Annotated in this window: 37 protein-coding genes and 2 pseudogenes; 16 read left to right on the forward strand and 23 right to left on the reverse strand. The window is 68.9% G+C overall.

Translation table 11 applies throughout. The annotated features are described in order from the left end of the window. The 5 genes from A5691_RS28370 to A5691_RS16425 all read left to right on the forward strand — a co-directional run. On the forward strand, positions 1 to 1,143 hold a 1,143-nt coding region (locus tag A5691_RS28370), incomplete at its 5' end, for a hypothetical protein (RefSeq protein WP_068266689.1). 13 nt (positions 1,144 to 1,156) lie between these two features. Continuing rightward, entirely contained in the window at positions 1,157 to 1,810 is a 654-nt protein-coding gene (locus A5691_RS16410; protein ID WP_067754220.1) for a DUF4129 domain-containing protein, read from the forward strand. Then, positions 1,810 to 2,955: a DUF4350 domain-containing protein gene (locus A5691_RS16415; RefSeq protein WP_068266692.1), complete on the forward strand. Its 1,146-nt coding sequence runs from the start codon at positions 1,810 to 1,812 to the stop codon at positions 2,953 to 2,955. Before A5691_RS16410 ends, A5691_RS16415 begins: the two co-directional genes overlap by 1 nt. Next, positions 2,952 to 3,935 (forward strand): MoxR family ATPase, encoded by a 984-nt coding sequence (locus A5691_RS16420; RefSeq protein WP_067782778.1) that lies wholly within the window; start codon positions 2,952 to 2,954, stop codon positions 3,933 to 3,935. Before A5691_RS16415 ends, A5691_RS16420 begins: the two co-directional genes overlap by 4 nt. Continuing rightward, on the forward strand, positions 3,935 to 5,257 hold the full coding sequence (locus A5691_RS16425; RefSeq protein ID WP_068018752.1) for a DUF58 domain-containing protein: 1,323 nt from the start codon (positions 3,935 to 3,937) through the stop codon (positions 5,255 to 5,257). Before A5691_RS16420 ends, A5691_RS16425 begins: the two co-directional genes overlap by 1 nt. Positions 5,258 to 5,296: 39 nt before the next feature. Here A5691_RS16425 and A5691_RS16430 read toward each other — a convergent pair whose 3' ends face one another. After that, positions 5,297 to 6,289 (reverse strand): stage II sporulation protein M, encoded by a 993-nt coding sequence (locus A5691_RS16430; protein ID WP_068018755.1) that lies wholly within the window; start codon positions 6,287 to 6,289, stop codon positions 5,297 to 5,299. A gap of 36 nt (positions 6,290 to 6,325) precedes the next feature. Here A5691_RS16430 and A5691_RS16435 point away from each other — a divergent pair, with 36 nt between their 5' ends. Then, positions 6,326 to 7,204: an RDD family protein gene (locus A5691_RS16435; RefSeq protein ID WP_067756648.1), complete on the forward strand. Its 879-nt coding sequence runs from the start codon at positions 6,326 to 6,328 to the stop codon at positions 7,202 to 7,204. Between the two features lie 8 nt (positions 7,205 to 7,212). Here A5691_RS16435 and A5691_RS16440 read toward each other — a convergent pair whose 3' ends face one another. Continuing rightward, a complete protein-coding gene (locus tag A5691_RS16440) occupies positions 7,213 to 7,614 on the reverse strand; it encodes a hypothetical protein (protein ID WP_067756651.1) in 402 nt (133 codons plus the stop codon). Positions 7,615 to 7,818: 204 nt separating this feature from the next. On the opposite strand from A5691_RS16440, the gene A5691_RS16445 reads away from it, so the two are divergent. Beyond that, positions 7,819 to 8,526: a PadR family transcriptional regulator gene (locus A5691_RS16445; protein ID WP_067756721.1), complete on the forward strand. Its 708-nt coding sequence runs from the start codon at positions 7,819 to 7,821 to the stop codon at positions 8,524 to 8,526. Positions 8,527 to 8,552: 26 nt separating this feature from the next. On the opposite strand, the gene glpK is transcribed toward A5691_RS16445, so the two are convergent. Further along, positions 8,553 to 10,019: a glycerol kinase GlpK gene (gene glpK, locus A5691_RS16450; protein ID WP_067756725.1), complete on the reverse strand. Its 1,467-nt coding sequence runs from the start codon at positions 10,017 to 10,019 to the stop codon at positions 8,553 to 8,555. Positions 10,020 to 10,154: 135 nt separating this feature from the next. Between glpK and A5691_RS16455 the strand changes: the two genes are divergently transcribed. Further along, entirely contained in the window at positions 10,155 to 11,627 is a 1,473-nt protein-coding gene (locus A5691_RS16455) for a glutamate--cysteine ligase (RefSeq protein ID WP_068018757.1), read from the forward strand. A 21-nt stretch (positions 11,628 to 11,648) separates the two neighbouring features. Next, complete coding sequence (locus A5691_RS16460) at positions 11,649 to 12,329, forward strand: class I SAM-dependent methyltransferase (RefSeq protein WP_067756657.1); 681 nt, start codon at positions 11,649 to 11,651, stop codon at positions 12,327 to 12,329. A gap of 3 nt (positions 12,330 to 12,332) precedes the next feature. Here A5691_RS16460 and egtE read toward each other — a convergent pair whose 3' ends face one another. The 15 genes from egtE to A5691_RS16530 form a co-directional block, all read right to left on the reverse strand. Further along, positions 12,333 to 13,481, reverse strand: coding sequence for an ergothioneine biosynthesis PLP-dependent enzyme EgtE (gene egtE, locus A5691_RS16465; RefSeq protein WP_067756659.1), 1,149 nt, complete (start codon positions 13,479 to 13,481; stop codon positions 12,333 to 12,335). Beyond that, complete coding sequence (gene egtD, locus A5691_RS16470; RefSeq protein WP_067756662.1) at positions 13,478 to 14,443, reverse strand: L-histidine N(alpha)-methyltransferase; 966 nt, start codon at positions 14,441 to 14,443, stop codon at positions 13,478 to 13,480. The genes egtE and egtD overlap by 4 nt, the downstream gene beginning before the upstream one ends. Then, the gene (gene egtC, locus A5691_RS16475) at positions 14,440 to 15,153 is read right to left on the reverse strand and encodes an ergothioneine biosynthesis protein EgtC (RefSeq protein ID WP_067756665.1); all 714 of its coding nucleotides are present in this window, start codon (positions 15,151 to 15,153) and stop codon (positions 14,440 to 14,442) included. The genes egtD and egtC overlap by 4 nt, the downstream gene beginning before the upstream one ends. Next, the gene (gene egtB, locus A5691_RS16480) at positions 15,153 to 16,454 is read right to left on the reverse strand and encodes an ergothioneine biosynthesis protein EgtB (protein WP_068018759.1); all 1,302 of its coding nucleotides are present in this window, start codon (positions 16,452 to 16,454) and stop codon (positions 15,153 to 15,155) included. Before egtB ends, egtC begins: the two co-directional genes overlap by 1 nt. Beyond that, positions 16,451 to 17,725: an ergothioneine biosynthesis glutamate--cysteine ligase EgtA gene (gene egtA, locus A5691_RS16485; RefSeq protein WP_067756670.1), complete on the reverse strand. Its 1,275-nt coding sequence runs from the start codon at positions 17,723 to 17,725 to the stop codon at positions 16,451 to 16,453. Before egtA ends, egtB begins: the two co-directional genes overlap by 4 nt. Positions 17,726 to 17,892: 167 nt before the next feature. Continuing rightward, entirely contained in the window at positions 17,893 to 18,540 is a 648-nt protein-coding gene (locus A5691_RS16490) for a sensor domain-containing protein (RefSeq protein WP_156670151.1), read from the reverse strand. Positions 18,541 to 18,579: 39 nt separating this feature from the next. Next, entirely contained in the window at positions 18,580 to 20,028 is a 1,449-nt protein-coding gene (locus tag A5691_RS16495; RefSeq protein WP_068018762.1) for a catalase, read from the reverse strand. Positions 20,029 to 20,135: 107 nt separating this feature from the next. Then, on the reverse strand, positions 20,136 to 20,561 hold the full coding sequence (locus tag A5691_RS16500) for a hypothetical protein (RefSeq protein ID WP_067784481.1): 426 nt from the start codon (positions 20,559 to 20,561) through the stop codon (positions 20,136 to 20,138). A gap of 155 nt (positions 20,562 to 20,716) precedes the next feature. After that, a complete protein-coding gene (locus A5691_RS16505; RefSeq protein WP_067784484.1) occupies positions 20,717 to 21,103 on the reverse strand; it encodes a hypothetical protein in 387 nt (128 codons plus the stop codon). Positions 21,104 to 21,208: 105 nt separating this feature from the next. Further along, positions 21,209 to 21,589 (reverse strand): VOC family protein, encoded by a 381-nt coding sequence (locus A5691_RS16510; protein WP_068018765.1) that lies wholly within the window; start codon positions 21,587 to 21,589, stop codon positions 21,209 to 21,211. 291 nt (positions 21,590 to 21,880) lie between these two features. Then, the gene (locus A5691_RS28065; protein WP_156675720.1) at positions 21,881 to 22,135 is read right to left on the reverse strand and encodes a hypothetical protein; all 255 of its coding nucleotides are present in this window, start codon (positions 22,133 to 22,135) and stop codon (positions 21,881 to 21,883) included. Positions 22,136 to 22,233: 98 nt separating this feature from the next. Further along, positions 22,234 to 23,478, reverse strand: a complete 1,245-nt coding sequence (locus tag A5691_RS16515; RefSeq protein WP_231981037.1) for a hypothetical protein — start codon at positions 23,476 to 23,478, stop codon at positions 22,234 to 22,236. 124 nt (positions 23,479 to 23,602) lie between these two features. Next, positions 23,603 to 24,742: a DUF4185 domain-containing protein gene (locus A5691_RS16520; protein ID WP_068018773.1), complete on the reverse strand. Its 1,140-nt coding sequence runs from the start codon at positions 24,740 to 24,742 to the stop codon at positions 23,603 to 23,605. A 7-nt stretch (positions 24,743 to 24,749) separates the two neighbouring features. Then, the gene (locus A5691_RS16525) at positions 24,750 to 25,796 is read right to left on the reverse strand and encodes an aspartate-semialdehyde dehydrogenase (RefSeq protein WP_067756693.1); all 1,047 of its coding nucleotides are present in this window, start codon (positions 25,794 to 25,796) and stop codon (positions 24,750 to 24,752) included. Between the two features lie 2 nt (positions 25,797 to 25,798). Continuing rightward, entirely contained in the window at positions 25,799 to 27,064 is a 1,266-nt protein-coding gene (locus A5691_RS16530; protein WP_067756697.1) for an aspartate kinase, read from the reverse strand. A 242-nt stretch (positions 27,065 to 27,306) separates the two neighbouring features. Here A5691_RS16530 and leuA point away from each other — a divergent pair, with 242 nt between their 5' ends. Next, positions 27,307 to 29,151: a 2-isopropylmalate synthase gene (gene leuA, locus A5691_RS16535; protein WP_197499187.1), complete on the forward strand. Its 1,845-nt coding sequence runs from the start codon at positions 27,307 to 27,309 to the stop codon at positions 29,149 to 29,151. A 45-nt stretch (positions 29,152 to 29,196) separates the two neighbouring features. Here the strand turns inward: leuA and A5691_RS16540 are convergent, their stop codons facing one another. Together A5691_RS16540 and A5691_RS16545 are read right to left on the reverse strand one after the other, a co-directional pair. Continuing rightward, entirely contained in the window at positions 29,197 to 30,834 is a 1,638-nt protein-coding gene (locus A5691_RS16540; RefSeq protein ID WP_156675721.1) for a chloride channel protein, read from the reverse strand. 219 nt (positions 30,835 to 31,053) lie between these two features. Beyond that, a complete protein-coding gene (locus A5691_RS16545; RefSeq protein ID WP_067784492.1) occupies positions 31,054 to 32,046 on the reverse strand; it encodes a DEDDh family exonuclease in 993 nt (330 codons plus the stop codon). A gap of 190 nt (positions 32,047 to 32,236) precedes the next feature. Between A5691_RS16545 and A5691_RS16550 the strand changes: the two genes are divergently transcribed. The 3 genes from A5691_RS16550 (at position 32,237) to A5691_RS16560 (ending at position 34,605) form a co-directional block, all read left to right on the forward strand. After that, positions 32,237 to 33,466 carry a Mur ligase family protein gene (locus A5691_RS16550; RefSeq protein WP_067756706.1) on the forward strand — a complete coding sequence of 410 codons (1,230 nt, stop codon included), beginning with the start codon at positions 32,237 to 32,239 and terminating at the stop codon, positions 33,464 to 33,466. Beyond that, positions 33,459 to 34,166, forward strand: coding sequence for a type 1 glutamine amidotransferase (locus tag A5691_RS16555; RefSeq protein WP_067756728.1), 708 nt, complete (start codon positions 33,459 to 33,461; stop codon positions 34,164 to 34,166). The genes A5691_RS16550 and A5691_RS16555 overlap by 8 nt, the downstream gene beginning before the upstream one ends. 85 nt (positions 34,167 to 34,251) lie before the next feature. After that, positions 34,252 to 34,605 carry a hypothetical protein gene (locus tag A5691_RS16560; protein ID WP_231978461.1) on the forward strand — a complete coding sequence of 118 codons (354 nt, stop codon included), beginning with the start codon at positions 34,252 to 34,254 and terminating at the stop codon, positions 34,603 to 34,605. A gap of 6 nt (positions 34,606 to 34,611) precedes the next feature. On the opposite strand, the gene recR is transcribed toward A5691_RS16560, so the two are convergent. Both recR and A5691_RS16570 read right to left on the reverse strand, forming a co-directional pair. Next, positions 34,612 to 35,223: a recombination mediator RecR gene (recR, locus tag A5691_RS16565; RefSeq protein WP_067756712.1), complete on the reverse strand. Its 612-nt coding sequence runs from the start codon at positions 35,221 to 35,223 to the stop codon at positions 34,612 to 34,614. Positions 35,224 to 35,233: 10 nt separating this feature from the next. After that, complete coding sequence (locus A5691_RS16570) at positions 35,234 to 35,581, reverse strand: YbaB/EbfC family nucleoid-associated protein (protein WP_067784391.1); 348 nt, start codon at positions 35,579 to 35,581, stop codon at positions 35,234 to 35,236. Between the two features lie 98 nt (positions 35,582 to 35,679). Between A5691_RS16570 and A5691_RS16575 the strand changes: the two genes are divergently transcribed. The 3 genes and pseudogenes from A5691_RS16575 to A5691_RS16585 form a co-directional block, all read left to right on the forward strand. Beyond that, entirely contained in the window at positions 35,680 to 36,453 is a 774-nt protein-coding gene (locus tag A5691_RS16575; RefSeq protein WP_156670150.1) for an Rv3717 family N-acetylmuramoyl-L-alanine amidase, read from the forward strand. A 516-nt stretch (positions 36,454 to 36,969) separates the two neighbouring features. After that, entirely contained in the window at positions 36,970 to 43,188 is a 6,219-nt protein-coding gene (gene pks2, locus A5691_RS16580) for a sulfolipid-1 biosynthesis phthioceranic/hydroxyphthioceranic acid synthase (protein WP_304528536.1), read from the forward strand. A gap of 16 nt (positions 43,189 to 43,204) precedes the next feature. After that, positions 43,205 to 46,069: pseudogene (locus tag A5691_RS16585) on the forward strand (amino acid adenylation domain-containing protein); the annotation flags it as partial. Positions 46,070 to 46,104: 35 nt separating this feature from the next. On the opposite strand, the pseudogene A5691_RS29145 reads toward A5691_RS16585, so the two are convergent. Then, a pseudogene (locus tag A5691_RS29145) lies at positions 46,105 to 46,167 on the reverse strand (hypothetical protein); the annotation flags it as partial. Positions 46,168 to 46,225 lie beyond the last annotated feature (58 nt).

Consider the following 46,225-nt stretch of genomic DNA (forward strand, 5'->3'; position numbering starts at 1 on the left):
CCTCCCAGCTACGGTCCCCCACCCGGCTACGGCCCGCCACCGGGATACGGCCCGCCGCCCGGGTACGGCCCGCCGCCCGGGTACGGCCCGCCGCCGGACTACGGCCCGCCGCCCGGGTACGGCCCGCCGCCCGGGTACGGCCCGCCGGCGTGGCAATCCGGCCCCCGTGTTCCGGCAGCGGTCAAACCCGGCATCATCCCGTTGCGGCCACTCACCCTGGGTGACATCTTCAACGGCGCGGTCGGTTACGTCCGCGCCAATCCGAAGGCCACGCTGGGGCTGACGACCGTCGTGGTGGTGGTCATTCAGATCGTGACGAAACTCGCCGTGTACGGGCCGCTGGCGGCCTACGGCAGGTTGAGCACCGACCACGCGAAGGAACTGACCACCGGGGTCGTCGGCGCCTGGTTGACGTCGATGAGCGCCGGCGTCCTGGTCGCCTGGCTAGGCGGCATGCTGTTGTCCGGGATGCTCACGGTCATCGTCGGGCGGGCGGTGTTCGGCTCGCCGATCACCATCGGCGAGACGTGGGCCAGGATCCGTGGGCGCCTGCTGCCCCTGTTCGGTCTGGCCCTGCTGGAGGGGGCCGCCCTGGCGGTCGTCGCCGGGCTGGTGATCGTGGTCATCGCGGTGCTGGCGGCCATCGGCAACGCCGCGGCGGCGGTCGTGCTGGGTCTGCCGCTGGTGCTGGCCGTGATCGCGCTGTTGATGTACCTGTACACGGTGGTGTTGTTCGCGCCCGTGCTGATCGTGCTGGAGCGGCTCCCGGTCCTGGACTCCATCACCCGATCATTCGCTCTGGTACGCAACGGCTTCTGGCGGGTGCTGGGCATTCGGCTGTTATCGCTGCTGGTGACGTCCGTCATCGCGGGGGCGGTCGCGGTGCCGTTCGAGATCGCCAGCAAGTTCTTCCTGGTCAGCACGGCGACCGCGGCTTTCATTGCCAGCACCGCGGTGGCGTCGGTGGGCGCCGCGATCGGCGAGATCATCACCGCGCCGTTCAACGCCGGCGTCATCGCTCTGCTCTACACCGACCGCCGGATCCGCGCCGAAGCCTTCGATCTGGTGCTGCAGACCGGCGCCGCGGGCGGCCCCTACGCGACCGAGTCCACCGACAACCTGTGGCTGACACGGCCGGTCTGAGGACGAGCTGACCGTGCCCTCCATCGACATCGACCGCGATGCCGCCCATCAGGCGGCGCAGGACGAACTCAGCAAGCCGATCTACTCCAAGGGTTCGGCCGGGCAGCAGATGGCCGAGTGGCTCAACGAGATCATCTACCGGCTGCTGCAGAAGACCGCCTCTTTCCCCGGCGGGTGGCTCACGGCCACCGTCCTTTTCATCATGCTGGCAATCGCGTTGGCGGTCGCGATCCACGTCGCGCGGCGCACGATGCGCACCAACCGCGGCGGTGACTATCAGCTGTTCGAGGCCGCGCAGCTCACCGCGGCCCAGCACCGTGCGACGGCCGAAGACTTTGCGGCGCGGGGCGAATGGACCGCAGCGATTCGCCACCGCCTGCGGGCGGTCGCCCGCCAGCTCGAGGAGACGGGTGTGCTGAACCCGGCGCCCGGCCGGACCGCCAACGAACTGGCCGTCGACGCCGGTGCCGCGCTGCCCCACCTTGCCGGCGAATTAGCGCAAGCCGCAACGGCTTTCAACGACGTCACCTACGGTGAGCGACCGGGAACCCAGAGCGCATACCAGATGATCGCCGACCTTGACGAGCACCTGCGCTCCCGCTCGGCGACCGTTCCCGGGGGGCCGGGGCAAACCGCCGCGCCCGACTCGTGGGCGCAGGTGCGGTGATGGCGACCACGGCGGGTCCCCACCCGGCGAGCCCAACGGCGTTGCAGCGCTGGCGATCCTGGCGCTGGGTAATCCTCACGCTGATCGTGCTGGCCGTCATCGCCGGCCTCGATGCCTACCTGACCGCGCCGCGTCCCGGGGCGCGGATGGATCCGGCGTCGACGGGTCCCGACGGCGCCCACGCGCTGGTGACGCTGCTGCGCGGCGGCGGGGTCGACGTCGTTGTCGCCGACAGCATCGCCGATGTCGAACGGGCGGCGCGTCCCGACGCGCTGATCCTGGTGGCGCAGAGCCAATACCTGACCGAGTCGCTGCTGGACCGGCTGTCCCGGGCGCCCGGTGATCTGCTGCTGGTGGAACCAACCTCGCGCACCCGGGAGGCGTTGATGCCCGGCCTGCGCGTCTCGGCGGCCGACACGTTCGACAGCGACCCCGATTGCACACTCCGCGAGGCGACCCGGGCCGGGCCGGTTCGATTCGGCCCGAGCGACACCTACCGCGCCACCGACGGCCGACCGCTAACCCGCTGCTACGACGGCGCGCTCGTGCGCTTCCGCGACGGCGGACGGGCCATCACCGCGGTCGGCAGCACGGAGTTCCTGACCAACGGCGGCCTGCTGCAGGCGGGCAACGCGGCCCTGGCGATGAACCTCGCGGGCGCCCGGCCCCGGCTCGTCTGGTACGCGCCCCACCGGATCGAGGGCGAAGCACCGCCCCCCGGCTCGATCGCCGATCTGATCCCGCAGAACGTGACGTGGATCGTCTGGCAACTGTGGCTTGTCGTGCTGCTGGTCGCCCTCTGGCGGGGCCGGCGGCCCGGCCCGCTGGTCGCCGAGGAACTGCCCGTCGTGGTGCGCGCGTCGGAGACCGTCGAGGGCCGCGGACGGCTGTACCGGTCCCGCCGGGCGCGCGACCGAGCCGCCGCGGCGCTGCGCACCGCCACACTGCAGCGGCTGCTGCCCCGGCTCGGTCTGAACACGGGCGCGCCGGCGCCCGCGGTGACGGGCGCGGTGGCCGCCCGCAGCGGCGCGGATCCGGCGTTCGTCTCCTACCAGCTGTTCGGCCCGCCCCCGGCGACCGACAACGACCTGTTACAACTTGCCCGTGCGCTCGACGACATCGAAAGGCAGGTCACACGGACGTGACGCAGACCCCTTCCCCCGCGGAAACCACCCCCACGGCTGAGTCGGCGCGAGATGCGCTGCTGGCCTTGCGCGGCGAACTCGCCAAGGCCGTCGTCGGCCAGGAGGGGGTGGTCAGCGGCCTGGTGATCGCGCTGCTGTGTCGCGGTCATGTGTTGCTGGAAGGCGTTCCGGGAGTGGCGAAGACGCTGCTGGTGCGGGCGCTGGCGGCCGCGTTGCGGTTGGAGTTCAAGCGGGTGCAGTTCACCCCCGACCTGATGCCAGGCGATGTCACGGGATCACTGGTGTACGACGCCCGCACGGCCGCTTTCGCGTTCCGTCCCGGTCCGGTGTTCACCAATCTGCTCCTTGCCGACGAGATCAACCGCACCCCACCGAAAACGCAGGCCGCGCTGCTCGAGGCCATGGAGGAGCGTCAGGTCAGCGTGGATGGCGTGGCCCAGCCCCTGCCCGACCCGTTCATCGTCGCCGCGACCCAGAACCCCGTCGAATACGAGGGCACCTATCAGCTGCCCGAAGCCCAGCTGGACCGCTTCCTGCTGAAGCTGAACGTGACTCTGCCGCCACGGGATTCGGAGATCGCCATCCTCGGCCGGCACGCGCACGGCTTCGATCCGCGCGACCTGTCGGCGATAAAACCGGTGGCCGGACCCGCCGAACTGGCAGCCGGGCGCGACGCCGTGCGCAACGTGCTGGTCGCCGACGAGGTGCTGGGGTACATCGTCGACATCGTCGGAGCCACCCGGTCCTCACCCGCGCTGCAGCTCGGCGTCTCGCCGCGCGGGGCCACGGCGCTGCTGGCCACCGCTCGTTCCTGGGCCTGGCTGTCCGGCCGCAACTACGTCACCCCCGACGACGTGAAGGCGATGGCCCGCCCGACGCTGCGGCACCGGGTGATGCTGCGCCCCGAGGCCGAACTCGAAGGGGCCACCCCCGACGGAGTCCTCGACGGAATCTTGGCGTCGGTCCCGGTGCCCCGCTAGTGATCCTGACCGGACGCACCGGGCTGGTCGCGCTGATGTGCGTCCTGCCCATCGCGCTGTCCCCCTGGCCGGCAAGGACTTTCGGAGTACTGCTAGCCACCCTTCTGGCGGTGGTGATCGTGGACATCGGGCTGGCGGCCAGCACCCGCGAGTTGCGCTACGTCCGGTCGCCGGACCGCTCCGCCCGGCTCGCGCAGCAGGTGGACGTCGGACTTCTGATCCACAACGACGGCCGGCGCCGGTTCCGCGGCCAGGTTCGCGACGCGTGGCCGCCCAGCGCGGGCGCGCGGCCGCGCATCCATCCCGTCAACATCCCCGCCGGCCAGCACCAGCACGTCCAGTCCCAACTGCGGCCGGTGCGCCGCGGCGAGCAGCGCGCCGCGGTCGTCACCGCCCGGTCCATCGGCCCACTCGGGCTCGCGGGACGGCAGGGCTCGCAAGCGGTGCCGGGCCTGCTTCGGGTGCTGCCGCCCTTCCTGTCCCGCAAGCACCTGCCGGCGCGACTGGCCAAACTGCGTGAGATCGACGGGCTGCTTCCCACGCTGATCCGCGGGCAGGGAACGGAATTCGACTCACTGCGCGAGTATGTCGTCGGTGACGACGTGCGGTCGATCGACTGGCGCGCCACCGCGCGTCGCGCCGACGTCGTCGTCCGCACCTGGCGTCCCGAACGCGACCGGCGCGTCGTGATCGTGCTGGACACCGGGCGTACCGCGGCGGGCCGGGTGGGCGTCGACCCGACGGCCGCCGACCCCGCCGGCTGGCCCCGCCTGGACTGGTCCATGGATGCCGCGCTGCTGCTGGCGGCGCTCGCGTCGCGGGCGGGTGACCACGTCGACTTCCTCGCCCACGACCGGGTCACCCGCGCCGGCGTTTTCGGGGCGTCGCGCACCGAACTGCTCGCGCACCTCGTGGAGGCGATGGCCCCGTTGCAACCGGCCCTGCTCGAACCGGATTGGACCGCAATGGTTTCCGCCATCGCGCGGCGGGCCCGCCGGCGCTCACTCGTGGTGTTGCTGACGGACCTCAACGCGACCGCCCTCGACGAGGGCCTGCTGCCGGTGTTGCCGCAATTGTCGGCCAAACACCACCTCATGGTGGCGGCCGTCGCCGACCCACGGGTCGACCAAATGGCCGCCGGGCGTTCGGATCCCGCCGCCGTCTACGACGCGGCGGCCGCGGAACGGTCCCGCAATGACCGCCGCGCGATCGCCACGCGGCTGCGCCGCAGCGGGGTGGAGGTCGTCGACGCCCCACCCACCGAGCTGGCGCCCGCCCTGGCCGACCGCTACCTGGCGATGAAGGCCACCGGCCGGCTTTAGCGCCGTGCACCGGCGTCAGGAGAAGGCGGCCAATCGGCGCTAGCCGGTGGGTACCACGTCGGGCGCGTCCTCGATGTCACCGGTCTCACCGGCCCGCACGGCGCGGCGACCGAAATACACGATGTAGGCGAGGAAAGCCGCCTCGGCGATGACCCCGATGCCAACCCTAACGAAAGTCTGCAGCGGCGAGGGCGTGACCAGCGCCTCGATCAGCCCCGAGACCAACAGCACGCCGGCCAGCCCGATCGCGACCGACACCACGGCGCGGCCCTGTTCGGCGAGCGCCTGGCCGCGCGGCCGGTCGCCGGGCGCGATCACCGACCACCCCAACCGCATGCCGGCGGCACCGGCCAGGAACACCGCCGTGAGCTCGAGCAGCCCGTGCGGTATCAGCAGCCCGAGCAGCAGGCCGCCCTTGCCGGCCTGGAACATCAGCCCCGAGATCAGTCCCAGGTTGGCGGCGTTCTGGAAGAGCACGAACGGAATCGGCAGTCCCAGCAGGACCGACGACGCGATGCACTGCGCGGACACCCAGGAGTTGTTCACCCAGATCTGCAGGGCGAACGCGGCGGCGGGATGTTCGCTGTAGTAGGCCGCGATGTCGTGGTTCACCAATTGTTCGATGTCGCTTGGGGTTCCGGCGGCCGACTGCACCTCCGGATTGCCGGCCACCCAGAAGGCGATGACCACGGCCACGGCGTAGAACGCCACGGCGGTGCCCAGCCACCACCGCCACGACCGGTAGGCGACCACCGGGAAGGACACCGCCCAAAACCGCACGAAGGTACTGCTCAACGGAGCATGCGCGCCGGTCACCACGGAACGGGCGCGCGCAACCAGGCTCGAGAGCCGACCGATCAACAGCGAGTCCGACGACGCCGAGCGCAGCGTAGAGAGGTGGGTGGACACCCGCTGATAGAGCTCCACCAGCTCGTCGACTTCGGCGCCGGTCAGTGAGCGTCGTTTCCCGACCAGCCGGTCCAGGCGGTCCCAGGTGCCGCGATGGGCCAGCACGAATGCGTCGACGTCCACCCTGCGCAGCCTAATCGCCCTGTAGCGTTCGGTGTTATGTCGGAGGTGGTGACCGGCGACGCGGTCGTGCTCGACGTGCAGATCGCCCAGTTGCCGGTGCGGGCGTTGAGCGCACTGATCGATATCGCCGTGATGGTCGTCTGCTACCTGCTCGGACTGATGTTGTGGGCCGCCACGCTCACCCAGTACGACTCGGCGCTGAGCACCGCCGTGCTGCTCATCTTCACCGTGCTAGTGCTCGTCGGCTATCCGGTGACGCTCGAAACGGCAACGCGCGGACGGTCGGTGGGCAAGATCGCGATGGGCCTGCGGGTGGTGTCCGACGACGGCGGCCCAGAACGGTTCCGGCAGGCACTGTTTCGGGCACTGGCGGCGGTGGTGGAGATCTGGATGCTGTTCGGGAGTCCGGCCGTCATCTGCAGCATCCTGTCCCCGAAGGCCAAGCGAATCGGCGACATCTTCGCCGGCACCGTGGTCGTGAACGAACGCGGGCCCCGCCTGGGTCCCCCTCCCGTGATGCCGCCTTCGCTCGCCTGGTGGGCCTCGTCTTTGCAACTTTCCGGCCTGTCCCCGGGCCAAGCCGAGGTTGCACGCCAATTCCTCTCGCGTGCACCGCAACTCGATCGCCAGCTACGCCACCAGATGGCATACCGCATCGCCGGCGACGTGGTGTCTTGCATCGCGCCGCCGCCCCCGCCGGGCGCCCCGCCGGAATTGGTGCTCGCCGCCGTGCTCGCCGAACGCCACCGCCGGGAACTCGCCCGGCTGCGTCCCGCGATGCCGCAGGCGGTCCCCGCACCGTGGTCAGCCTGGCCGCCGGCGCCGCCGCCGCAGGCCGTCCCGTGGCCGGACCAGGGCGCCGCGCACCAGGCGCCGGCGAATCCCGCGCCGGGCGGTTTCTCACCGCCGAGCTGACGGGTGCGCTAGCCGGAGACGCTTGCCGCCATGAGCAGGACGTCGGCGATCAACAGCGCCCAGCCGAGCAGGGGAACCGCGATCCCACCGCGACGCTTGGCGGTGAACAGCGAAATGACGATGACCACGACGGCGACAGCAGGGGCGCCGTAGAACGCGGTCCCGAAATCGATTCCCCCATGGCCCAGGTTCGGGCAACTGCGGTCGGAGCAACCGCCGGTACTCATCACCGCGCCCAGCGCGAAAAGCATCACGATGGCGGCGGCGGGCACCATGGCCAGCGCCAGGGCCCAGTTGACCCACGGCCATACGTTGCGGCCGCCACTTCTGGGACCGCTGCCGCCCCGCGCGGGGTCGGTCGGGCTGGAGGTTCCGCTGCCCACCGCGAGGTTGGAGTTATCAGCGTTCATCCCAGAGTTCCTACCCGCCGCCCGTCGGGCGCAAACCGGGCGGGCGACGCGAGCAGCGGCCGGCATGGTCGCCGAACCGCAGGTCATCGGGGTTCACTCGGGCCGTCTTCAAGGCAACCGTTGCATCGCGATCGTTTCCGATATATCGTGATACTTCGAAGCGCACAGACGGTGCGCTACCCCGAGAACATGAGGACAACAAACATGAGCAATCCATTCACTCCACCCGTCGGACCGTTCGCCGGTCAGGGCTTCGGCTTCGGCACCGGCCCGGTCCAACGGCGCGCCCTGCACGGCGCCCGGCGCCAAGCCCGGCGCGAATTCTTCGAACACCTGCGCGACCACGCCGGGGACCAGGGCTTCGGCCCCGGTTTCGGTCCGGGCTTCGGCCCGGGTTTCGGCCCCGGATTCGGTCCGGGTTTCGGTTTCGGCCCGGGCGGCCGGCGCGGCGGATGGCGGCGCGGCGGCCCCGGTCGCGGCAAGCGCGGTGACGTCCGCGCGGCCATCCTGGCGCTGCTCGCCGAGCGGCCGATGCACGGCTACGAGATGATCCAGCAGATCGCCGAACGCAGTAACGGACTCTGGAAGCCCAGCCCCGGTTCGGTCTACCCGACGCTGCAGTTGCTGACCGACGAGGGCCTGATCACCGCGAGCGAGAGCGAGGGCAGCAAGAAGCTGTTCGAGCTGACCGACGAGGGCCGCACGGCGGCCGAGAAGGTGGAGACCCCGCCGTGGGACGAGATCGCCGAAGGGGCCGACCCGGGTCACATGAACCTGCGGGCGGCCGTCGGCCAGCTGTTCGGCGCGGTCGCGCAGTCCGCGCACACCGCCACCGCCGAGCAGCAACAGCGCATCGTCGAGATCCTGAACAACGCGCGACGCGAGGTCTACGGCATCCTCGGCGAAGACTGAGCCCGTAGCACACAGCGGACCCTGGATCAGGTCACGTCGACCCAGTCCAGGGTCCGCTGCACCGCCTTGCGCCAACCCGCGTAGCCGGCGGCGCGCTGCTCGTCGGTCCAGGCCGGCGTCCACCGCTTGTCTTCGTGCCAGTTCGCCCGCAGGTCGGACGGACCGGCCCAGAACCCCACCGCCAAACCCGCCGCATAGGCCGCGCCCAGCGCGGTCGTTTCGGCCACCACCGGCCGCACCACGTCGACCCCGAGCACGTCGGCCTGAATCTGCATGCAGAGGTCATTGGCGGTGATGCCGCCGTCCACCTTCAAAACCTCAAGTCGCACACCGGAATCCGCCGCCATCGCGTCCACCACGTCGCGGCTTTGGTAGCAGATCGCCTCCAGCGTCGCGCGGGCGAGGTGCGCGTTGGTGTTGAACCGCGACAGCCCCACGATCGCGCCCCGGGCGTCGGATCGCCAATAGGGCGCGAACAGCCCGGAGAACGCCGGGACGAAATAGACCCCGCCGTTGTCGGTGACCTGACGCGCCAACGACTCGCTTTGCGCGGCACCGCTGATGATGCCCAACTGGTCGCGCAGCCACTGCACGGCGGCCCCGGTGACCGCGATCGAGCCTTCGAGCGCGTAAACGGGTTTGGCGTCGCCGAACTGGTAACAGACGGTGGTCAACAGCCCGTTGTCCGATCGCACGATCGTCTCGCCGGTGTTGAGCAACAAGAAGTTTCCGGTGCCGTAGGTGTTTTTCGCCTCCCCTTCCGACAGGCACACCTGGCCCACCATCGCGGCATGCTGGTCACCGAGGACCCCGGTGATCGGCACCTCGCCACCGACGGGCCCGGTTGCTGCGGAGACGCCGTACGGCTGCGGCGACGACGACGGCGCGATCGCCGGCAGCATCGCACGCGGGATGGCGAAGAATGACAGCAACTCGTCGTCCCAGTCGAGGGTTTCGAGGTCCATCAGCATGGTCCGGCTGGCGTTGGTCACGTCGGTCACGTGCACGCCGCCGCGCGGGCCGCCGGTCAGATTCCACAGCACCCAGGTGTCCGGGGTGCCGAACAGCGCGTCGCCGCTTTCGGCCGCCTCCCGCACCCCGTCGACGTTCTCCAAGATCCACTGCAATTTGCCACCGGCGAAGTACGTCGCCGGCGGCAGGCCCGCCTTGCGGCGGATCACGTCGCCGTGGCCGTCGCGTTCCAGCGCCGAAGCGATGCGGTCGGTGCGGGTGTCCTGCCAGACGATGGCGTTGTAATAGGGCCGCCCGGTGCGCCGATTCCACACCAGCGTGGTCTCCCGCTGATTCGTGATACCAAGGGCAGCAATGTCTTTGGCGGTCAGGTTGGCGCGGTTCAACACCGACATCAGCACCGACGAGGTACGCTCCCAGATCTCCACCGGGTCGTGCTCGACCCAACCGGCACGGGGCAGGATCTGTTCGTGCTCGAGCTGATGCCGAGCGACCTCGGTGCCGTCGTGATCGAAGATCATGCAGCGGGTGCTGGTGGTTCCCTGGTCGATGGCGGCGACGAAGTCGGACACGTCAGGAGTCCATCATGGTCTGCCCGACTCGACAAGCGGCCGGGTTGCTTGCGTTACCGGCGGTAACCCTGTTCCATCGGCGGTGTGGGCGAAGAGGTCAAGCGCACCACGTACACCAGCGCACATCGTCGGGAGTACCAGCGCAAGCTTGAACTTTGCCTGGACGTCCTGGAAACGATGCTCGCGCAGTCGCACTTCGACTCCGACAAGCCGCTCACCGGCATGGAGATCGAGTGCAACCTGGTCGACGCCGATTATCAGCCGGCGATGTCGAACCGCGATGTGCTGGACGCCATCGGGGACCCGGCGTTCCAGCCGGAATTGGGCGCCTACAACATCGAATTCAACGTGCCACCCCACGCCCTGCCCGGACACACCGCGCTGGACCTCGAAGGTGGGGTGCGGGCCAGCCTGAACGACGCCGAGATCAAGGCCGGCCTGGGCGGCGCGCACATCGTGATGATCGGAATCCTGCCCACGCTGATGCCCGAGCATCTGGCCACCGGCTGGATGAGCGACTCGCGCCGGTATGCCGCGCTCAACGAGTCGATCTTCACCGCCCGCGGCGAGGACATCCCGATCAACATCTCCGGCCCCGAACCGCTGAGCTGGCAGGCCGTGTCGATAGCGCCCGAATCCGCCTGCACCAGCATCCAATTGCATCTGCAGGTCGCGCCGGAGACATTCGCCGCCAACTGGAACGCGGCCCAGGCGGTGGCCGGGCCGCAGCTCGCGCTGGGCGCCAACTCGCCATACTTCTTCGGCCACCAGTTGTGGGCCGAGACGCGCATCGAGCTGTTCACGCAGTCCACCGACACCCGGCCCGAGGAGCTGAAGTCCCAGGGGGTGCGGCCGCGGGTGTGGTTCGGCGAACGGTGGATCTCCTCGGTCCTCGACCTGTACCAGGAGAACATCCGCTACTTCCCTCCCCTGCTGCCCGAGGTGTCCGACGAGGATCCGCTCGCCGAGCTGGCCGCCGGGCGGGCACCGCGGCTGTCCGAGATGCGGCTGCACAGCGGCACCGTGTACCGGTGGAACCGGCCGGTCTACGACGTGGTCGACGGGCGACCGCACCTGCGGCTGGAGAATCGGGTGTTGCCGGCCGGGCCGACCGTGGTGGACATGCTGGCGAATTCGGCCTTCTTCTACGGACTGCTGCGCAGTCTGTCCGAGGACACCGATCCCGTGTGGGCGAGCATGGATTTCACTGCGGCACAAGCCAATTTTCTCGAGGCGGCGCGCAACGGCATCGACGCCCGGCTGCAGTGGCCGGGCCTGGGCGAGGTGGCGGCGACCACGCTGGTGCTCGACACGTTGCTGCCGATCGCCGACGATGGGCTGCGCCGCTGGGGCGTGGACGCGGAGGTGCGCGATCGCTTCCTGGGGGTCATCGAGGGCCGCGCGAGGACCGGCCGCAACGGCGCCGGCTGGCAGGTGGCCACCGTGCGCACGCTGGAAGATGCAGGTATGACCCGGCCCGCAGCGCTGGCCGAGATGCTGCGCCGGTACTGCGAGCACATGCACGCCAACGAGCCGGTGCACACCTGGGAGTCCTGACCGCGGGGGTACGTTGAAACCATGCCCGACGATCAGGTCATGGACTGGGACAGCGCCTACCGCGAGCAGGCCCATTTCGAAGGCCCGCCGCCGTGGAACATCGGTGAGCCGCAACCGGAGCTGGCCGCTCTCGTCGCCGCCGGCAGGTTTCGCAGCGACGTGCTGGACGCCGGCTGCGGGGTCGCCGAGCTGTCGTTGGCGCTCGCCGCCCAGGGCTACACGGTGGTCGGTGTCGACCTGACGCCGACCGCGGTCGCGGCCGCCGCCAAGGCCGCCCAGGAGCGGGGCTTGACGACCGCCAGCTTCGTGCAGGCGGACATCACGTCGTTCAGCGGCTATGACGGCCGCTTCTCCACGGTCGTCGATTCCACGCTGTTTCATTCGCTGCCCGTCGAGGGCCGCGACGGCTACCTGAGCTCCATCCACCGCGCGGCCGCGCCGGGCGCCAGCTTGTTCGTCTTGGTGTTCGCCAAGGGCGCCTTTCCCGCCGAAATGCAACCGAAGCCCAACGAAGTCGACGAGGACGAATTGCGCGCGGCGGTGAGCAAGTACTGGGAGGTCGACGAGATCCGCCCGGCCTACATCCTGTCGAATGTCGTCGAGATTCCCGATGCTCCCTTCGAATTCCCGCCGCATGAACGCGACGACAGGGGCCGGATCAAGATGCCCGCCTACCTGCTGACGGCGCACAAGGCGGGCTAGTTTTCAGGCCGACGTCGCCGCGGTCGCGGCGATCAGCGCCTCGGCGAAGGTCTCCAGATCGCCGGCCGTGGTGTCGAGGTGTGGCGAGAGCCTCAGCACCGGCCCGGCCAGCTGCAGGGGCGCCCGCTGCACGCCGACGAAGGTGATCAGGATCCGCCGCTCGGCCAGCAGCCACGACTGCACCACTTGCGGGTCGGCGCCGTCGACGGGCGCCAGCGTGGTGATCGCGCTCGGCTCGTCGACCTCTTCGACCACCGCCCAGCCGGGCACGTCGGCCAGCGCCCGGCGGCTCGCGGCGCCCAGCTCGGCCAGCCGCCCGCGCACCGCCTCCGGCCCGTACGCCAGATGCTCGCCTAACGCCAGCGAGAATCCTAGGCGCGCCGCGACATTGGCTTCACCGAACTCAAGCTGCTGGGCCACCGAGAACGACCCCGCGAGCCAATCCGGCGCCGCCAGCCGCGGCCGCAGGCCCGCCATCAGCTCCCGGCGCACCGCGAGGGCCCCGACCCCGCGCGGCCCGGCGATCCACTTGCGCGACGACGCGTAGGTCACGTCGGCGCCGACCGCGCAGTCCACCTGGCCCAGCGCCTGCGCGGCGTCGACCACGAGCGGCAGCCCCATCTCGCGGCACAGTTGCGCCACCATTGGCAGCGGTTGCACCACACCGCTGTGGCTGCCGACAGCGGTCAGGTGGACCAAATCGGGGGGGTCGGCCTCCAGCGCCATCGCCGCGTCGTCGAGCGCCAACCGGCCATCCCCGAGCGTCGGCAGCAGCTGACGGTCGAATCCATGGGCGGCCAGCAGCGCGAGGTTGGGGCCGTACTCACCCGGCAGGCACGCCACCTTGCGGCGCCCCGCCGGCCAGGCGCCGAGCAGCAGGTCGAGGGCGTTCAGGGAGCCCGTTGTGAACACCACCTCGGCGTCGGGCATGCCGGCCAGCGCGGCGAACGCCACCCGTCCGGCGTCGAGCGCGGGTGCGGCCGCCTCGGCCGCGACGTAGCCGCCGACTTCGGACTCGTTGCGCGCGTGCTGGGCGGCGGCGTCGATCACGGAAAGGCTTTGGCGCGAACACGCCGCGCTGTCCAGGTGCAGCCCGGCCGCCGGCAGGCGGGCCGCCCGCCACCGGTCAGCCAGCGAACCCGCGGGCGTCACTTCACGGCCAGCGACAACCCGAAGTCACCCGCGGCGTCCGTCCACCATCGGGTGGGACGCAACCCCACGCCGGTCAATTCGGCGCTCACCCCGTCCGGGCGGAACTTGCACGACACCTCGGTGAGCATCTCCTCGCCGGCCGCGAAATCCACGGTCAGGTCGAGCGCGTCGACGCGGACCCGCTGGGCGTGGCCGGCGCGCAACCACATCTCGATGCGCTCCTCGTCGGCGTTCCAGCGCGCCACGTGTTGGTATGCCTCGACGTCGAAGTCGGCGTCGAGTTGCCGGTTGATCACCGCCAGCACATTGCGATTGAACGCCGCGGTCACCCCGGCCGAGTCGTCATAGGCCCGCACCAGCCGGTGAATGTCCTTGATCAGATCCGTCCCGAGCAGCAGGCTGTCGCCCGGCCGCATCTGGGCGGACAGGCTCGAGAGGAACTCCGCGCGCGGCCCTGGCGTCAGGTTGCCGATCGTGGACCCCAGGAACACGAAGAGGCGACGCCCGCCGGTCGGGATCTCGGTCAGATGTTCCTCGAAATCGCCGCAGACGGCATTGATTTCGACGCCCACGTATTCCCGTTGGATGGCCGCAGCGGCCGTCGAGAGGATGCCGGCGTCGACGTCGAACGGGACGAACCTGCGCAACGATCCGCGGGCGCGCAGCGCGTCGAGCAGCAGCCGGGTCTTCTCCGAGGTTCCACTGCCGAGCTCCACCAGGGTGTCGGCCTCGCTGGCCGCCGCCACTTCGCCCGACCGGGCGCGCAAGATCTCGGCCTCGGCGCGGGTGGGATAGTACTCGGGCAGCCGCGTGATCTGATCGAACAGATGGCTGCCCAGCGAATCGTAGAACCACTTGGGCGGCAACGACTTCGGCGTCCGCTGCAGGCCGTCGAACACGTCACGGCGCAACGCCTGGTGCGCGGAGTCGGCGGCCAGGTGGTTGGACAGTGTCAGCGTCATCGATAACCTTCCGAGTGATCCAGCGGGGTCAGCGCCACACCCGTCGCGGTGACCTCGACGAGGTGGCAGTCCGGCACTTCCGCCCAACCGGGGTCGTCGTCGTAGGGCTCGCTGGCCAGGACGACACCATCGGCGCGGCGCAGGATCGACAGCGTGTCTCCCCAGGCCGTCGCCAGCAGGCGAGAACCGTTGGCGGCAAGGATGTTCAGCCGCGCGTTCGGGTCGGCGGCCGCGATCTCGGTGATCGTCTCGCCGAGCGCATCGAGGCCGCGCTCGAAGATGGCCGCCGCGAGTAGCGCACTGTCACAGACCGATTCGGCCCGCGAGGTCGGGGGCAACACGGCGCGGTCGACAACTCCGTTGTGCGACAACAGCCATTGGCCGTCGGTGAACGGCGCCGTCGCGCTGACGTCGATAGGCATCCCGACCGTCGCCGAGCGCACCGCGGCCACCACGCAGTGGCTGCGCAGCGCGGGCGCGACGGAGTCGAACGACGCGTCACCCCACAGCGGCGCCGGGCTGCGCCAGCGGCGGGGAACTTGCCGCTCCGCAGCGACATCGAAAAACCCGACACCCCAGCCGTCGGCGTTGAGCAGGCCGTGCTTCTGCCGGCGCGGGGCGTACGACTGCACCCGCAGGCCCGACGGGGGGTCCAGCACAAGCGAGGAGACGGTGACGTCGGCCCCGAGCCAACCGAGGTGGCGGCACATCAGGCGAAATCCTCGGCGTCCCAAGCCAACCGGACACCGGAGAAGATCTGGCGCCGGATCGGGTGGTCCCAGTTGCGGAAGCTCGGCCGCAGGATGCTGGGCTCCACGGCCCACGAGCCGCCACGCAGCACCCGGTAGTCGCCGTCGAAGAACGGCTGGGAATAGCGCTCGTAGATCATCGGGACGAAGCCGGGCCAGGGCCGCAGCGGGGACGCGGTCCACTCCCAGACGTCGCCGAGCATCTGCTCGGCCCCGTACGCCGAGGCGCCGGCCGGGTAGGCGCCGACGGGCGCCGGGCGCAACGCCCCGCCGCCCAGGTTGGCCAGTGCGTCGGACGGGGGCTGCGACCCCCACGGGTAGCGGCGCCGACGGCCGGTGGCCGGATCCCACGCGCAGGCCTTCTCCCATTCGATCTCGGTGGGCAGCCGCGCGCCGGCCCAGGCGGCGTAGGCCTCGGCCTCGAAGAAGGTGACGTGCTGCACCGGTTCGTCGGCCGGGATGTCTTCGACGTGGCCGAACCGGGTGCGCGTCCGCGCGTCGGGGCTCCAGAACTGCGGCGCCGTGAGGCCCGCACGCCGGCGATGCTCCCAACCGCGCTCCGACCACCAGCGTGGCTGCCGGTATCCGCCGTCTTCCACGAAGTGCCGCCACTCGCCGTTGGTGACCGGCACCCGGCCGATCCGGAACGAGGGCACGTCGACGACGTGGGCGGGCCGCTCGTTGTCCAGCGAATACGGTTCGCTCGCCGCGTCGACGCCCAGCACGAACGGGCCGGCGGGCACCAGCACCGAGGTGCCGGCCACGCCTGGCCGGCCGGCCGGCAAGGCCGCGGTGTCGCGCAGCAGCGGGGCGCCGCTGCGGAGGTTCAACGCCTGCAGCATGGTTTCGTCGTGCTGGTTCTCGTGGCTGATCACCAACGCGAACGGGAAGCTGTCGGCATCCTCGGGTAGGGCGTCGAGGGCGTCGAGGGCGGCCGAGCGCACCGTCCGGCAATAAGCCCGCGCGCGATCCGGTGACAGCAGCGGCAGCTCGACGCGGCTCGCGCGGGAGTGCACGAAGGCGTCGTACAGGCCTTCGACGGCAGGCGGCAACATGCCCGGCCGACCGGGGTCGCCGGCCCGCAGCAGCCAGAACTCCTCTTGCTGACCGATGTGCGCGAGGTCCCACACCAGCGGGCTCATCAGGGGGTCGTACTGCCGGTACAGTTCGGCGTCGTCGAACTCGACCAGCCGCAACGTTCGCGTCCGCGCCCGCGCCAGATCGTCGGCGAGACCCGCCCGGCATTCATCCGCGGACGTCACAGCCCCCCTTGGGCCAGGCGCGCCACGGTGGGCGCGATGCCGTGCTGGATCACCTGATCGGAGAAGTCGTCGCCGGGACATCGGCACCGTTCGACGGCGTCGACCAGCCGCTGCATCGACTCGCCGAGCTCGGGCGGCGCCAGCTCGGCGGCGATCGCCACGCACTGGTTGGCCGCGGCGTACAGCCGCCGGTCCCGCAGGCCCACCCGGGCCGCGGTGTCCCATGCGGTGGCCACGGGTTCGACTGCCTCGGCCGCTGTCTCGGCCGCGACGGGGTCGTCGAGCAGGGCCGTCAGCGTGAACACCACGGCCGGCCAGAACTCGTCCGGCACGCTGTCGAGATAGCGGATCTCCAGCCACTGCCTTGGGCGCACCGGCGGGAACAGGGTGGTCAGGTGGTATTCCAGGTCGGCGACGGTGGGACGGCGATCGCCGAGCAACACCCGGCCGTCCACCCAGTCGGCGAAGGGCACCCAGTGCGTGACCGCGGCGGCGTCCGGGGCGTGTACCAGCATCACCGGCGCCTTGAGCGCGTAGCGCGCCCAGTCGGTGCCGGGGTCGTCGCCGCTGGCGCCCAGGACCGGCCCGCATCGTGCCGCGTCCATCTGGCCCCACACCCACTGCCGGGTGGAGGCCCACCCGGTGAACTCGCCGCGCAGCATCGGGGAGTTCGCGGCGATCGCGATCATGGTGGGTCCCAGCGCGTGCGCCAGCCGCACGCGCGCCGCCCAGCCGGCCCGCGGCCCCGCGTCGAGGTTGACCTGGATGGACGCTGTGGACGTCATCATCGCCGAGCCCGCGTCGCCCGAGCGGCTGGACGCGAAGAACTGCTCCATGGCGCGGTAACGCGCGCCCGGGTTGATTCGCTTGGGTGGCCGCAGCGGGTCCGCGCCGAGGAATACCAGACCCAGGCCGGCGTCGGCGAACGCCGACCGCAGCGCGGCCTGATCGCGCCGCATCGCGTCGATGGCGCTGACCACGCCGTCAGCCGGCGGGCCGGACAGCTCCACCGCACCGCCGGGCTCCACCGTGACCCGGCTGCCGCCCGGCAACTCGGGCAGGCGCCCCAACACCTCGCCGATCTCGTCCCAGCCGGGCCTGCGATGCGGGTCCGCCGGGTCGTGGCAGTGGCCCTCCATCTCGAGACCAACGCGGCCCAGCGGGGCGTCCACCAAGCAGCCGTCGGCGATGTAACGCGCGGCGGCTTGGGAATCGGCCATCTCCGCACCGGCCAGCTCGGAGCCGGCGGTAGTGATGGCGGCGAACGTCATATCACTATCCCTTCGGGCCTGAGCAAGCCTGAACACGCGTCTGCGAACCTGTCCCCGTACCCGACTAAGGGAACGGTGACCGCCACTTCTTCATCTAGCAGATGGCCCTGACATATTCCCGTTCGCGCTACTTTTCAAGCCTGCCCGACCCGGCTCCGGCGCCCCGCTCATTGACCCAGCGCGTTCTGCATCGCGCCGGCCAGCACGTTGACCGCCGGCCCGGCGTTGCCAGACTGGCAGACCTTGGCCTGCAGTAACACGTTTTCGCGCAGCCTGGTTTGATTGAAGCAGCGCCGATCGGTACCGGCTTCTTGTTTGGTCCAGCTCGCGTCGGCCGCGCCCGGCGGCCCGCCGTCGAACGACCAGACCTGCGTGGCCCCGTTGTCCAGATGCATCGCGGTGGTCTGGCCCGAGCAGCCCACCGTCCGGTCCACCAGGCGATGGAAAGCGCGGTCGGCGGCATCGTTGGTGGCGAACACCCCGACGGCCTGTTTGACGAAGTGGGTCTGGTCGTTCGCCGCCGTCTGCGTGACGGCACCGTTGAACGACGCGAGGTCGGGGTCGTCGTACACCTCGGGCAGCCCGATGTCGGCCCAGTTGTTGCACACGGGGATGTCGACCCAATCCCCCTGGACCGGTCGGGTGAAGACCGACTCCCAGGCCATGGGTCCGCCGACGATGTTGCCGACCGAGCCCTTACCCAGGACGGCATAGTTCACCACTCCCGGTTCCGACGGGTGGGCGGTCGCAACGGGAAGCGCGACCGCGCACTCGATGGCCAGGCCGATGGCGATCGCGGCGCCGCGAACCCGCATGGTCATTCCAGCGATCATGCCAGGACGCCGGGGTGTTGGTCAGCCCCCGTTGCCGCGCACGCCCTCTTCGACCTTCTTGCCGAGGTCGGGGTCGACGTTGCGCCAGTACTCGAACACGCGTGACAGCACCGGCTCCTTGACGCCCTTGGAGACGTGACCGATGATGTTGTGCGCCAACCGATCTCGGGCCGCATCGTCGAGGACGTCGCGGACCATGGTGCCGGCCTGCCCCCAGTCGTCGTCCTCGGGGTGCAGCGTGTACGCGGCGCGGACCATGTCGCCGTCCGCATGCCAGCGCACCTCGGCGGCGCGCGCCGGGTCGGCGAGCGGGCCACCGTACGAGTTGGGCGCGTACACGGGGTCGGACACGTTCTTGATCCGCATCGCGCCGTCCTTCGAGTAGCTGTTCACCTCGACCTTCGGCGTGTTCACGGGAATCTGCCGGTAGTTGGTCCCCAGGCGGGCGCGATGCGCGTCGGAGTAGGAGAACCCGCGGGCCTGCAGCATCTTGTCCGGGCTCAGCCCGGTGCCCGGCACGGTGTTGTTCGGTTCGAAGGCCGCCTGCTCGATCTCGGTGTGGTAATCGGTGACGTTGCGGTTCAGCGTCATCTTGCCGACGTCGATCAACGGGTAGTCGCCGTGCGGCCAGACCTTGGTCAGGTCGAACGGGTTGAACCGATAATTCCTGGCTTCCTCGTACGGCATGATCTGCATCTTCAGGGTCCAGCTGGGATGGTTCCCGCCCTCGATTGCCTCGTAAAGGTCGCGCTGGTGGTAGTCGCCGTCCTCGCCTGCCAGCCGGTCCGCGTCCTCCTGGGCCAGGAAGTCGATGCCCTGGTCGGTGATGAAATGGTATTTGACCCAGAAGATTTCACCGCCGGCGTTGATCCAGCTGTACGTGTGGCTGCTGTAGCCGTTCATCTGCCGCCACGACTTGGGGATGCCGCGGTCGCCCATCAGCCAGGTCACCTGGTGCGCGGACTCCGGTGAGAGCGTCCAGAAGTCCCACTGCATGTTGTGGTCGCGCAAATTCGTTGCCTGCATGCGTTTTTGCGACCGGATGAAGTGCTGGAACTTCAACGGGTCGCGCATGAAGAAGACCGGGGTGTTGTTGCCGACCAGGTCGAAATTGCCTTCGCTGGTGTAGAACTTCAGCGCGAAGCCGCGCGGGTCCCGCCAGGTGTCCGGGCTGCCGCGCTCACCGGCGACGGTGGAGAACCGGGCCAGCATCTCGGTCTTGGTGCCCGGCTGGAAGACCGCGGCCCTCGTGTATTTACTGACGTCGTTGGTGACCTCGAAGGTGCCGAAGGCTCCGCCGCCCTTCGCGTGCGGCTGCCGCTCCGGGATGCGTTCCCGGTTGAATTGGGCCATCTGCTCGATCAGGTAATGGTCCTGCAGCAGGATCGGGCCGTCGGGACCGATCGTCAACGACTGGTCGTCGCTGGGCGCAGCGATGCCGGCGTCATTGGTGGTGAAACGCTCCGTCATGTCGCTATCTCCTCTTTGCTGGGCTGCCCTTGGATATTGGCGACGAATACCCCTGCGCGCCAATAACTATGCGCTTTCTCTGGACCGCATCAAGATCGCACCGGTAGTTACGGGCGTGGTGCCGGCAGGGCGGGGGTCGGGCTGACAGCACTCGCCGGCGGCTGGCCGGGGCCGCTTAGGCCGGGTCCGCCGGGTCCACCCGGGCCGGCGGGCGGCATGGGCACGATCAACCCCGGCCCGCCGTAGCCCCACTGGCCGCTCGGACCGGGGCCCCACGGCCCGTTGCCCGGTCCGGGGCCGCCGCCCGGTCTGAACATCGGGCCGTGGTGATGGTGGCAGTGGTGGTAGTAGCCGTACACGAACGCGCCGACGAAGAAGACAGTCGAGATGATGAAGACGACGCCGGCCACGATGACCACCCACGCCGCGGCCGTGTAGAGCGCCGGCGGCTTCACGCGCTCCGCGGGTGGAGGCGCGGGTGCGGTGGTGGCGGCGGGAGTCGGCGGTGGCGTCGGTCCGGGTGTCTCGGTCATGCCTTCCAATATGCCCAGGCCCTCACGCGCTTAACAGGTCCGCCGCGGAAAACTTGCTGTGAATCGACACGGGGCGGCCGGTCGCCGGTGGCGAGACGACGCGCAGCCCGGCGCTCTCGCGAGCACCGGGCTGCTGGTTGTTCAGTGAGGTTGGGCTACGGCGTGCGGGACGGGGCGACCGACGTCGGGATCTGGCTCGGGCCGGGGGCGCCGGGCGTCGCCGCCCCGGGTCCGCCCTGCTGGATGCCGGCCGGTCCACCCTGCTGGGCACCCGGACCGCCCGGGCCGCCCATGCGGTGGGGGTGCATGAACGCCGCGTGGTGCTTGTGGTGGTGATGGCCGTGGTGGCCGCCGCGGTGGCCGAGGATGAAGCCGGTGAAGAAGATGACCGCGACGATGAACACGATCCCGGCGACGATGGCGACCCAGGCGGCGAGGTGGAAGACGCGTGCCGCCCGGTAGGGGGCTGTCGCTGCCGCGGCGGCCGCCGGGGCAGTTGCGGTCGACGACCGCGTGGTGGGGGTTTCAGATGTTTCACTCATGAGACAAATGATGAAGCCGTTAACAATAGTTGCGGCTATGCGTCACTTATGTAGCAGCTATGAGGATGAAAACGCCGCCCATCTGCCAAGACGCCTTTCTCGGCGTCACTCGTCCGGGGTGCCATCAACCAGTTCGGACAGCATGAACCGGTGCCCTTCTGGAGATCGCAGGCCCATCTCGCGCCTGCCCCACGGTTCGGTCGTGGGAGCTTCGATGACGTCGGCGTGCTGCGCGACGGCGCGGCGGTAGAAGGCGTCGACACCGTCCACCGTGAGGTACGCGAGGTAGCTGTGGTCGCCCAGCCGGGCAGCCGGCAGGGCGTCGGGGCATCGACCGAGCCGGAACGTCACGGACCCCGCGGCGCAAAACGTCCAATTTCCAGGATCCGGTTCGGTGATGTCGCAGCCGAGCACCGACCGAAACCACTCAGCGGTCCCGTCCAGATCGTGCACTGCGAGGACCGGGTCGGCGCTGATGAATTCCATGGAGGCAGTGTGAACGACGCCGAATCCGGCTCGCCGAGCGCCGCTGTACCGCCAACCTAACGTGCCCTACCCCGGTTTGAGTGCGTTGACCGCGAACCCGTTTCTCGCTTTTTGGCAAGATAGACGGAAATTGATAGCAATAGTCGACGCAGGTCAGGGGTCTTGATGCTGTTGGCGGCTAACGGGCTGTTCCTGCTTTACTGTGGACGGAAGCCTCAACGTTCAGGGCTACAGCGGAGCTGCGGATCTGTTGGGCTGGCGGCCACGGCGCCTAGCCTATTCCGCACGACGTCAGGCGTGCTTTCCGGCTTCCGGGTTCGGATTCTCTTTGGTGCACGAAGGGCCTCCAGACAAGCCATGCCGATGGTCGGCTGCGCGCATTTCACCGACAACCCGCTGCTCGCCCAAGACCACCCGGGTCCGGCAGTAAGTACATATCGCGCGGTTGGGCTCGTCCGCGTACAAGAAACCCTCATCAAAAAGATAAGCGCCGTCGTGATCGTCAGGGTTCGCCGGGTTTTGCTCATGAGGCTTTTCAGAGACCATGAGTCCAATGCTATTCACCCCGCCCTTTCCTGCAGAAAAGCTGTCAGCACTCAGCCGCGCCGCGGGCACCTGACGCCTCTCCCAACGGGATCTTCGCCCTACCGCTCGACAGCGCGGAAGGCGAAAGGCAGAAGTACCAACCGGATCTCGCGGCCGGGATCGTCTTCGGCGTGCATCGTGAACTCGAAATGCTCATCCCCGTCGACCCGCGGACGGCTGCGCTTGTAATTGGGGTGTGCCTCGATCTTGGCGATTGCCTTGTCGATGATCGCCGTAACGTCCTGCCTCCGAATGAACAGCAAGATTGCGGCTTTGGTATCCCTCCACACCAGGTAGCGGAACAGCTGGTCGAGCGCATCATCCATCGTCTTCGGCCCCGACCACACCTTGCACTCGCCGATGAAAATGTTGCGGTCATCCACCCGTATCAGTATGTCGGTCTTGCCTTCACCGTTGAATAACTCGCCGCCAGCTCCGCCCTCGAACTGCGAATTCAAGCCCACGAGAAGAATGTCACGAATCTCTTCTTCGTTGAGCTTCGTGACCACAGAAGGCGACCGCTCCAGCGCATTTCGCTGATTTGCAAGTACGCGCAACGCATCCTGAAAGTCCGCTTCAGCCAAAGCAGGTTCCGGTTTGAACCGCGCACGCGCACCCGAAGGTTCAGGCCGGCGCGGGGTGACGGCCTTCCGCCTGACGGGAGCCGCAAACCGGTCAGCATCAGCACGATGGTGAACCGGGAAGCCCACATCGGCTTGAAGCTCGCGCGTTGCCAATAACTCATCGCGCCGCCGCTCCACCATGGTCGGGACTTGTTCACGAATCATCCGATTGTGCACGTCGATCTGCTGTCGAGACCACGCCAAGTTGCGCTCGATTTCTCGGATTCGGGCCTCGACCGCGGACCGAATTGCCGCACCGTCGGGCAAGGGACCGTCTACTGCCAATCGAATCTCGTGATCTCGAAGCTGCAACACCTGCGGAGGAACGGGTGAGAAATGGTCGGCCTGCAATGAAAATATGACCCGTGGTCCCACGAACGGCACGACGAATTCAAGCCGGACCACGCGGCGCGTCCGGATCTCATCCCAGTCCTTGTATTTCTGCTCGATCTCCGTCGGCTCGAGTTGGTACATCTCGTCGGTGAGCAGCTCGGGGCAATCGACTGAGCCCATGTCGACCAAGTAGTCGACGACATCACCGACCGCGACGTTCAGGAGTTCGTCCGGGTTCCAACGATGCAGATGGTCAGCAACTGCTCGAGTCACCTCTCCTAAGTAATTGGCCAGCATGTTGCCGGGCTGGAACATACGGCCGCCGCCGAACAACGCTTCGCTAGTCACGCCATAGATGTTTCACGGTCCGCAACGAAAACAAACCCCCAGGTCCCAAACCCTCCCCGGCGCACGCCGGACACCGATCTACTTCGGACGCACTGCGGACTTAGGTCTGAAATATGGCCTCTGATCAGGGTTTGAGCGGGTTGACCGCGAACTGGATCACCCGGTAGGGCGCGGCCACACGCGCGCGAGTGTCCCACTGGCTCACGAAGATTCGCAGCTCGTCGAGTGTGGAACCGGGCGAGATGTAACCGCCGTACGGTTGCGCGAGCCGGTTGTCATACGGGGGCGGCAGGCTCTCCGCCGGATCGGGCCACTCGTCGTGCTGCACCACCGTGGTGACCGGCGCGTCGCCCAGGGCGGTCGGGTCGTCGGCGACGCGGACCTCCATGTTGCCCGTGACGGCGTTGAAGTAGGACAGCACCGCCTTTCCGTCGATTTGCCGGACGCACAACTCGCCCACCGCTTCCGGCCACAGCGGCGTGGGCGGCTTGCCCCAGCCGCCGCCCGGCCCGGCCGCCCACCCCTGCCACCGGGACCGGTCGGTGAACGATTGCGGGGTGGCCCGGTAGAGCACGACGGGGTTCCGGCGGGTGAAGCTGTCGGCCACGATGTACACCCAGCCGGTCGGCGAGTCCGCGGTGGGAATGGGGTCGTAGTAGCCGCTGATCTGCGTCTGCGAGCCGCCCTGGTAGGACGCGGGCCGGCGCGACCCGGGGATGGTCTGCCACCCGGCCCGCGCGGGCTCGGCCGTCACGAGCCGGGAGCTTTGCGGTTCCAGGTTTTTCGTCGTCGTCACCATCACGTAGTTGCGCCGGTTGATCTGCACCACCCCGGCCGGCAGCTGCGAGGCACCCGGCGGGGTCGGATCGGCCAGCAGCGGTTTGCTGACGCCGGTGACGCCGGTGTAGCGCACGCCGGCCGGATCGTCGACCGAGGCGGCGTCCACATGCAGCGCCACCGGCGCGTACCAACCACCGAACCCGACGCCCTGGCCGGCGAAGCTGTCGCCGCAGACCTGCAACAGTTCGGCGGGGAACTCCACGAACTCACAGAGGTCGGTCGCGCCGATGCCGTAGTCCCCGGTGGGCGTGCCGGTGCCGGCGGTCGGGCCGATCCGCACCACCTGGCCGGGCGCCAGCGGCTGCACGATGGGCTCGGGCGCGGGCGCCGGCGGATCGGCGTGGGCGAGCCAAACTCCTTGCGGGGCAATCAAAGCCAATGCAAGCGAGCACCGCGCGATCAGTCGGGTATGGGCGGTGCTCACCCGCTTCTCACAACTGGGCGGCCAGCAACTCGGCGATCTGGATGGTGTTCAGCGCCGCCCCCTTGCGCAGGTTGTCCCCCGACACGAACAGGGCCAGGCCGCGCCCGTCGGGCACGCCGGGGTCGTGCCGGATGCGGCCGACCAACGACTCGTCGACGCCCGCGGCCGCCAACGGCGTCGGCACGTCGACCACCTTCACCCCGGGCGCGCCGTCGAGCAGCTGCCGGGCCCGCTCGGGCGACAGCGGCCGGGCGAATTCGGCGTTGATCGACAGCGAGTGCCCGGTGAAAACCGGTACCCGCACGCAGGTTCCGCTCACCGCCAGCTCCGGGATGCCGAGGATCTTGCGGCTCTCGTGCCGCAGCTTCTGGTCCTCGTCGGTCTCGCCGGAGCCGTCATCGACCAGCGAGCCGGCCAGCGGCACGACGTTGAACGCGATCGGCGCGACGTAGGTCTTGGGCGCGGGGAACTCGATCGCTGCCCCGTCGTGCACGAGCTGCTCGGCGCCGTCGATGACCGCGCGGGCCTGCGTGGCCAGCTCCTCCACCCCGGCCAGCCCGCTGCCGGACACCGCCTGGTAGCTCGACACCACCAGGCGCACCAGCTGGGCTTCGTCGTGCAGCACCTTGAGCACCGGCATCGCGGCCATCGTGGTGCAGTTCGGGTTGGCGATGATGCCCTTGGGTCGACGGTGGGCGTCCCTGTCGAAGTTGACCTCCGACACCACCAGCGGCACGTCGGGGTCCTTGCGCCAGGCCGACGAGTTGTCGATCACGGTCACCCCGGCCGCGGCGAAGCGCGGCGCCTGCACCAGCGACATCGTCTTGCCGGCGGAGAACAGCGCGATGTCCAGGCCGCTCGGGTCCGCGGTCGCGGCGTCCTCGACCTCGATCTCCTGGCCGCGGAATTCCAGCTTGCGGCCCTGCGAGCGGGCCGAGGCGAAGAACCGCACCGACGTCGCGGGGAAGTCCCGCTCGTCGAGCAACCTACGCATCACCTGGCCGACCTGGCCGGTGGCGCCCACAACGCCTATTGACACGCTATTCGCGCCCATATCTACCTGCCCGTCCCCGCATACACCGTCGCCTTCTCGTCCCCGCCAAGCCCGAACGCCTCATGCAACGCCACGACGGCCTTGTCTAGTTCGGTGTCGCGGCACAGGACCGAGATGCGGATCTCCGAGGTGGAAATCAGCTCGATGTTGACGCCGACGGCGGCCAGGGCCTCACAGAAGGTCGCGGTGACGCCGGGGTGGCTGCGCATGCCCGCGCCGATCAGCGACACCTTGCCGATGTGGTCGTCGTAGAGCAGCTGGGTGAAGCCGATCTCGTCCTTGAGCGCGTCCAGCTTGGCCACCGCCGTGGGCCCGCTGTCGCGCGAGCAGGTGAAGGTGATGTCGGTCTTGCCGTCCTCCACCTTGGAGACGTTCTGCAGCACCATGTCGATGTTCACGTCGGCGTCGGCGACCGCCCGGAAGACCCGAGCCGCGTAGCCGGGGATGTCGGGGATGCCGACGACGGTCACCTTGGCCTCGCTGCGGTCGTGCGCGACTCCGGTCAGGATTGGGTCTTCCATGGCTATGTCCTTGATCGATCCGACGACGACGGTGCCGGGCTTGTCCGAGTAGGACGAGCGGACGTGCACCGGAATGTTGTAGCGGCGGGCGTATTCCACGCAGCGCAGCATCAGCACCTTCGCGCCGCAGGCCGCCATCTCGAGCATCTCCTCGAAGGTCACCTTGTCCAGCCGGCGCGCGTTGTGCACGATCCGCGGGTCCGCGGTGAAGATGCCGTCGACGTCGGTGTAGATCTCGCAGACGTCGGCGTGCAGGGCCGCGGCCAGGGCCACCGCCGTGGTGTCCGAACCGCCGCGCCCCAGTGTGGTGACGTCCCGGGTGTCCTGGCTGACGCCCTGGAAGCCGGCGACCAGCACGATGCGGCCCTCGTCGAGCGCGGCCTGCAGCCGCCCGGGGGTGACCTCGATGATCTTCGCGTTGCCGTGGGTGCCGGTGGTGATGACCCCGGCCTGCGAGCCGGTGAACGAGCGCGCCTCCGCGCCCAGCGATTCGATCGCCATGGCCACCAGCGCGTTGGAGATGCGTTCGCCGGCGGTCAGCAGCATGTCGAGTTCCCGCGGCGGCGGGGCCGGGCAGACCTGCTGGGCCAGATCCATCAGGTCGTCGGTGGTGTCGCCCATGGCGGAGACCACGACGACGACGTCGTTCCCCTGCTTCTTGGTCGCGACGATGCGTTCGGCGACACGGCGGATCCGATCGGCGTCGGCCACCGATGATCCGCCGTACTTTTGCACGACCAGCGCCACGTTATGTTTCCCGCAATCTTCCCGCCCTTGGGCACGATTTAAGTCCACAACAGAATACGTGGCTGCACATAACGGTTTACGCCCCGATGCCGACCACCGCAGCCTGCGGTTTTGGCATGATTTTCGACGATTTTCCTCCCGGGCGCCAATCGCGGTAGAGTGCAGGGCGTGCAGCGGGTGCTCCTCCTCGGACGCCGCGACGGGGTCTGATCCAGACCGGCTTCCCGTCGCGGGTGTTCGCGATGCGCCGGTCTGAGGTTCCTTCTGACACCCCCGGAGCAACTACCGTGACTTCCAATCCCGACGCCTATACGTCAGCCCGATCGATCGTCAAACCCGCGGGCCCGCCGGGCCCCGGACAGCCCGCCTGGAATCCGCAGCGTGGTTCGGCGATGCCGGTCAACCGGTACCGATCCTTCGCCGAGGAAGTCGAGCCCATCCGCCTGGCCGACCGCACCTGGCCCGACCGCGTCATCGACCGCGCCCCGCTGTGGTGCGCGGTGGACCTACGCGACGGCAACCAGGCGCTGATCGACCCGATGAGCCCGACCCGCAAGCGCCGCATGTTCGATCTGCTGGTTCGCATGGGATACAAGGAGATCGAGGTCGGCTTCCCGTCGGCCAGCCAAACCGATTTCGACTTCGTCCGCGAGATCATCACCGACGGCGCCATCCCGGACGACGTCACCATCCAGGTGCTGACGCAGTGCCGTCCCGAGCTCATCGAGCGCACGTTCCTGGCGTGCGAGGGCGCGTCGCGGGTCATCGTGCACTTCTACAATTCGACGTCGATCCTGCAGCGCCGCGTGGTTTTTCGCGCCGACCGGGCCGCGGTGCAGGCGATCGCGACCGACGGCGCCCGCAAGTGCGTCGAGGAGGCCGCCAAATACCCTGGCACGCAATGGCGTTTCGAATATTCGCCGGAGTCCTACACCGGAACCGAGCTCGAATACGCCAGGCAGGTGTGTGACGCCGTCGGCGAGATCATCGCGCCGACACCGGAGAACCCCATCATCTTCAACCTGCCCGCCACGGTCGAGATGGCCACTCCCAACGTCTACGCCGACTCGATCGAGTGGATGAGCCGCAACCTGGCCAATCGGGAATCCGTCATCCTGAGCCTGCACCCGCACAATGACCGCGGGACGGCTGTCGCCGCAGCGGAATTGGGCTTCGCGGCGGGCGCCGACCGGATCGAGGGCTGCCTATTCGGCAACGGCGAACGCACCGGCAACGTGTGCCTGGTGACGCTGGGGCTCAACCTGTTCTCCCGCGGCGTCGACCCCCAGATCGACTTCTCCAACATCGACGAGATCCGCCGCACGGTCGAATACTGCAACCAGCTTCCCGTCCACGAGCGTCACCCCTACGGCGGGGACCTGGTCTACACCGCGTTCTCCGGCAGCCATCAGGATGCGATCAACAAGGGCCTGGACCAGATGAAGGTCGACGCCGACGCCGCGGACACCGACGTCGAGGACATGCTCTGGCAGGTCCCGTATCTGCCGATCGACCCCAAAGACGTCGGGCGCACCTACGAAGCGGTGATCCGGGTCAACTCGCAGTCCGGCAAGGGCGGTGTGGCCTACATCATGAAGTCCGACCACGGCCTGGCCCTGCCGCGGCGGCTGCAGATCGAGTTCTCCCAGGCGATCCAGAAGATCACCGAGGGCGAGGGCGGGGAGGTCTCCCCGAAGGAGATGTGGGACGTGTTCTCCGAGGAGTACCTCGCCCCGGTGTGGCCGCTGGAGCGGATGAAACAGCGCGTCGAGGCGTCGGAGGAAGACAGCGGCACCACCACGGTCGCCGCGACCGTCAAGGTCAACGGCGTGGAGACCGAGATCAGCGGCGTGGGCAACGGCCCGCTCGCGGCCTTCGTCCACGCGCTCGGCGGTGTCGGCTTCGACGTCGCGGTCCTCGATTACTCCGAGCACGCGATGAGCGCCGGCGACGACGCGCAGGCGGCGGCATACGTGGAGGCGTCGGTGAACGGCCGCTCCGTCTGGGGCGTCGGCATCGCGCCGTCGATCACCACCGCGTCGTTGCGCGCCGTCGTGTCGGCGGTCAACCGCGCGTCCCGGAAGTAACGCTCGGCGTCGAGGCCGCGGCGACGGAGTTGGGCTCGTCCCGGTTCAACTCGCACGCTCGTCGCGTCGATCACCGTCGCGGGCCCACCGGCGAACGATGCTTCGCGGCGGCTTGGGAAAATACGGCACGAGATGCCTCGTCCGTTCCGTGTCCTCGGTGAGATCGTGCAGCCGGGCGGTCAGCAAGTCCTTCATCAACAAGTGGCCCTGATCGGAACCGTCCGGCGATACCACCCGCAGCGGGCGGCCATCCGATTCCGCGAAGACATTCGCGGCATGCCGCAGCGTGGCCTTGCTGCCCACCGTGCCACCCGCCGGGGCGGGTGGCGGCCCGGAGCGCATCACTTCGGCGACCAGGAACGCCTCCAGCGGGTCGGTCGTGTAATCACGCGTCAGATGCATTCCGCTGCGTGCAATCTTCTCGGTGAGCACCGAGCGGGCGAGCAGCAACGCGGATATCGCGTAGGCGGTGATCGTGGCGATGACCACCGGCAGCATCGCCGGCCACGCGCGAGTGAGCTCGAGGGTGAACATGATGGCCGCCAGGGGAGCCCGCATGATGCCGCAAACGACGGCGGCCAGGCCCAGCATCGCCCAGAATCCCGGATACACGTGCGGAAACCAGTGCCCGATGAAGGCTCCGAGCGCGCTGCCGATCATGAACACGGGGGCGAATACACCGCCCGATGTTCCCGAACCCAGCGACAGCGCCCAGATCGCGGTTTTCACCACGAGGATGCCCACGATCAGCGACAGTCCGGCGCGCCCGGTGAGAAGTGCATCGATCACGTTGTAACCGACCCCGAGAGCGCGCGGTTCAATCAGTCCGCCCGCGCCGATGATCAGACCGCCGATCGCCGGCCACCACATCCAGTGAATGGGTAGGCGCGGGAAGGTGTTTTCGGCCCAGTAGACCAGGTGCGTCACCGAGATGGCGAGCGCAGCGCCGGCCAGTCCGACGCATACCGCCAAAGCGTCGATGGACCAATGGATTTCAGCTACATGCGCCTCGACCGGGAATACCGGCGCGGTGCCCAGGATGAACAAGCGCACCACGGTGGCCATCGCTACCGCGCTCGCGACGGGGACCATGCTCCGCGGCCGCCATTCGAAGAGCAGCAATTCGACGGCCAGCAGGATGGATGCCAGTGGTGCGTTAAAGGTGGCCGCGATGCCCCCGGCGGCGCCGGAGGCCAGCAGGATCTTTCGCTCGTCTGCGGTCAGATGCAGGAATTGAGCGACAACGGAACCCATGGCCCCGCCGGTCATCACGATCGGCCCCTCCGCGCCGAACGGGCCGCCGGTACCGATGCTGACGGCCGCCGAGATCGGCTTGAGCACAGCAACTTTGGGCTCGACGCGGCTGCTGCCGGTGAGAATCACTTCGATGGTCTCAGGCATGCCGTGACCACGTACCTGATCGGATCCGTACCGCGCCATCAGGCCGATGACCAAACCGCCGGCTATCGGCGCACCCAGAATCAGCCACCACGGATGGTGGTTTGCCGCCGGCGACACCAGAGCATCCGAAATACGTTGATAAAAAACAAGATTAGTGACCAAACCGATGAGCTTCAACAGACACCAGGCCACCAGTGCTGACAGGGCGCCGATGACTATCGCGATGCCCGTGATTGGAATTAACCGCCGATCGACGTTGAAGTCGGCTAACCGTCCACTCACTACAAAGAATTCCTCACCGATCCGATCGATGCATCAACTCTCGACAGATTCCCCAGAACGCAACTCGCAGGACACGATTCGCGTCCTGCGGTGATCCGCTGAATCGTAACAACTCCGCGCGCCGTCGGCGTGCTCAACGGCCGAGGCATTGCTGGGAGTTAGGGCTGAATTCCCTGGCGTCCGCCTGTTAAGCGTCCCGTCAGCGCAGCAGGTCGAGCGTCAGAACAATGCGAGCTGCTGGTCCACCGCGGTGGTGTCGGTGAACTCCTCCATGCTGGTGCCGCCCACGACCGCGCGGATGGAGTCCATGAACTGCGCGTCGGAGACCACCGGCACCCCGAGCTGCTTGGCCAGGTAGCCCTTGCCCTGATCCGGGGCGGGGTCATTGCAGACCACCAGCGAAGTCTCGCCGTCGACGGCGTCGGTATAGGCCAGCCCGGCGTGCAGGATGCGTTCGACCAGTTCCTCGTGGGTGCGGCCGACCTCGGCCGCCAGGGCCACCCGCATGCCCTGCACCAGCGGCCGCCCGGACACGTACAGCCCGGGATTGAGATACGGGCAGGGCATCCGCGAGGCCAGCACCTTCAACGGGCGCAGCTCGTCGTGGGTGACGCGGCCGTTCGGCCACCGTCGCCGGGTCACCGGATGCACCGGCAGCCAGATGTCGCGCTCGCGCGCACGCCTGAGCGCCGACGCCAGCACACCGGTCAGGACCAGCGCGTCGTCGAAGGCGTCGTGCGGCCGTTCCTGCGTGACGCCCCAGTGCGCCGCGAGGGTCTCCAAGCGCAGGTTGTCGATGCCGAGGTCCAACCGCCGGGCCAGCTCCACGGTGCACATGACGGAGTCGATTGGCAGTTCGGTCTCGGCGAGCTCGGCTTCCGCGGCCAGGAACGCGTAGTCGAACGCGACGTTGTGGGCCACCAGCGTGCGACCGTCCAGCACCTTGACCACGTCGTCGACGACGTCGGCGAACTGCGGCTGGTCTTCCAGCATGGCCGCCGTCAGGCCGTGCACGTGGGTTGGCCCGGGGTCCACGCCAGGGTTGAGCAGGCTGACGACGGATTGCTCCACGCGTCCGTCGGCGTCGAGGCCCAGCACCGCAAGGCTGATGACCCGCGCCTGCCCGGGCCGAAATCCCGACGTCTCGACGTCGATGACGGCCCAACCCCCGTCCGGCTCGCTGGCCGGCCGCCCCCAGGACACCCGGTTCATGTCGACAGGATGGCACGTCGGACCGACATCACCGGGTCGCTTCGCTGCCGTGTCGGTCGCTGAATTCGGTAAGGGCGACCCGCAGCACCCGGCGCTCTGCACCGCGCTTGCGATCGCCCTTATTGGATAAGGGCGACCCGCAGCACCCGGCGCTCTGCGCCGCGCTTGCGATCGCCCTTAAACTGCCCGGGTGGTTACCACCCGTGCACGCCTGGCCCTCGCCGCGGGAGCGAGCGCGCGCTGGGCCTCGCGGGTGACCGGACGCGGCGCGGGAGCGATGATCGGTGGCCTGATCGCGATGTCCCTGGACCGCTCGGTCCTGCGTCAGCTGGCGGCCGGACGACGTACCGTCGTCGTCACCGGCACCAACGGCAAGTCGACCACCACCCGGATGACCGCCGCCGCGCTGGGCACGCTGGGTTCGGTGGCCACCAACGCCGAAGGCGCCAACATGGACGCCGGGCTGGTGGCCGCGCTGGCGGCGAACCGCGAGGCGCCGCTGGCGGCCCTGGAAGTCGACGAGATGCACGTGCCGCACGTCTCCGATGCCGTCGAGCCCGCCGTAGTCGTGCTGCTCAACCTGTCGCGCGACCAGCTGGACCGGGTCGGCGAGATCAACGTCATCGAACGCACCCTGCGGGCCGGGTTGGCCCGGCATCCCAACGCGGTCGTCGTCGCCAACTGTGACGACGTGCTCATGACGTCGGCGGCCTACGACAGCCCGAACGTGGTGTGGGTGGCCGCGGGCGGCTCGTGGGCCAACGACTCGGTCAGCTGCCCGCGCAGCGGCGAGGTGATCGTCCGCGACAAGGGGCATTGGTATTCCACCGGCGTCGACTTCAAGCGGCCCAGCCCGCAGTGGTGGTTCGACGACCACACCCTCTACGGGCCCGACGGGCTGGCCCTGCCGATGCGGTTGGCGCTGCCGGGCGCGGTGAATCGCGGAAACGCCGCCCAGGCCGTCGCCGCCGCCGTCGCGCTGGGCGCGGAACCCGCGAAGGCGGTGGCGGCCGTGTCGGGCGTCGACGAGGTCGCCGGGCGCTACCGGACCGTCCGCGTCGGCGACCACGAGGCGCGGATCCTGCTGGCCAAGAACCCGGCCGGCTGGCAGGAGGCGCTGTCGATGGTGGACAAGCAGGCGGCCGGGGTCGTCATCTCGGTCAACGGGCAGGTGCCCGATGGCGAAGACCTGTCCTGGCTGTGGGACGTCCGCTTCGAGCACTTCGAGCACACCGCCGTCGTGGCCGCCGGGGAGCGGGGCACCGACCTCGCGGTGCGCCTCGGCTACGCGGGCGTCGACCACACCCTGGTGCACGACACCGTGGCGGCCATCGCGTCCTGCCCGCCGGGGCGGGTCGAGGTCGTCGCGAACTACACCGCCTTCCTCCAGCTGCAACGTGCGTTGGCGCGCCATGGCTGATTCGACCGTGCGGATCGGGCTGGTGCTGCCCGACGTGATGGGCACCTACGGCGACGGCGGCAACGCGCTGGTGCTGCGCCAGCGCCTGCGGTTGCGGGGCATCGCCGCGGAGATCGTCGAGATCACGCTGGCCGACCCGGTGCCGGACTCACTGGACCTCTACACGCTGGGCGGGGCGGAGGACTACGCGCAGCGGTTGGCCACCAAGCACCTGATCAAGCATCCCGGGTTGCAGCGCGCCGCGGAGCGCGGCGCGCCCGTGCTGGCGATCTGCGCCGCCGTGCAGGTGCTCGGCCAGTGGTACGAGACGTCGGCGGGGGAACGGGTCGACGGCGTGGGGATGCTCGACGCGACCACCTCGCCGCAGCAGGCCCGCACCATCGGCGAATTGATCAGCAAGCCGCTGTTGCCCGGGCTGACCCAGCGGCTCACCGGTTTCGAGAACCACCGGGGCGGCACCGTTCTGGGCCCCGCCGCATCGCCGCTGGGCGCGGTGGCCAAGGGCGCGGGCAATCGGGCGGGCGACGGCTTCGACGGAGCGGTGCAGGGCAGCGTCGTGGCCACCTACATGCACGGCCCGTGCCTGGCCCGCAACCCCGAGCTAGCGGACCTGCTGTTGGGCAAGGTGGTGGGCGAGCTGGCGCCGCTGAAGCTGCCCGAGGTGGAGTTGTTGCGCCGGGAGCGGTTGGCGGTGCGCTGACATGCGGAATGACATCGCGAGAAGCGGGCGGCGGGGTTTGGCGAGCGGCAGTGCCCTGCTAGTCGCGGCCGCATTGATCACACCGGTGCCGGCGCACGCGACGCCCGAGGTGCCGAGCGGTCGATACACGGTGCTCTATACCGACAGTGACAAGACGACCACATGGCTTTTCGCCCCCTGCGGATCGGACTGCACGCTGGCGACCTCGCAGGACGGCGGGACGTTCGTCATCAGCTGGGAGTTCGACCTCGCGAACGGACGCTGGACCCACAGCGGCGCGACGCAGGCACCGTGCGCGAATGGAACAACGGTTCCGGCAACCGTCGACTACAGCTTCGACGCCGTGTCGCTTGCCGGTGAGGGCCGGACGACCACGTCAGACGGGTGTGGCGGTCCAGGCTCGACGGTCACCCGGCCGTTCCGATTGACCAAGACCTGAGCCGTCTCAGACCATCGCCCGGCGGCCGGCGAGCGCCCGGCCCAGCGTCAGTTCGTCGGCGAACTCCAGGTCCCCGCCCATCGGCAGCCCGGACGCGATCCGCGTCACGATCAGCCCCGGGATGTCGCGCAGCATCCGGACCAGGTAAGTGGCGGTGGCCTCGCCCTCGGTGTTCGGGTCGGTGGCGATGATCACCTCGCTGATGTCGACGTCGTCGACCCGCTCCCCGATCCGGCTCAGCAGTTCGCGGATCCGCAACTGCTCGGGCCCCACCCCGGACAACGGATCCAGCGCGCCGCCCAGCACGTGGTAGCGGCCGCGGAATTCGCGGGTGCGCTCGACGGCCTGCACATCCTTGGGTTCCTCGACGACGCACACCAGCGAGCCGTCCCGACGAGGGTCCGAACAGATTCGGCACCGCTCGTTGTCGGAGACGTTGCCGCACACCGCACAGAACCGCACGCCGTCGCGCACCTTGCCCAGCGCCGCGGTCAGCCGATCGATATCCGGCGGTTCGACCGACAGCAGGTGGAAGGCGATGCGCTGGGCGCTCTTGGGCCCGATGCCCGGCAGCTTGCCGAGCTCGTCGATCAAATCCTGGACCGGTCCTTCAAACATGTTCGACGATCTACAGCTCCGGCGCCTGCGCCGGCGGCTGTCCCGGCGGCGGCCCGCCGAAACCGCCGGCCAGCGCCCCCAGCCGCTCCTGCGCCATCCGGGTGACCTGCGTGGAGGCGTCGGCCATGGCGCCGACGATCAAGTCCTGCAGCGTCTCGACGTCGCCGGGGTCGACCACCTTGGGATCGATCTGCACCGCGACCACCTCGCCGCTGCCCTTCACCGTCACCCTGACCAAGCCACCGCCGGCCTGCCCGTGTATCTCGGCGTTGGCGAGCTGTTGCTGGGCCTCCATCAACTTCTGCTGCATCTGCTGCGCCTGGGCCAGCAGCGCCGACATGTCGCCTCCGGGTTGCATGACAGTCCCCTCGCATCTTGGTCTCGAGTTGGTTTCGCCTGCGTGTGTCCGGCGATTCGAAACACCCAGCGTAGACCGCGCGAAGCTACCTTTGCGCCGTGGACCTACGAGTGAGCAGGCGTGTCGGCATCAGGATGGTCATCGGTGCGCTGGTTGCCGCTTCGGCGGCGATCACCCCGACCGCGACCCCGGCCGCATGGGCGGTCCCGTCCAACATCGCCGGCATGGTTGTCTTCATCGACCCCGGCCACAACGGCTCCAACGACGCGTCCATCAGCCGTCAGGTCCCCACCGGTCGCGGCGGTACCAAGGACTGCCAGGCGAGCGGAACGTCGACCAACAGCGGTTATCAGGAGCACACCTTCACCTGGGACACGGCGCTGCGGGTTCGTGCGGAGTTGAACGCCCTGGGCGTGCGGACCGCGATGGCCCGCGGCAACGACACCGGGCTGGGACCCTGCGTCGACGAGCGCGCCAACATGGCCAACGCGTTGCATCCCAACGCGGTCCTGAGCATCCACGCCGACGGCGGCCCCGCATCGGGCCGCGGATTCCACGTCAACTACTCGGCCCCGCCGCTGAACCAGGTGCAGGCCGGGCCGTCGGTGCAGTACGCCAGGATCATGCGCGACCAGATGCAGGCCTCCGGCATCCCGCCCGCCAACTACATCGGCCAGAGCGGGTTGTACGGGCGCTCGGATTTGGCCGGGCTGAACCTGGCGCAGTACCCGTCGATCCTGGTCGAGTGCGGCAACATGAAGAACCCCGCGGACTCGGCGCTGATGGAGTCGGCCGAGGGCAGGCAGAAATACGCCGACGCGATGGTCCGCGGCGTCGCGGGTTTCCTGGCCTCTCAGGGCCAGGCGCGCTAGGCCCGCAAGCCGGCCCTTCCCCGACGGCGACGCTTCGAACCCGGGCCGCCTGACCAATCGCGGCTTAACTCCGGGCTAACTCACTCGTCACCCAGAAGAATTTGCCTCAACGCGGCGCGCGCGGAGGTGACCTTCTGTAGGGTCTGTTTTACGCATGTCGACTTGCGGTGTGGGAGAACCGATGATCAATCCGTCGACAACGACAACGACAACTTGTTTGTCGCGGCCGACGACCGGCGCGCGACGGCTTCTGACCGGCGTTCGCCGAGGTTTCAGCCAACTGTCGACCGGCAGGAAGCGCGGCCATCCGCGCTGCACGTCTCCACCCGTCGCGACTCCGGGGCGTTCCCGCACGGATGTGGGGTGCGGACTCGGGGTCACCGCGGGCTCCACAGCCGGCCCTCATTTGCTTGGGCGTCAATTCAGCAAAGCACCGCAGCCGATGGTCGAGGCCGCCGAACGATCAGGATTCGTACGCACTCACCGCCCCGTCGGATAAGAAGAGGGTGGACGGCCGTGGAGACATCGGGTTTCACTTCCACTGCTGTTATCGGCATGGCCTGCCGCCTGCCGGGGGGCATCGACTCTCCCGAACGGTTGTGGGAGGCGCTGCTGCGCGGGGATGACCTGGTCACCGAGGTGCCCCCGGACCGGTGGGACGCCGACGAATATTACGACCCCCAGCCGGGAGTGCCGGGCCGCTCGGTGACGAAGTGGGGCGGATTCCTCGACGACGTCGCCGGTTTCGATTGCGAGTTCTTCGGGATCAACGAGCGCGAAGCCACCGCGATCGACCCCCAGCACCGGCTGCTGCTGGAAACCTCATGGGAGGCCATGGAACACGCCGGCCTCACCCCAGAGACCATGGCCGAGTCGCGCACGGGCGTGTTCGTGGGTCTGACCCACGGCGACTACCAACTGCTGGCCGCCGACGCGCACGCCGTGGAGGGGCCGTACGGATTCTCCGGCAGCAGCTTCAGTTTGGCGTCCGGCCGCATCGCGTACGCGTTGGGCGTGCACGGCCCGGCGGTCACGGTGGACACCGCTTGTTCGTCCGGTCTGACCGCGGTGCACCTGGCCTGTCGCAGCCTCGGTGACGGTGAAAGCGACCTCGCCCTGGCGGGCGGCGCAACCGTGATCCTCGATCCGCGCAAGTTCGTCGCGGGCTCCGCGGAAGGCATGCTGTCTCCCACCGGGAGATGTCATGCGTTCGACGTCGAGGCGGACGGATTCGCGTCCTCCGAAGGCTGTGTCGTGTTGCTACTCAAGCGATTAGGCGACGCGCTGCGCGACGGCGACCGAATTCTGGCGGTCATCCGCGGCACCGCGGCCAACCAAGACGGCCACACCGTCAACATCGCCACCCCGTCGGCCGCGGCACAGACCGCGGTGTATCGGGCGGCGTTGGCCGCCGCCGGCGTCGCCGCCGCCAGCATCGGCATGGTGGAGGCTCACGGCACCGGCACGCCGATCGGCGACCCGATCGAATACGCCGGCCTGACCGAGGTCTATGGCATCGAGGGTCCCTGCGCGCTGGGCGCGGTGAAAACCAATCTCGGGCATGCCCAGGCGGCCGCCGGTGCGCTGGGCCTGATGAAAACCATCCTTGCCCTGCAACACGGCGTGGTGCCCCGGAATCTGCATTTCACCAAGCTGCCCGATCCGCTGGCCGCCATCAAGACCCAACTCTTTGTGCCACAGACGGTTTCGCCGTGGCCCCGCGACGGCGGTCAGCCCCGGCGGGCGGCGGTGTCGTCGTACGGGCTATCGGGCACCAACGCTCACGCGATCGTCGAGCAGGCACCTGAACCCGCTGCAGTGCAAGCTGTTTCGGTGGATTCGGCGCCGGCCGATTCTCTGATGTTCCCGCTGTCATCCAGCTCCGCCGACGAGCTGCGCCGCACCGCGGGCAGGCTGGCCGACTGGGTGGCGGCACACGAGGATGTGCAATTACCGGATCTGGCGTACACCCTGGCGCGCCGGCGCGCGCACCGCCCGGTACGTAGCGCCGTCATTGCGGGCAACCGTCCGGAACTGATTGCGGCCCTGCGAGATGTGGCCGCCGGCGACGGTCCGTGCCCGGCCGCGATCGGGCACGACGACAGGGGGCCGGTGTGGGTGTTCTCCGGCCAGGGATCGCAGTGGGCCCAGATGGGCGCCGAATTGCTGGCCACCGAACCGGTTTTCGCCGCAACCGTCGCCGAGGCCGAGCCGTTGATCGCGCACGAGGCCGGGTTTTCGGTGACCGAGGCGATGACCGCGGCGCAGACCGTGACCGGTATCGACCGGATACAACCGACCCTGTTCACCATGCAGGTCGCGCTCGCCGCCACCTTGCGCTCGTACGGGGCGCGCCCGGGCGCGGTGATCGGACATTCCCTCGGTGAGGTCGCCGCGGCCGTCGTCGCCGGAGCCCTATCGCTGGACGACGGGGTGCGCGTCATTTGCCGGCGCTCGCGGCTGATGTCCGGCATCGCCGGATCCGGCGCGATGGCGTCGGTGGAACTGCCTGCACAGCAGGTGCTTTCGGAGTTCATCACCCGCGGCGTCGACGACGCGGTGGTGGCGGTGGTCGCCTCGCCGCAGTCCACGGTGATCGGCGGCGCCACCCAAACCGTTCGCGATCTGGTCGCGGCCTGGGAGCTGCAAGATGTGCTGGCCCGCGAGATCGCCGTCGACGTTGCGTCACACTCCCCGCAGGTCGATCCGATCCTCGACGACCTGGCGGACGCACTCACCGACCTCCGTCCGATGCCGCCGGATATCCCCTTCTACTCGGCCACCCTGTACGACGCGCGTGAGCGGCCGGTGTGCGATGCCGACTACTGGGTGCAAAACCTCCGCCAGATGGTGCGGTTTGCACCGGCGGTACGGGCCGCCCTGGAAGAGGGTTACCGGGTCTTCGCGGAACTGGCGCCGCACCCGCTGCTCACCCATGCGATCGAGCAGACCGCCCGCAGTCTCGACATGCCGCTGGCCGCCCTGGCCGTCATGCGCCGCGGCCAAGCGCTGCCATCCGGGCTGGACAGTTTCGTAGCCGACCTGCACAGCGCGGGTGCCGCGGTGGACTTCTCGTTGCTCTACCCCGATGGCCGGCTGGTGGACGCGCCGCTGCCGACCTGGGCCCACCGGCCCCTGTTGTTGCGCCGCGGTGATCACGGATCGCCGACGCACGGTCGCAGCATTTCGGTCCATCCACTGTTGGGTGCCCACGTGCGTTTGTTGGAAGAACCGGAACGCCACGTCTGGCAGGCCGAGGCGGGAACCTCCACCCAGCCCTGGCTGGGTGATCACCGAATCCGGAATGTTCCGGTCCTGCCGGCGGCGGCGTACTGCGAGATGGCGCTGAGCGCCGCGCGCGTCATGCTCGGCGACGGCGCCGAGGTCCATGATCTGCGCTTCGACCGGGCACTGCTGCTGGATCAGCAGACCACGGTCAGTACCTGGGCGGCGGCGTCGTCACCGAATGCCGCTGAGTTCGTGGTGGAGACCGAGGAACAGGGGAGGCACGCGACGGCGGTCCTTCGCGCCGCGACGGGGCAGCAGGCGCCCGCGCGGAACACGTCCGCGCTGCTGGCCGCCCACCCGCACCGCGAGGACGGCGCCGAGGTGCGCCGCCGCCTGGACCGGCGAGGTGTTCAGTATGGCCGGGCGTTCAGCGGGCTGGTCGCCTTGCGTACCGGCGACGAGTCTCCCGATACGGTCCTCGCCGAGGTCGCACTGCCCGGTGAAATCCGTTCGCAGCAAGATGCTTACGGGTTCCACCCGGCGCTACTGGATGCGTGCTTCCAGTCCATCGCCGCTCACCCGCTGGTGCGTGACCTCGACGACGATGCGCTGGCGTTGCCGTTGGGGATCCGAGCACTCCGCCTCGACGGCGCCGCGCGCGGCGCCCGCTACTGCTACACCCGGGTGACCAAGGCGGATACGGCTGGCGTCGAGGCCGATCTCGACATCCTCGATGAGCATGGAACGACCCTTCTCTCGGTGCGGGGGCTGCGGCTGGGCACCGAGGCAACCGACAACGGCCACGCCGACCGGCTGCTGGCCCAACGGCTGCTGACGATCGACTGGCGGCACCGGGAGCTACCTGACGCCCAGTATGCCGCCGCCGGAACGTGGCTGCTGATCACCACCGCCGGTGACTTGGGCGCCGCGTTGACCGACGCGCTGAAAGCATCTGGTGCGCAGTGCATCACGATGTGCTGGCCACCGCACGCCGACCACGACGCGACGGCGCAACAGCTTCGAGACCATCTGCGTGCGGGCGGATTCAGCGGAATGGTGGTCCTGACGGGATCCGGAAACGGCGGCGCCGCGGACCAATCCCCCCGCCTGGGTTGTGAGTCCGTGCAACATCTGATTCGCGTCACCCGCGATCTGCCGGACTTCCCGGGCGAACTTCCGCGGCTCTATGTCGTTACCCGCAGCGCCCAGGCCGTGGTCGCCGGCGACGTGCCGGACCTGGAGCAGGCTGGGCTGCGGGGTTTGGTGCGGGTGATCGGCACCGAGAATCCGCACCTGCGGGTCACCCAGATCGATATGGACCAAAGCACCGACCCCGAGCAGCTGGCCCGGCAACTGCTCGGCGGCTCCGAGGAGGACGAGACCGCGTGGCGCCAGGACACCTGGTATGTCGCGCGGTTGTCCCCCACTCCGCTGTGCCCAGAAGAGCGACGAACCACCATCGCCGACCCGGGGCGTGACGGGATTCGCCTGCAGGTCCGTATACCCGGTGACCTTGAGTCGATGGAACTCGTTCTCCACGAACGGCGTTCACCGGGACCCGGGGAAATCGAGATCGCGGTCAGCGCCGCCGGCCTCACCGACCCCGACGTGCTGGCCGCGCTGGGCCAGGACACGCTCCGGGGCCTGGGCACCGATTTCGCCGGGACGGTGACGGCGGTCGGAGCAGGCGTCGCGGACCATACGGTCGGCGATCGAGTCGGAGGGTTGTGCGGCGGCGGCTCTTGGGGTTCCTTCGTCACGTGCGATGCGCGGCTGGCGGTCGCCCTGCCGGCGGGGCTTTCCGACGGCCAGGCCGCCGCGGTGTCCACCACGCACACCACCGCGTATCACGCCTTGCATGAGCTGGCCCACGTCAAGGCCGGTGATCGCGTCTTGATCCACTCCGCGGCCGGAGGGGTAGGGCAAGCGGCGATTGAGATGGCTCGCGCTGCGGGTGCCGACATATTCGCCACCGCCGACAACGAGACGCACCGACAACTTCTGCGGGACAGCGGGATCGGATACGTCTACGACTCGCACAGCACGGACTTCGCCGACCTGATCCGTCGCGACACCGGCGGCCACGGCTTGGACATCGTGGTCAACTCGGGCTCCGGCGTCACCCAACGGTCCGGGCTCGAATTGCTGGCGCCGGGTGGCCGATTCATCGACATCAGCCATCGGGAAGCCCGGCTGGGACCAATCCCCGCAAACAATATCGCATTCCACACCGTGGACATGGCGCTGCTGTCGGCGAGCGAACCGGATCGCGTGCGCACCCTGCTGAGCACTGTGTACCGGTTGATCGCCGACGGCGCCCTACCGATGCCCGACACCACGCACTACTCGCTTGCGAACGCGGACACAGCGATTCGTCTCATGGCGGGCGGCGGACAGACCGGCAACGTCGTGTTCGACATACCGAGAAGCGGTGTCCGACGTGTGCCGGTGCCGCCGGCGCAGGCCCGGGTCTTCCGCCGCGACGGCGCCTACCTCATCACTGGGGGCCTCGGGGGCCTTGGTCTGTTCTTGGCGGAGAAGATGGCGGCGGCGGGCTGCGGGCGCATCGTGCTGTGTTCACGTTCGCAGCCGACGCCCGATGCCATCGAAACGGTCGAGCGCATCAGGGCAAGCGGCGCCGACGTCACGGTGGAGTGCGGTGACGTCGCGGAACCCGGCACCGCGCGCCGATTGGTTGCCACCGCGACCGCCACCGGCCTCCCGGTGCGGGGTGTGCTGCACGCGGCCGCGGTGGTAGACGACGCCACCCTGGTCAACATCACCGCAGAACTCGTCGAGCGGGATTGGAGCCCAAAGGTTCACGGCGCGTGGCACCTCCACACCGCCACGCTCGACCAGCCGTTGGACTGGTATTGCTCGTTTTCGTCGGCCGCCGCCCTGGTGGGCTCTCCCGGCCAGGGCGCCTACGCCGCGGCCAACAGCTGGCTGGACGCCTTCACCCACTGGATGCGGGCTCAGGGCCTGCCGGCTATCACCATCGGCTGGGGTCCCTGGGCCCGGATCGGGCGCGCCACCGCCCTGGCGGACAGCTCGGGCATGGCGATCGGGCCCGAGGAGGGCGCGTACGCGTTCGATGCGCTGCTGCGTCACGACCGCGCCTACACCGGCTACGCGCCGATCACGGGCGCACCGTGGTTGAAGCTGTTGACCGAGCGCAGCCCGTTCACCGAGGCGTTTCGCCCCGTCGGCGACGCAACGGGCACAAGCAAACTCCGCGCCGAGCTCAACGAGCTGCCCATGGACGAGTGGCCGGCCTCGCTGCGGCGACTGATCTCCGATCAAGTCAGCTTGATTCTGCGTCGCAGCGTGGATCCGGATCGGCCGCTGTCCGGATACGGCCTCGACTCACTCGGTGCGCTCGAACTACGTACTCGCATCGAAACCGAAACGGGGGTTCAAATCCCGTCCGCCGACATCTCGACCATCACGATCCGTGTTCTGGCGGGGCTGTTGTGCGAAAAACTGGCACCCGCGGAAGTCGCCTGATTCCGGGGGGTGATGGATGCAATTTGACGAGCGCGCGCTCCCCTTGACACGGGGACAGCTCGACATCTGGCTAGCACAGGAAACGGGCCGGTCCCGCACCGATTGGCAACTTGGCCTCTTCGTCAAAATCGAAGGACGCGTGGAGCGCAAGCCCCTCGAGTGGGCGATCCGCCGGGCGCTTCGGGAGGCCGAACCCGTTCGGACGTCATTCTTTTCGGATGACGGCCAGGTCCTGCAGCAGTCGATTGACGACCCGGAGGTTGACCTCGCCTTCCACGACCTGCGCGGCTCGGATCATCCCGTGCGGAAGGCCCAGGAGATCGCGGCGTCGATTCAGCGCACGCCCATGCCCTTCACCGGACCGCTGTTCAGGTTCGCGCTCTTCCAGACGGGCGTCAACGAATTCTATTGGTTCACTTGCTGTCACCACATCGTCGCCGACGCGTCGGGCATTGCCCTCGTCGGCCATCGGATCGCGACCATCTACTCCGCAGTCATCTCGGGCGCGCCCATGCCGTCCCCATTCTTCGGCTCGCTGGCGGACCTGGTCGCATGCGAATCGGAGTACGAAGCGTCGGCAGACTACCTCGAGGATCAGGCGTACTGGTCGAAGAATCTGCCATCCGACGACGGACCGGATCGGTGGTTGCGGCGGGGTGCCGGTGAGCGCGGTCCATATCGTTCCTCGGCGCCGGTCCAGCTGGATCCCGCGGTCATTCGCCGAGTCGAAGAGTTGTCCCACGCCTGGGAAATGCCGCGGTCATCGGTCATCACCGCCGCGTGCGCCCTGTTGGTGCGAGCCTGGAGTCACAACGGTTCGGAGGTGGTGCTCGACTTCCCGGTGAGCAGGCGGGTCACCCCGGAATCGAAGACGCTTCCCGGCATGGTCTCCGGCGTCGTTCCGCTGGTTTTGAAACTCTCGCCGGATGCCACGGTGGGTGACTTCTGCCGCCACGTCGATGCGCGAATACGTGAAGCGTTGCAACATCAGCGCTTTCCCGTGCGGGCACTGGAACGCAAGGCACGCTCCGGCGACCCCCGGCAGTTCGCCCAGCGGGTGAGCGTCAACTTCCTTCCCGCTGTGCTCGCCTTGGACTTCGGCGGCGTGGCGGCCTCGGCGTCATACACCAATTCCGGTCTCGCCGATGGCTTCGGGTTGTTCTTCTCCGCAGCCGGTGACCAACTGCTGTTCGGCACCGAGGGTGCCGGGGAGCTGTTTGCGGGCTTCGCCGTCGCAGACCTGGCCGAACGGTTGCTGCGGGTGCTGGCCGCGATGGCCGGCGACCCCGAACGTCGGCTGCTGTCGATCGACCCATGGGGCGCCGACGAGCACGCGCGGCTTGATGGGTGGGGCAACCGGGCGGTGCTGACCCAGCGGGCACCCGAGCCCGCGTCGATTCCGGAGCTGTTCGTCGATCAGGTTTCGCGAGCGCCGGCGGCGGTGGCGTTGACCTTCGAAGGCCGTTCGATGACCTACCGGGAACTCGACGAGGCCGCTAATCGACTGGCCCGTTTCCTGATCGGTCGGGGCGCGGGCCGCGGGCAACGTGTGGCTCTGCTGCTCGCCCGTTCGCCCGACGCCGTCATCGCGATGCTCGCGGTGCTCAAGACCGGGGCGGCGTATCTGCCGATCGATCCGGGTCTGCCTGATGCGCGGATCGAGTTCATGCTCACCGACGCCACCCCGATCGCCGTCGTGACGACTGCGGAACTGCGGCCGCGGCTCGACGGATGCGAGCCGACCGTCGTCGACATCGCGCACCCCGACGTAGCCACTCAACCCGGTGCCGCATTGCCTCCGCCCGCACCCGACGACATTGCCTACCTCATCTACACCTCCGGGACCACCGGTGTTCCGAAGGGCGTCGCCGTCACCCACCACAACGTGACTCAGCTCCTGCGATCGCTCAACCCTTCCGGACTGGTTTGGGCGCAGTGGCATTCGTTGGCCTTCGACGCCTCTGTCGAAGAGATCTGGAGTGCGTTGCTGTTCGGGGGCCGGCTGGTGGTGGTGCCCGAAGGGGTGGCCGGCTCGCCCGACGACTTCCGCGCGTTGCTCATCGACGAGCGGGTAGAGATGCTGAGCCAAACCCCCTCGGCCCTGGCAGCGCTACCCGCCGAAAACTTGGGAGCGACAACGCTACTGGTGGCCGGCGAAGCGTGTCCGGCCGAGGTCGTGGATCGATGGGCACCGGGACGGCTTATGGTCAACGGCTACGGCCCGACCGAGACCACCGTGTGCGCGACCAGAAGTGCGCCGTTGACGCCGGACTCGGGCGTGCCGCCGATCGGCGCGCCGGTGTCCGGGGCGGCGGCGTTCGTCCTCGACGAATGGTTACGTCCGGTTCCCGCCGATGTCGTTGGCGAGCTGTATATCGCGGGCCGCGGCGTGGCCGTCGGGTATTGGCGGCGGGCCGGCCTATCCGCGTCGCGGTTTGTCGCCTGCCCGTTCGGGTCGCCCGGAGGGCGCATGTACCGCACCGGGGATCTGGTGCGCTGGGACACGAGCGGGCAACTGCACTATGTGGGCCGCGCCGACGAGCAGGTCAAAATTCGTGGATACCGCATAGAACTCGGCGAAGTCCGCGCCGCATTGGCCGCGCTGGACGGTGTGGATCAGGCCGCGGTGATCACCCGCGAAGACCAACCCGGCGCCCCGCGCCTGGTCGGCTACGTCACCGGCACGATCGACGCGGCCGACGCGCGCGCCGCGCTGGCCGGTCGGCTGCCCGGCTTCATGGTGCCGTCCGCGGTCGTGGTGATGGCTGCGTTGCCGCTGACGGTCAACGGCAAACTCGACACGCGAGCCCTCCCCGCGCCGGAATACAGCGATGCCAGCCGATTTCGCGCCCCGGTCACTGCGGTGGAGGAGGTGCTGGCCGACAGTGAATCGCCGCCCAAGTCGAAGAACGACTCGTCGATCCCGACCCGTTCGAGACCGAGAACCTGTGCGAAGGCGCCGGCCAGCACCTCCTCCACCGCAGTGACCGGGGCGCGAAATCGGCTGGCATCGCTGTATTCCGGCGCGGGGAGGGCT

This window comes from Mycobacterium sp. E183, assembly GCF_001667735.1.
GTDB lineage: Bacteria > Actinomycetota > Actinomycetes > Mycobacteriales > Mycobacteriaceae > Mycobacterium.

Bases quoted from the DNA above. Each gene is read 5' to 3' on its own strand.
- A5691_RS16415 (WP_068266692.1), top strand. From the start codon at position 1,810: ATGGCGACCACGGCGGGTCCCCACCCGGCGAGCCCAACGGCGTTGCAG.
- A5691_RS16435 (WP_067756648.1), top strand. From the start codon at position 6,326: ATGTCGGAGGTGGTGACCGGCGACGCGGTCGTGCTCGACGTGCAGATC.
- A5691_RS16440 (WP_067756651.1), bottom strand. From the start codon at position 7,614: ATGAACGCTGATAACTCCAACCTCGCGGTGGGCAGCGGAACCTCCAGC.
- A5691_RS16445 (WP_067756721.1), top strand. From the start codon at position 7,819: ATGAGCAATCCATTCACTCCACCCGTCGGACCGTTCGCCGGTCAGGGC.
- glpK (WP_067756725.1), bottom strand. From the start codon at position 10,019: ATGATCTTCGATCACGACGGCACCGAGGTCGCTCGGCATCAGCTCGAG.
- A5691_RS16460 (WP_067756657.1), top strand. From the start codon at position 11,649: ATGCCCGACGATCAGGTCATGGACTGGGACAGCGCCTACCGCGAGCAG.
- egtD (WP_067756662.1), bottom strand. From the start codon at position 14,443: ATGACGCTGACACTGTCCAACCACCTGGCCGCCGACTCCGCGCACCAG.
- egtC (WP_067756665.1), bottom strand. From the start codon at position 15,153: ATGTGCCGCCACCTCGGTTGGCTCGGGGCCGACGTCACCGTCTCCTCG.
- egtA (WP_067756670.1), bottom strand. From the start codon at position 17,725: ATGACGTTCGCCGCCATCACTACCGCCGGCTCCGAGCTGGCCGGTGCG.
- A5691_RS16490 (WP_156670151.1), bottom strand. From the start codon at position 18,540: ATGCGGGTTCGCGGCGCCGCGATCGCCATCGGCCTGGCCATCGAGTGC.
- A5691_RS16495 (WP_068018762.1), bottom strand. From the start codon at position 20,028: ATGACGGAGCGTTTCACCACCAATGACGCCGGCATCGCTGCGCCCAGC.
- A5691_RS16500 (WP_067784481.1), bottom strand. From the start codon at position 20,561: ATGACCGAGACACCCGGACCGACGCCACCGCCGACTCCCGCCGCCACC.
- A5691_RS16505 (WP_067784484.1), bottom strand. From the start codon at position 21,103: ATGAGTGAAACATCTGAAACCCCCACCACGCGGTCGTCGACCGCAACT.
- A5691_RS16510 (WP_068018765.1), bottom strand. From the start codon at position 21,589: ATGGAATTCATCAGCGCCGACCCGGTCCTCGCAGTGCACGATCTGGAC.
- A5691_RS28065 (WP_156675720.1), bottom strand. From the start codon at position 22,135: ATGGTCTCTGAAAAGCCTCATGAGCAAAACCCGGCGAACCCTGACGAT.
- A5691_RS16525 (WP_067756693.1), bottom strand. From the start codon at position 25,796: ATGGGCGCGAATAGCGTGTCAATAGGCGTTGTGGGCGCCACCGGCCAG.
- leuA (WP_197499187.1), top strand. From the start codon at position 27,307: ATGCGCCGGTCTGAGGTTCCTTCTGACACCCCCGGAGCAACTACCGTG.
- A5691_RS16545 (WP_067784492.1), bottom strand. From the start codon at position 32,046: ATGAACCGGGTGTCCTGGGGGCGGCCGGCCAGCGAGCCGGACGGGGGT.
- A5691_RS16555 (WP_067756728.1), top strand. From the start codon at position 33,459: ATGGCTGATTCGACCGTGCGGATCGGGCTGGTGCTGCCCGACGTGATG.
- recR (WP_067756712.1), bottom strand. From the start codon at position 35,223: ATGTTTGAAGGACCGGTCCAGGATTTGATCGACGAGCTCGGCAAGCTG.
- A5691_RS16570 (WP_067784391.1), bottom strand. From the start codon at position 35,581: ATGCAACCCGGAGGCGACATGTCGGCGCTGCTGGCCCAGGCGCAGCAG.